Below are 56,104 nucleotides of genomic sequence, written 5' to 3' on the forward strand. Positions count from 1 at the left end.
GTTGAATCTCAAGGAGTTTTCCGTTTCGACTGCGCCGGAAGTGGGGCGAATTATAGACCTGTAGAATCTGCCGTCAACAGTTATTTTCATAAATCTGTCATATCGGTCAGAAAAGCCCATAAAAGCAAAGGCCGGCCCCAAGGGGCCGGCCTTTATCGCTTCACTCTTACAGGCTAGGGAAGGCGAACTGCGAGGCTTCGTGGCTGGCGCGTTGCGGCCAGCGCTGGGTGATCGCCTTGCGACGGGTATAGAAACGCACACCATCGGGACCGTAGGCATGCAGGTCACCGAACAGTGAACGCTTCCAGCCACCGAAGCTGTGGTAGGCCACAGGTACCGGCAGCGGCACGTTGACGCCCACCATGCCCACTTCGATCTCGTCGCAGAACAGGCGTGCCGCTTCACCGTCACGGGTAAAGATGCAGGTACCGTTGCCGTACTCGTGATCGTTGATCAGTTGCATGGCCTCCTCCAGGCTGTTGACCCGGACGATGCACAGCACCGGCCCGAAGATCTCTTCCTTATAGATGCGCATCTGCGGGGTAACGCGGTCGAACAGGCAGCCACCGAGGAAGAAGCCGTCTTCATGACCGGCCACGCTCAGGCCACGACCGTCCACCACCAGTTGCGCACCTGCGGCCACGCCGTCTTCTACATAACCACTGACCTTGTCACGCGCCTGGGCGGTAACCAGCGGCCCCATGTCCAGGCCACAGGAAGTACCGGCACCAATCTTCAGCGCCTTGATCTGTGGCACCAGCTTGGCCACCAGGGCATCGGCCACCTGGTCGCCCACGCACACGGCTACCGAGATCGCCATGCAACGCTCACCACATGAACCGTAGGCCGCGCCCATCAACGCACTGACGGCGTTATCCAGATCGGCATCCGGCATCAGCACCGCGTGGTTCTTCGCCCCGCCCAGAGCCTGAACGCGCTTGCCGCGCTTGGTGCCTTCGGCATAGATGTACTCGGCAATTGGCGTCGAACCGACAAAACTCAGCGCCTTGACTTCCGGTGCCTCGATCAGCGCGTCCACCGCAGTTTTGTCACCGTGCACCACGTTCAGCACGCCCTTGGGCAGGCCGGCCTCATGCAGCAGCTCGGCAATCAGCAGAGTCGAGCTTGGGTCACGCTCAGAAGGCTTGAGGATGAAGCAGTTGCCACAGGCGATCGCCAGCGGATACATCCACAGCGGCACCATGGCCGGGAAGTTGAACGGGGTAATGCCGGCCACTACGCCCAGCGGCTGGAAGTCGGACCAGGCGTCGATGTTCGGGCCCACGTTACGGCTGTACTCGCCCTTAAGGATTTCCGGCGCGGCGCAGGCGTATTCGACGTTCTCGATACCGCGCTTCAATTCGCCAGCAGCATCTTCCAGGGTCTTGCCATGCTCTTCGCTGATCAGCTTGGCAATACGGGCTTCGTTCTGCTCCAGCAATTGCTTGAAGCGGAACATCACCTGGGCGCGCTTGGCCGGTGGCGTATTGCGCCAGGCCGGGAATGCCGACTTGGCCGAGTCGATGGCTTGCTGGATGGTTTCACGGCTGGCCAGCGGCACTTTGTGGATCGCCTGACCGGTGGACGGGTTGAATACGTCGGCGCTGCGACCGTTGTCGCTTACCAGCTCACCGTGGATCAGGTGTTGGATCAGACTCATGCGGGGACTCCTGAAAGAGGGAAAGCGCAGGCGCGAAACACTTCGCGCCTGCTTCTATATAAGAAGGATCGAATCAGTCGAGCTTGCTCAGCACTTCGCCAACCGCGTCGAACAGGCGATCGAGGTCCTGCGGCTTGCTGTTGAAGGTTGGGCCGAACTGCAGGGTGTCGCCGCCGAAGCGCACATAGAAGCCGGCTTTCCACAACGCCATGCCAGCCTCGAACGGACGCACGATGGCATCGCCATCACGGGGTGCAATCTGGATCGCGCCAGCCAGGCCGAAGTTACGGATGTCGATCACGTTCTTCGTGCCCTTGATGCCGTGCAGTGCATTCTCGAAATGCGGGGCAACCTCGGCCACGCTCTGGACCAGGTTTTCCTTCTGCAGCAGGTCCAGTGCCGCCAGGCCAGCAGCGCACGCCACCGGGTGCGCCGAGTAGGTGTAGCCGTGGGGGAATTCCACTGCGTACTCGGGTGTCGCCTGGTTCATGAAGGTCTGATAGATCTCGGAGCTGGCAATCACCGCGCCCATGGGGATCGCGCCGTTGGTGACCTGCTTGGCCACGCACATCAGATCCGGCGTCACGCCGAAGCTGTCAGCGCCGAACATGGCACCGGTACGGCCGAAGCCGGTGATCACTTCGTCGAACACCAGCAGGATGTTGTGCTGGTCGCAGATTTCCCGCAGGCGCTTGAGGTAACCCTGTGGCGGCACCAGCACGCCAGCGGAGCCGGCCAGAGGCTCGACGAAGACCGCGGCAATGTTGGAAGCGTCATGCAGTTCGATCAGTTTCAGCAGCTCATCGGCCAGAGCGATACCGCCCTGCTCCGGCATGCCACGGGAATAAGCGTTGCTGGCCAGCAGGGTATGGGGCAGGTGATCGACATCCATCATCGCCTGGCCGAACAACTTGCGGTTGCCGTTGACGCCACCGAGGCTGGTGCCGGCGATATTCACCCCGTGGTAGCCACGGGCACGGCCGATCATCTTGGTCTTGGTCGACTGGCCTTTCAGGCGCCAGTAGGCGCGCACCATCTTCACTGCGGTATCGGCGCACTCGGAGCCGGAGTCAGTGAAGAACACGTGGTTCAGGTTGCCCGGGGTCAGGTCGGTGATCTTCTCGGCCAGCTGGAACGACAGCGGGTGGCCGTATTGGAAGCCTGGGGAATAGTCCAGGGTGCCCAGCTGCTTGGCGACCGCTTCCTGGATCTCCTTGCGCGAGTGACCGGCACCGCAGGTCCACAGACCGGACAGCGAGTCATAGATCTTGCGGCCCTTGTCGTCCACCAGCCAGCTGCCTTCGGCGCCGACGATCAGGCGCGGGTCGCGCTGGAAGTTGCGGTTGGCGGTGTAGGGCATCCAGTGAGCGTCGAGCTTGAGCTGGCTGGCCAGGGACTGAGGGGCGGTTTCCGGCATGTTCATGAGCAAAACCTCGCAAGGCAATGAAGCGGCGTAGGAATGAAAAGCGTTGTTGCAGCTAAGTTGCCACGGCTATAAAGTCGGTGAAATCCAACTTTAATAACCTTCAGTCTGGCATCCACTAAACTATGAGCAGCCGTCGAGCCGACCCGCTGGCGCAAGTCAGCGACTTTGATATCCGCCTGCTGCGGATCTTTCGCAGCGTGGTGGAGTGCGGTGGTTTCTCCGCCGCGGAAACCGTGCTCGGCATCGGCCGCTCGGCCATCAGCCAGCAGATGAGCGACCTGGAACAACGGGTCGGCCTGCGCCTGTGCCAGCGCGGGCGCGCCGGGTTCTCCCTGACCGAGGAGGGCCGCGAGGTCTATCAGTCGACCCTGCAACTGCTCAGTGCCCTGGAAAGCTTCCGTACCGAGGTCAACGGCCTGCACCGCCACCTGCGCGGCGAATTGATCATCGGCCTCACCGACAACCTGGTGACCCTGCCCCACATGCGCATCACCCACGCCCTGGCGCAATTGAAGGAGCGTGGCCCGGACGTGCAGATCCAGATCCGCATGATCGCCCCCAACGAAGTCGAGCAAGGGGTGCTCGACGGCCGCCTGCATGTCGGCGTGGTGCCCCAGGCCAGTGCCCTGCCCGGCCTGGAATACCAGCCGCTGTATGACGAGCGCTCGCTGCTGTACTGCGCAGTGGGCCACCCGCTGTTCTATGTGGATGACCGGCAACTGGACGACCAGCGCCTCAACGACCAGGACGCCATCGCCCCGACCTTTCGCCTGCCGGCCGAGATCCAGGCCCACTACCAGGCGCTGAATTGCACCGCCAGCGCATCCGACCGGGAAGGCATGGCCTTCCTGATTCTCACCGGCCGCTACATCGGCTACCTGCCGGACCACTACGCCAGCCTCTGGGTGCAGCAGGGCCGGTTGCGTGCCCTCAAGCCCAAGTCACGCTTCTACGACCTGAGCCTGGCATCGGTCACGCGCAAGGGCCGGCGCCCTCATTTGGTGCTCGAAAGCTTTCTGGAGAGCCTGGCGGCAACCCGCTAGAACGTCTCCACTCAACAGCAAGACCCGGTATTCAAAGGCCCGCACCGCAAAACAGAAAAAATAACCTGAGCACCTGGACAGCTTTTTGCAAAGACCTCGGCACCTTGAACCCCAGCCCGAGCTCCACGCCATGCAGCCAGATGCTTCCCGCCCCAGCGAACTGATCTACGGCCTCGACGACCGCCCGCAACCCCTGCCCGCGCTGCTGGCGGCCCTGCAGCATGTGCTGGCCAGCTTTGTCGGCATCATCACCCCACCACTGGTGATTGGTTCGGCCCTGGGTCTTTCGGCGCACCTGCCGTACCTGATCAGCATGGCGCTGATGGTCTCCGGGGTCGGCACCTTTATCCAGGCCCGGCGCCCCTGGGGCATCGGGGCCGGCATGATCTACCTGCAAGGCACCAGCTTCGCCTTCCTCGGTGCCGTACTGTCGGCGGGGTTCCTGGTCAAGCAACGGGGCGGCAGCCCGGAAGACATCCTGGCGATGATCTTCGGCGTGTGTTTCTTCGGCGCGCTGGTGCAGATCGTCCTCAGCCGCTTTATCGGCCGACTGCGCCGGGTGATCACCCCGTTGGTGACCGGCATCGTCATTACCCTGATCGGCATCAGCCTGATCAAGGTCGGCATCACCGACCTGGGCGGCGGCTTCAATGCCGCGGACTTCGGCGCCCCGGGCAATCTCGGCCTGGGCCTGCTGGTGCTGCTGACCATCATTCTGCTCAACCGCAGCAACACCCCGTGGGTGCGCCTCAGCGCCATCATCATCGGCCTGGCCCTGGGTAGCCTGGCGGCCTGGTTCAGCGGCAAGCTGGTGCCCCAGCCGCTGCCGGACCTGCCGTTGATCAGCCTGCCCCTGCCCTTCAGGTACGGCTTCAGTTTCGACTGGAGCGCCTTTATTCCCGTAGCCCTGATCTACCTGATCAGCACCCTGGAAACCGTGGGAGATCTAACCGCCAACTGCATGCTGGCGCGCCAGCCCATCAGCGGCCCTTCCTATATAAGCCGGCTCAAGGGCGGGGTCCTGGGGGACGGCGTCAGTTGCATGATCGCCGCCACCTTCAGCGCCTTCCCCAACACCACCTTCGCCCAGAACAACGGGGTGATTCAGTTGACCGGTGTGGCCAGCCGCTTCGTCGGCCTGTACATCGGCCTGATCCTGTTCTGCCTGGGCCTGTTCCCGCTGATCGGCGCGCTGCTGCAACAGATCCCCAAGCCGGTACTCGGCGGTGCCACCCTGGTGATGTTTGGCAGCGTCGCCGCAGCCGGGGTACGGATCCTCGCCCAGGCCCCGCTGGACCGGCGCAGCATGCTGATCATCGCCACTTCGTTCGGCGTCGGCCTGGGCATCGCCGCGCAACCGAACCTGCTGCACCTGCTGCCCAAGGTGGTGCAGAACCTGTTCGATTCGGCGATCACCAGCGGCGGCCTCACCGCCTTGCTGATGAGCCTGCTGTTGCCGGAAAGCAAGGGCGCGGCGAATGACGCAAATCCGATTCCGGAAAACGACACCCTGAGGGCCCACTGAGGCTTTTGTAGCGCCAAGGCTTGTCTGATGCACGTGGGTGCGCTATCAACGCACAGGTTGCACCCACAGACTTGCTCGGAAACCTCCATGACCTTTGAAGTCCCCGCCCACAGCGCGCCTCACCCCGGCAAACCCGCCAGCCGCATTCGGCAGAAGAATGAAGAGGCCATCCTCCAGGCCGCCGAGGACGAGTTCGCCCGTCACGGTTTCAAAGGCACCAGCATGAACACCATCGCGCAGAAGGCCGGCCTGCCCAAAGCCAACCTGCACTACTACTTCACCAACAAGCTGGGGCTGTACATCGCGGTGCTGAGCAACATCCTCGAACTCTGGGACAGCACCTTCAACACCCTCACCGCCGAAGATGATCCGGCCGAAGCCCTGACCCGCTACATCCGCGCCAAGATGGAATTCTCCCGCCGCCAGCCGCAAGCCTCGCGGATCTTCGCCATGGAGATCATCAGCGGTGGCGAGTGCCTGAGCGAGTATTTCAGCCAGGACTACCGCGCCTGGTTCCAGGGCCGCGCCGCGGTGTTCCAGGCCTGGATCGACGCTGGCAAGATGGACCCGGTAGACCCGGTGCACCTGATCTTCCTGCTGTGGGGCAGCACCCAGCACTATGCCGATTTCGCCACCCAGATCTGCCGCGTCACCGGGCACACCCGGCTGACCAAGCAGGACATGGAAGACGCCGGCAACAACCTGATCCGCATCATCCTCAAAGGCTGTGGCCTGACACCTGCACTGAAAGACTGACCCCCATGCCCTTTACCCTGGCCGGCCTTTGCGAATACCGCGAGGAAATTCGCAAAAGCCGCTTCATCACCTTTGCCGCGCCCATCAGCAGCGCGGCCGAGGCCCAAGCCTTCATCCAGCAGTACAGCGACCTCAACGCTTCGCATAACTGCTGGGCGTGGAAACTCGCCGACCAGTACCGCAGCAACGACGACGGTGAACCCGGCGGTACCGCCGGGCGACCGATCCTCGCGGCCATCGAGGCCCAGGACTGCGACCAGGTGGCGGTGCTGGTGATCCGCTGGTACGGCGGCATCCAGCTGGGCACCGGCGGCCTGGCCCGGGCCTATGGCGGCGGCGCCAACAAGTGCCTGCAAGGCGCCGAGCGCATCGCCCTGGTCAACCGCGTACCGCTGCGTTGCGCCTGCAGCTTCAGCGAACTGGCGCTGGTCAAGCTGCGGGTTGCCGAACTGGGTGGGCTGCTGGTCCAGGAAGACTTCACCGCCAACGGCGTAGAGCTGCAACTGGCCCTGGGCGAAGAGCAGATCGATACCCTGCAGCAACAGCTGGCGGACCTCAGCCGCGGGCGCATCCTTTTGCAGCGCTGAAGGCACCAACCCGGCCCGGACCACCTTGTGCATAACCCGCAAGGCCCCGGGCACTTGCCCACATCTACTGTGCACCCGACTGTGGATAAGCTGAGCACATAGCGCTGTAACCCTTCTGCAACGTGGCTTTGCGGGCTTTGTTCATTTTTTGTCCAAAGCCTCCCCAGGAAGCTTTTTTCCACAGCGAAACAGCCACTTAAGCCGGTTTATCGCAGTTCACGGGCAAGCCCGTGGTGCTGATGCCCAAGCGCCGCTCTTGCACACAATTACTGTGGAGCAAGCTGTGGATAACCCGTGCAAGGCTGCTCCAGCCCCTGATTGCGCAGGGTCTGCAGGCAACTGATCATTTTCTGCGCAACGGCCTGGGGACAAAAACAGCGCCTTTTCAAACACCTTGCCCCGAAGTGGTGCCAGGACCCTGGTCCTGTCAGCCAGGCAGGATGCCGCCCGGGAGCGCTCCACCGGCTTTCCTGACCCACTGGCCAGGAAATTGCTTTATCCACAGGCACAACTCCCAGAAGCCGAGCCTGTCATGTCCAATCACCCTGCACCCAGCAGCCAGGCACCACGCCTGCAACTGCGCCGGATCAGCAAACGCTATCCCGGCTGCCTGGCCAACGACGCCATCGACCTGAACATCGCTGCGGGTGAAATCCATGCGTTGCTGGGCGAAAACGGCGCCGGCAAAAGCACCTTGATGAAGATCATCTACGGGGTGGTCCAGGCCGATTCGGGGGAACTGCTCTGGCAAGGACGACGCCAGCTCATCGACAACCCGGCCCAGGCACGCAGCCTGGGGATCGGCATGGTGTTCCAGCATTTCTCGCTGTTCGAAACCCTCAGCGTGGCGCAGAACATTGCCCTGGCCATGGGCGCCGGCACCGGTACGCCGAGCCAGCTGGAAGGCAGAATCCGCGAGGTTTCCCAGCGTTACGGCATGGCCCTCGAACCCCAGCGCCTGGTGCACAGCCTGTCCATCGGCGAACGCCAGCGGGTGGAAATCGTCCGCTGCCTGATGCAGGACATCCGCCTGCTGATCCTCGACGAGCCGACCTCGGTCCTGACCCCGCAGGAGGCCGACGACCTGTTCGTCACCCTGCGCCGGCTGGCCGACGAAGGCTGCAGCATCCTGTTCATCAGCCACAAGCTCGCCGAGGTGCGCGCCCTGTGCCACAGCGCCACGGTGCTGCGCGCGGGCCGGGTGGCCGGGCACTGCAGGCCGGCGCAGTGCTCGGATCGCGAGCTGGCGCGGCTGATGGTGGGGGACGCGGCGGCGATGATCACCGACTACCCGAAAGCCCGCGGCACGAACGACTTCCTGCGCCTGGACAACCTCAGCTGGGACAACCCCGATCCTTTCGGCTGCTCACTGAAGAACATCGACCTGCGCCTGCGCAGCGGCGAGATCGTCGGCATCGCCGGAGTCGCCGGCAATGGCCAGGACGAACTGCTGGCCCTGCTCAGCGGTGAACAGCGCCTGCCCCGTGGCGAAGCCGAACGTATCTGTTTCGCCGGCCAGGGGGTGGCTCATCTGTATCCCGACGCCCGACGCCAGCGCGGCCTGGCTTTCGTTCCCGCCGAACGCCTGGGCCACGGCGCGGTGCCGGAACTGAGCCTGGAGGACAACGCCCTGCTCAGCGCCTTTCAACAGGGCCTGGTGCGCCACGGGCTGATCCAGCGACGCAAAGTGCGGGAACTGGCCGAGCGCATCATCCAGCGTTTCGGGGTCAAGAGCGCCGGTTCCCAGAGCCCGGCCCGCAGCCTGTCCGGCGGCAACCTGCAGAAATTCATCCTGGGCCGCGAGATTCTCCAGCAGCCTCGCCTGCTGATCGCCGCGCACCCGACCTGGGGCGTGGATGTAGGGGCCGCCGCCACTATCCACCGGGCACTGATCGCCTTGCGCGATGCCGGCGCGGCGATCCTGGTGATCTCCGAAGACCTGGACGAGCTGTTCCAGATCAGCGACCGCCTCGCGGCCCTGTGCGCTGGACGCCTTTCGCCCCTCAAGGCCTGCGCCGACACCTCGCTGGTGGAGGTTGGCGGCTGGATGGCCGGCCACGCCGATTCCCTGCCCTCACCCGCTGCCCTGGCGATTTAACGGAGCTGTCCATGCTGCTTTCACTCGAACCCCGTGGCCGCCAGTCGCGGCTGATGCTCTGGTGCTCGCCACTGCTGGCGGCGCTGCTGACCCTGGGCTGCGGTTCCCTGCTGTTCATGACCCTGGGGCATGACCCCTGGCTGACCTTGCACACCCTGCTGATCGCCCCGGTCAGCGACTTGTATGGCGTGTCCGAACTGCTGGTCAAGGCGCTACCTATCCTGCTCTGTGCCCTGGGCCTGGCGGTGGCCTACCAGGCGCGGGTGTGGAACATCGGCGCCGAGGGCCAATTGCTGCTCGGGGCCCTGGTCGGTAGCGCCCTGGCGGTCAATCTCATCGAACTGCAAAGCCGCTGGGCGCTGGTGCTGATCCTGCTTGCCGGAACCCTGGCCGGGGCCGCCTGGGCCGGGCTCACCGCCTGGTTGCGCACCCGCTTCAACGCCAATGAAATCCTCACCAGCATCATGCTCAACTACATCGCCCTGAACCTGTTGCTGTACTGCGTGCATGGACCGTTGAAAGACCCCGCCGGGTTCAACTTTCCCGAGTCGGCGATGTTCGGCGACGCCAGCCGCCTGCCGCTGCTGATGGAAGACGGCCGGGTCCACGCCGGGGTGTACTTCGCCCTGCTGGCCCTGGTGGCGGTCTGGGTGCTGCTGCAGAAAAGCTTTGTCGGCTTCCAGATCAGGGTGCTCGGCCTGGACCAGCGTGCCGCCGGCTTCGTCGGCTTTCGCCAGAAGCGCCTGGTCTGGCTGGCGCTGTTGACCAGCGGTGCGCTGGCAGGGCTGGCCGGGGTCTGCGAAGTCGCCGGCCCCATCGGCCAACTGGTGCCCCAGGTGTCTCCCGGCTACGGCTACGCGGCCATTACCGTGGCTTTTCTCGGCCGCCTGAACCCCATCGGCATTGTGTTTTCCAGCCTGCTGATGGCGTTGTTGTACATCGGTGGCGAGAGCGCGCAGATGAGCCTCAACCTGCCCCAGGCCATCACCCAGCTGTTCCAGGGAATGATGCTGTTCTTCCTCCTGGCCAGCGACGTGCTGATTCTCTATCGCCCGCGCCTGAACCTGCGTTGGGTGCGCCGTAACGCCAGCGCCACTGCTACCGCCGGAGCCCTGTGATGGATATCGATCTGCTGAGCAATATTCTCTACGCCATGGTCCGCTGCGGCACCCCCCTGCTGCTGGTGGCCCTGGGGGAACTGATCTGTGAAAAGAGCGGCGTCCTCAACCTGGGCCAGGAAGGCATGATGCTGTTCGGCGCGGTGATAGGTTTTATCGTCGCCCTCAACAGCGGCCATTTGTGGCTCGGGGTGCTGCTGGCGATAGCCGCCGGGATGCTGCTGGCGGCGCTGTTCGCCCTGGTGGCCCTGGTGTTCACCGCCAACCAGGTGGCTACCGGGCTGGCGCTGACGATCTTCGGGGTCGGCCTGTCGAGCTTTGTCGGCGCGGCCTGGGTCGGCAAGCCCCTGGCCGGCTTCGAACCGCTGGCGCTGCCGCTGCTGAGTGAGATCCCGCTGATCGGTCGCATGCTGTTCGCCCAGGATTTGCTGGTGTACCTGTCCTTCACCCTGTTCGCCCTGGTGGCCTGGGTGGTTCTCAAAAGCCGGGTCGGCCTGATCATCCAGGCTGTCGGCGAGAACCCCGACGCCGCCAGCGCCATGGGCCTGCCGGTACTGCGGGTGCGCGCGCTCGCGGTGCTGTTCGGCGGCGCCATGGCGGGGCTGGCCGGGGCCTACCTGTCCCTGGCCTACACCCCGATGTGGGCCGAGAACATGAGCGCCGGACGCGGCTGGATCGCCCTGGCGCTGGTGGTGTTCGCCAGCTGGCGGGTGTGGCGGCTGCTACTCGGCGCCTACCTGTTCGGCCTGGCGAGCATCCTGCACCTGGTGGCCCAGGGCCTGGGCCTGGCGATTCCTTCCAACCTGCTGGCGATGCTGCCCTATGCCGCGACCATCCTGGTGCTGGTGCTGCTATCCCGGGATGCCTTGCGCACCCGGCTGTATGCACCGGTGTCCCTCGGCCAGCCGTGGCAGTCGGGACACTAGATGGCTGCCGGGGCCTTACCGGCAGCCGCTCGCACCGGCAGCAACTGGGCCACGCACCAGGCCAGCTCGAAGAACAGGATCACCCCGATCAATGCCGAGGCTCCGTGAGCCAGGGCGTGGTCCACATAGATGTCGCGCCATCGATTCAAGGAGCGCGCAGGCCAAAGCCTGGAGTATGCTTCAGGGTCAGCCCTTTCGAGCCCCATGCTTGCGCATCGGAGAACCGGGCCAGTTACGCCCCGTGCTGCAACTGCGACTGGGGCAAGCCTGTCCATTGAATCCGTGATCCTCATTTATCAAGGAACCTCATCATGTCCACGGCAAAAACCGCACTGATCATCGGCGCCTCCCGGGGCCTGGGCCTCGGCCTGGTCCAGCGCCTGCTGGAAGACGGCTGGCAGGTCACCGCCACCGTGCGCAACCCGCACAAGGCCGAGGCGCTGCAAGCCCTGGGCAAGGTGCAGATCGAGCAACTGGACATGGACGATCAGCAAGCGGTGATCGCCCTGAGCCAGAAGCTCAAGGACCAGGTGTTCGACCTGCTGTTCGTCAATGCCGGGGTCAAGGGCCCGGACAACCAGTTGCCGGGGCAGGCGACCCTGGCCGAAGTCGGCCAGCTGTTCTTCACCAACGCCGTGGCGCCGATCAACCTGGCCCAGCGCTTTGTCGGGCAGATCCGCAAGGACAGCGGCGTGCTGGCGTTCATGAGTTCGGTGCTGGGCAGCGTGACCATGCCCGACGCGCCGGAGCTGGCCCTGTACAAGGCCAGCAAGGCCGCGCTGAACTCCATGACCAACAGCTTCGTGACCCAGTTGGGGCAGAAGCTCACCGTGCTTTCGCTGCACCCGGGCTGGGTGAAGACCGACATGGGCGGCGAAGGCGCCGATATCGATGTGCAGACCAGCACCCGCGGGCTGATCGCCCAGGTCAATGCCTACACTGGCAAGGGCGGTCATCACTTCGTCAACTACAAAGGCGAAACCATCCCCTGGTAAGGCCGCGGCTGCCCCGGGCAGCCCTTGCACAGGCCAGCGAAGGCTCTGGAACGGGGGGCAAAATGCAAGTTTTGTCCCCCGGCAAATCTTTCGCTAGACTGCGCACCTCGCCCCTTGCGGCGACCCTGGATCAGCAGACAGGGCATCACTGAGCTGGCTAACCTGAACCCACTTTCAGAGGAGCCGGCAAACATGCCTGCGACCCGTACCTGGTTAAAAAATCCCCTGGCCATCTTCACCGGCAATGCCCTCGACGCCCGTGGCGGCCTGGTGCTGCAAGACGGCCTGATCGTTGAAGTGCTGGGCCTCGGCCAGCAACCTGCAAGCCCCTGCCAGCAGGTCTTCGATGCCCGCGAGCACGTGCTGCTGCCGGGCCTGATCAACACCCACCATCACTTCTATCAAACCCTGACCCGCGCCTGGGCGCCGGTGGTCAACCAGCCGCTGTTTCCCTGGCTCAAGACCCTGTACCCGGTCTGGGCCCGGCTGACCCCGGAAAAACTCGCCCTGGCGACCAAAGTGGCACTGGCCGAACTGCTGCTCTCCGGCTGCACCACCGCCGCCGACCATCACTATCTGTTCCCGGACGGCCTGGAAAACGCCATCGACGTGCAAGTCGACACCGTGCGTGAACTGGGCATGCGCGCCATGCTCACCCGCGGCTCGATGAGCCTTGGCGAAAAGGACGGCGGCCTGCCACCGCAACAGACCGTGCAGGAAGGCCAGGTGATTCTCGACGACAGTCAGCGCCTGATCCAGCAGTACCACGAGCGTGGCGACGGTGCGCAGATCCAGATCGCCCTGGCACCGTGCTCGCCGTTCTCGGTGACCCCGGAAATCATGTCGGCCAGCGCCGAACTGGCCAACGGGCTCGATGTGCGCCTGCACACTCACCTGGCCGAGACCCTCGACGAAGAAGACTTCTGCCTGCAGCGTTTCGGCCTGCGCACGGTGGATTATCTGGACAGCGTCGGCTGGCTCGGTCCGCGCACCTGGCTGGCCCACGGCATCCACTTCAACCCGGATGAGATCGCCCGCCTCGGCCAGGCCGGTACCGGCATCTGCCATTGCCCGAGTTCGAACATGCGCCTGGCGTCCGGCATCTGCCCCAGCATCGAGCTGACCGATGCAGGGGCGCTGTTCGGCTTGGGCGTGGACGGTTCGGCGTCCAATGACGCCTCGAACATGATCCTCGAAGCGCGTCAGGCGCTGTACATCCAGCGCCTGCGTTACGGCGCCGAAAAGATCACCCCGGAGCGTGTACTGGGCTGGGCGACCCAGGGGTCGGCAAGCCTGTTGGGCCGTACCGACATCGGCGAACTGGCGGTAGGCAAGCAGGCAGACCTGGCGTTGTTCAAGCTCGATGAACTGCGTTTCTCGGGTAGCCATGATCCGGTTTCAGCGCTGCTGTTGTGCGCCGCGGATCGAGCGGACCGGGTCATGATTGGCGGCAAGTGGCGGGTGATTGATGGCCAGGTAGAAGGGCTGGATCTGAAAAACCTGATCGCCGATCACAGCCAGGCGGCCCGGCAACTGATCGCCGGCACCTGATCTTTGGCGCCCACGGCGAGGGAGCGTATCCCTCGCCTGTGCGTTGAACGGTATCAGGGGGAGGAAACATGTTAGTTTGCCGCCCTCATCCGAACCGTTATAGGGACATTACGTGAAACAAAAGCACGGACTGGCGCTCTGCGTCGCGCTGCTGATTTCGGGCTGTGGGAAACAGGAGGTTGCAGGCCCCGCCAGCAAAGTGCTGTCACCTGAAAAAGTTGCAGACATTGCTTCGACCATCAGCCGCAGATACCCGGACCTGTCCCCGCAAGTCCGCGATGCGGTGCTCAACACCGTCGTGCGTTCGATGGACAACATGGTGCTGATTGAAGGTGGCGAATTCCAGATGGGGGATTTCGGCTGGCCCCGTGGCTTCGACCCACAGGCCTTGTGCCAATGGCCCTGTGGCGTGGACCCGGCAAACATGGAACGGATCAGCCTCGACATCGATGACGACTTCGTTCACCCGGTCAAGTTGAGCAGCTACTACCTGTCCTCGCTGCAAACCACCTTGGGCGATTTCGATCTGTTCTTCCTGGCGCAAGGCCGGCCGCAATTCGACGCGGCACTGCGCAACCGCGCCGACATGAAACACCTCTACCAGGAAAACCTGCCCGCCCCGGCGTCTCGAAAATGGCAAGAGGCCAAGGATTACTGTGGCTGGCTGGCAGACCTCAGCGGCTATGCCGTGGATCTTCCGACCGAGGCCCAATGGGAATATGCGGCGCGCAACCGTGGCCAGCCGGTGATGTTCGCGACCGACAACGGCAATCTGGACTATGGCCGCAACTTTCCGGCGCCTGACGACAACGAAACCTTCGCCGTGGACAGGTTTGTGCCTAACCCGCTGGGCCTCTACAACCTCACCGGCAATGCCAGTGAATGGGTCAACGACTGGTACGACAAACACTACTACCGCGAATCTCCCGTGGAGAACCCGCAAGGGCCTGAAACAGGCATTTATCGAGCGCAACGGGGCGCCAACAACAAGTTTGCCAACGACCCGACCTTTTCTCCTTCGGCCAGCACCGTCCGCCGTTGGCGTTGGGGCGCACTCGCGGCCTGGAATGCCCCCGGGGTCAGCTTTCGCTGCGCTATCCAGTCGGCGCAACCCCTTTAAAGACCGAGCAGCGACAGCATGATGAAGGTCGCAAACAGCACGAAGTGAGTCATGCCTTCTATGGCATTGGTTTCACCGTCGTTGAGGTTGATCGCGCTGACGATCAGGGTGATGAACACCATCACCGTCTGCACCGGGGTCATGGCCATCTGGAAGGGCTGGCCGGTGTACAAGGCCATGGCCTCCATCACCGGCACCGTGAGGATCACCGTCGACAGGGAAGCGCCCAGGGCCACGTTGACCACCGACTGCATGCGGTTGGCCAGGGCGGCGCGCAGGGCGGTCAGGATTTCCGGCGCGGCGGAAATCGCCGCCACCAGGATCGCCGTGATCACCGGCGGGGCGCCCGTGCCTTCCAGGCCCAGGTCCAGGGTCTTGGACATCACCTCGGCCAGGGCGCCGATTACCACCACCCCGAACACCAGGATGCCGATGCTCCAGGCCAGGTTGATGGCATGGGGCTGTTCCTGGGCCTCTTTATTGCGGCGTTTTTCCGGGTAGCTGTAGCTGAAGAAATAGCTGTGCGGCCCGACCTGCATGCGCAGGAACAGGGTATAGAGCACCACCATGGCGCCGATGGTGAAGGCCGAGTAGACCTTCCAGTCGGCCTCGGGGATGAACTCCGGCACCACCATCGACACGCCCATGGCGGTGAGGATCATCACGCTGTAGGTACGCGCCGAGTCGTCGTTGTAGGGCTGCTCGCCATGCTTGATGCCGCCCATCAGCGCGGCCAGGCCGAGGATGCCGTTGATGTCCAGCATCACCGCCGAGTAGATGGTGTCGCGCACCAGGGTCGGCGAGGCTTCGTTGCTCATCATGATCGCCAGGATCACCACTTCCACCAGCACCGCGGCCAGGGTCAGGATCATGGTGCCGTAGGGGTCGCCGACCTTTTCCGCCAGCAGTTCAGCGTGGTGGGCGACGCGCATCGAAGCCATGACGATAAAGCCGATCAGCACCAGCCCGGCGCCCAGGGCGATGCCCTGGCCACTGCCCAGCAACAGATGTTCAAGCGGATAGGCAGCCACGGCGGCCAGCAGCGCAAGCAGTAGAAACTTTTCTTGCTTGAGGGAATTGAGCATTGCAGTCCTTTGACGGGAATAAAAACGAGTACAGGAGATGACTGAAAGGCTGCACCAAGTCACTAACGTTTCGTTACATGTTAGTGCACCAGCCCCAGGCGCCGCGCACCGGGTTGGTTCTTGAACAGCCCTTCGCCGGCAAGCGGCCTCCTGCATTCCAGCCCCGTAGGAGCTGGCTTGCCAGCGAAAAGCGCGCCCCAAAGCCCCCGTAGAAACCGCCTCGCCGGCGCAACGGCCATCTTTGTTGTCCTGTTGGTCAGCTATTTGCATTGCCCTCCAGTGCTTGCCGCCCCAGCCCCCCACAACAAGATGGAGCTCCCATTCATGCATACACGCCCGTTGCACAAGTTGCTCTGCACCCTGGCCGCCGCCATCGGCCTGAGTGCCAGCCTTACCGCCAGCGCCGCCGATCCGCTGAAGGTCGGTTTCGTCTACATCGGCCCCATAGGCGATCACGGCTGGACCTATCAGCATGAACAGGGGCGCAAGGCCCTGGTGGAAAAATTCGGCGACCAGATCAAGACCAACTACGTGGAGAACGTAGCCGAAGGCGCCGACGCCGAGCGGGTGATCCGCAACATGGCCAAGGACAACTACGACCTGATCTTCACCACCTCCTTCGGCTACATGAACCCCACGCTGAAGGTTGCCAGGCAGTTCCCCAAGGTGACCTTCGAACACGCCACCGGCTACAAGCAGGACAAGAACCTCGGCACCTACCTGGCGCGCACCTACGAGGGCCGCTATGTGGGTGGTTTCCTCGCGGCGAAGATGACCAAGAGCAAGAAGATCGGCTACGTCGCCTCCTTCCCCATTCCGGAGGTGATCCGCGACATCAACGCCATCCAGCTGGCCCTGAACAAGTACAACCCGGGCACCGAGATCAAGGTGGTGTGGGTCAATTCCTGGTTCGATCCGGGCAAGGAAGCCGACGCCGCCAATGCCCTGATCGACCAGGGCGCCGACGTGATCTTCCAGCACACCGACAGCCCGGCGCCGATCCAGGCCGCGGAACGGCGTGGCGTGTACGCGGTGGGCTATGCCTCGGACATGGCCCACTTCGGCCCCAAGGCGGTGCTGACCTCCATCGTCAACAACTGGGGCCCGCACTACATCCAGGCCACCCAGGGGGTGATGGACCACAGTTGGAAACCCCAGGACTACTGGGGTGGGCTGAAAGAGGGTACGGTTGAACTGCCCCTCAGCGACCTGCTGCCGGCCCCGGTGAAAACCGAGGCCGAACAGATCATCGCCAGCATCAAGAGCGGCGAGTTCCACCCGTTCACCGGCCCGATCAAGGACCAGGCCGGGGTCGAAAAAATCGCCGCGGGGGTCAGCGCCAGCAATGCCGAACTGGCCTCGATGAACTACTACGTCGAAGGCCTGAAGGCGGACATCCCCAAATAATCTGGCCGTCGCTGTCGGAGCATCCGCCAGCGACGACGGACCGCCAACAGGATGGGAGCACTCTCATGAATCAACTGCCGATCATCGATATCAGCCCGCTGTATCAGGATGAGCAGCAAGGCTGGGACAGTGTCGCCAAGCAGATCGACCGCGCCTGTCGCGAATGGGGCTTCTTCTACATCAAGGGTCACCCGATCAGCGCACAACGCATCGAGCAATTGCTGAGCACGGCCAAGCACTTCTTCGCCCTGCCCAGTGTTGAAAAACTCAAGATCGATATCACCCAGAGCCGTCACCATCGCGGCTACGGCGCCATCGCCACCGAGCAGCTGGACCCAAGCAAGCCCAGCGACCTCAAGGAAACCTTCGACATGGGCCTGCACCTGCCGGCCGAGCACCCGGACGTGCTGGCGGAAAAACCCCTGCGCGGGCCCAACCGCCACCCTGACCTGCCCGGCTGGCAAGCCCTGATGGAGCAGCACTACCAGGACATGCAGGCCCTGGCCCAGACCCTGCTGCGGGCCATGACCCTGGCGCTGGGCATCGAACGTGATTTCTTCGACCGCCGCTTCCAGGACCCGGTGAGCGTGCTGCGGATGATCCACTATCCGCCGCGCCACACCGCCAGCAGCGCAGAGCAGCAAGGCGCCGGCGCCCACACCGACTACGGCTGCATCACCCTGCTCTACCAGGACGCCGCTGGCGGCTTGCAGGTGCGCAACGTCAAGGGCCAGTGGATCGACGCCCCGCCCATCGACGGCACCTTCGTGGTCAACCTCGGCGACATGATGGCGCGCTGGAGCAACGACCGTTACCTGTCGACCCCGCACCGGGTCATCAGCCCGCTGGGGGTGGACCGCTACTCGATGCCGTTCTTCGCCGAACCGCACCCGGACACCCGCATCGAATGCCTGCCCGGCTGCCAGGACGCGGAGCACCCGGCCAAGTACCCGGTGACCACCTGCGCCCAATTCCTGCTCTCGCGCTTTGCCGATACCTACGCCTATCGCCGGGAGCTGGAGCAGGCCTGACCGCCCCCCCGGTCAGGTTTTGCCGAACATTTGCGCCGCCAGATGTAGAATGGCGGCTTTTTCGGGCCCGGTGAAAACCTGGCGAAAGCCGCAAGCCACAGCCAGTTCCCCACAGAAGGGCACGGCCCCGGCAGCGCATCACTCTCGCAGCGCCCGCCTGCACCTGATGAGACGACACCATGTATGACTGGCTGAACGCCTTGCCCAAGGCCGAGTTGCACCTGCACCTGGAAGGTTCCCTGGAACCGGAACTGCTGTTCGCCCTGGCCGAACGCAACAAGATCGCCCTGCCCTGGAGCGACGTCGAGACCCTGCGCAAGGCCTACGCCTTCAACAACCTGCAGGAATTCCTCGACCTGTACTACCAGGGCGCCGACGTGCTGCGCACCTCCCAGGACTTCTACGACCTGACCTGGGCCTACCTGCTGCGCTGCAAAGAACAGAACGTGATCCACACCGAACCCTTCTTCGACCCGCAGACCCACACCGACCGTGGCGTGCCGTTCGAAGTGGTGCTCAACGGCATCGCCAGCGCACTCAAAGACGGCGAGCAGCAACTGGGCATCACCAGCGGCCTGATCCTCAGTTTCCTGCGCCACTTGAGCGAAGAAGAGGCGCAGAAGACCCTCGACCAGGCGCTGCCGTTTCGCGATGCATTCGTCGCCGTGGGCCTGGACAGTTCGGAAATGGGCCACCCGCCGAGCAAGTTCCAGCGGGTATTCGACCGCGCGCGCAGCGAAGGCTTCCTGACCGTCGCCCACGCCGGTGAAGAAGGCCCGCCGGAGTACATCTGGGAAGCCCTGGACCTGTTGAAGATCCAGCGCATCGACCACGGTGTACGTGCCTTCGAAGACGAGCGGCTGATGCAGCGGATCATCGACGAGCAGATCCCGCTGACTGTGTGCCCGCTGTCCAACACCAAGCTCTGCGTGTTCGACCACATGTCCCAGCACAACATCCTGCAAATGCTGGAGCGCGGGGTGAAGGTCACGGTCAACTCCGATGACCCGGCCTACTTCGGCGGCTACGTCACCGAGAACTTCCACGCCCTGCACACCGACCTGGGCATGACCCAGGACCAGGCCCGGCGCCTGGCGCAGAACAGCCTGGATGCACGGCTGGTCAAGCCGTAACGGCCTTCGCCGGCCAGCCGGCTCCTACACGAACCTGTAGGAGCCGGCTGGCCGGCGAACAGGTCCCCCCCGTCTCTATCAGCTCCCCGCCTCGCTCAACTCCTCCAGGGTCTTGCCCCGGGTTTCCATCCCGAACAGCCAGACCACCCCCGCGGCAATCACGAAGCACGCCGCCCCCAGGGCGAATACGCCGCCCTGCCCGGTCAACGGAAACACCAGCCCGGTCACCAGCGGCCCCAACAGCGAACCGATGCGCCCCACCGCCGAAGCGAACCCCGAGCCCGTGGCCCGGGCCGACGTCGGGTACAACTCGGGGGTATAGGTGTAGAGCACCGCCCACATGCCGAACAGGAAAAACTGCATCAGCAGCCCGGTGCCGATCAGCAGGCTGACGTTGCCGCCAAAGACCGCACTCTGCCCGTAGAAGAAGGCCATGACCCCGCCGCCGAGCAAGGTCACGATGCACACCGGCTTGCGCCCCCAGCGCTCCACCAGCCAGGCCGCCATGAGGAACCCGGGAATCCCGCCCAGGGAAATCAGCACCGTGTAGTACACCGACTGGGTCACCGCAAAACCGGACTGCTGGAGCAAGGCGCTGAGCCAGGACGTCAGCCCGTAGAAGCCCAGCAGGGCGAAGAACCACAGGCTCCAGATCATCATCGTGCGCTGGCGATAGAGCGGCGACCAGATCTGCTTCAGTGCCGAGAAAAAGTGCCCCGGCGCACTGTCGATACGCGGCAGGTGCAGCGGCTCCGGCAATTGCGCCGTGCCCAGGGAAGCGCGCACCTTGTCTTCGATGCCACACAGCACCCGATCCGCATCGGCGTGGCGCCCGGCCTGTTCCAGCCAGCGCGGTGACTCGGGAATGAAGAAGCGGATCACCAGCACGAACACCGCCGGTATTGCCAGCACCAGGAAGATGTCACGCCAGCCGATCAGCGGCAGGAGGAAATACGAGAGCACCCCGGCGGCGACGAAACCCAGGGGCCAGAAGCCGTCCATCAGGGCGATGTAGCGCCCGCGACGCTGGGCCGGAATCATCTCCGAGAGCATCGACTGGGCGATGGGAAACTCCATGCCCATGCCGATCCCCAGCAGCACCCGGAACAGGGTCAGGCTGTCCACGCTCTGGGCGGTGGAACACAGGTAACTGGCCACGCCCCAGAGCACGATGCTCCACTGGAACACCGGCTTGCGCCCATAGCGGTCGGCAAGCATGCCCGACAGCGAGGCGCCCAGCACCATGCCGAAGAAACTGGAGCTGGCCAGCAGGCCGGCCTGGGCCGAACTCAGGCCAAACTCGGTTTTGATCGAGCCGAGGAGGAAGGTCATCATCGCCAGGTCCATGGAGTCGAAGAAAAACGCCAGGGCGATGATGATGAAAATCACCCGGTGATAGCCGCTGATGGGTAGCCGTTCCAGGCGCTCTGCGGCGCTGTATTCCTGTATGCCCATGCCCGTTCCCCCGGTTGAATGCTTGACCGCCCGAGTGTGCGGGATCGAGGCCGGGGCTGATTGCCGAGGGCGACCTGTTCGCGTCCGCCAGCGACGCCGAGGGCACGGTGCCCAGGCTCGCCGGCAAGCCGGCTCCTATCGCGGGCGTTGCGCGCTGATCTGCGCGCAACGCTCCTGGAGCAGGTCACGCAGTAGTTTCACCGGTTTGCTCAGGTGCGCCCGGTGGGTGCACAGCAGGTTCAGCGACGCGCCTTCGCAGCGCAGTTCCGGCAGCAGTATCTGCAGGCGGCCGGCCAGCACATCGGCGGCCACATCCAGCCAGGACTTGTAGGCAATCCCCTCACCGGCCACGGCCCAGCGCCGCACCACATCGGCGTCGTCGCTCAGGCGGTCACCACTGACGGTGAGGCTCACCTCGCGCTTGCCGTCATGAAAGCTCCAGAGGTCATGAGCCCGGCTATCGAGCATGTACAACAGGCAGTTGTGCTGGGCCAGTTGCTCCAGCTGGCGCGGCTCGCCGTAGCGGACCAGATAACTGGGGGCGGCGCACAGCACCCGGCGGTTGTCCGGAGCCACTGGCAGCGCCACCAGGCTGGAGTCCTCCGGTTCGCCGTAACGCAGGGCAATGTCCACCGGCTGGCGGAACAGGTCGGCAATCCGGTCCCCCAGCAGCAGGCGCACGCTGAGCTTGGGATGTTCACGCTGGAACTCGTCGAGCCAGGGCAACAGCAGATTGCGGCCAAAATCCGAAGGGGCAGAAAGCTGCAACACGCCACTGACCTGATCCTGACCGCTGGCCAGCAGGCGCCGGCCTTCATCCAGGTTGCTCAAGGCCGCCCGGGCGTATTCGAGAAAGCCCTCGCCCTCCGCGGTGAGCCGCAGGCTGCGGGTGGAACGGGCCAGCAGGCGTGCGCCCAGGTGTTCCTCGATGCGCTTGAGGGCAGCGCTGGCCACCGCAGGCGACAGGTCCATGACCCGGGCCGCCGCCGACAGGCTGCCCAGGTCTGCGGCACGCACGAACAACTGCAGGTCATCGAATCGCAGCATGAGGTCTTCCCGGATTATCAAAAAAATATTGAAAGAGCCTGCTCTTTTAGCCGGTTTTATCCTCGGGAGAAATAGCCAATCATCCCTCCCATCGCCCAGCACCTGAGGAAGCCCACATGTCCCAAGCCTTCACCGCGATTGCCACCCTGATCGCCAAGCCCCAGCAGCAAGACGTTCTCAAGCGCGAGCTCAGCGCCCTGGTCTCGCCCAGCCGCGAGGAAAGCGGTTGCCAGTACTACGAGCTGCACCAGGATGCCGAGCAACCGGGCACCTTCTACGTGCTGGAGCGCTGGGACGATGAAGCAGCCCTGGAGTTTCACAACAACACCGCGCACTTCCGGCATTTCCTCCATCAGACCCGCGAGGCGATCGAGCACTTCGAGCTCAAGCGCCTGCAGTTGATTGTCTGAGCCTTTTTTCCCTACTCATCATCAGGAACTCAACATGAAAGCCATCGCTTATTACGCTTCCCTGCCCATCGACGATCCCAAGTCCCTGCAAGACATCGAGCTGCCCGAGCCCGTGGCCGGCCCTCGCGATCTGCTGGTGGAAGTCAGGGCCATCTCGGTCAACCCGGTGGACACCAAGGTGCGCCAGAACGTCCAGCCCGAAGGTGGCGCGGCCAAGGTGCTGGGCTGGGACGTGGCCGGGGTGGTCAAGGCCGTGGGCAGCGACGTCAGCCTGTTCAAGGTCGGTGACCGGGTGTTCTACGCCGGCTCCATCGCCCGGGCCGGGGGCAACAGTGAGCTGCACACTGTGGATGAACGGATCGTCGGCCACATGCCCAAGAGCCTGGACTTCGCCGCGGCCGCCGCCCTGCCGCTGACCGCGATCACCGCCTGGGAGCTGTTGTTCGAACGCCTGCAGATCAGCCAGGAGCCGGCTGACAAAGGCCAGAGCCTGCTGATCGTCGGCGCTGCCGGCGGGGTCGGTTCGATCCTCACCCAACTGGCCCGTCAGCTCACCGGCCTCAAGGTGATCGGCAGTGCCTCCCGCGAACAGACCCAGGCCTGGGTCCGCGAGCTGGGCGCCCATGCGGTGGTGGACCACAGCCAGCCACTGAGCGCCGAACTCCAGCGCATTGGCGCAGGCCAGGTGACCCACGTCGCTAGCCTGACCCAGACCGATGCCCACCTCGACCAACTGGTGGAAGCCCTGGCACCCCAGGGCAAGCTGGCGCTGATCGACGATCCGAAAAGCCTCGACGTGACCAAGCTCAAGCGCAAGAGCCTGTCGTTGCACTGGGAGTTCATGTACACCCGTTCGCTGTTCGAAACCGCCGACATGCAAGAGCAGCACGTGCTGCTCAACCGGGTCGCCGAACTGATTGACGCCGGCACCTTGAAGACCACGGTGGGTGAGCACTTCGGCCAGATCAACGCAGCCAACCTGCGCCGCGCCCACGCCCTGCTGGAGAGCGGCAAGGCTCGCGGCAAGATCGTCCTCGAAGGTTTCTGAGGCGTTAACGAACGGCAGCCGGCACCGGTAAAAGGTGCAGGCTGCCGTCAGTCCGAGAGTTGATTCCGGTCATATTTGTGACCGTATTCGGGTCTACACTGGGGGCCCTTGCAGCGCAGTCTTTTACCGTTAGGAGGTCAGCAATGAAGATCCTGATAAAAGAATTGGCACACCCCCAGGGCTCTCAGTGGCAGGTGCGGCTCGACCAGCATGTGGTGACGTTCCGCAGCGAGGCCGAAGCCCGGGCCTTCACCCAGACCCTGCAAAGCCGCCTGCAAGCCCCCCACCCGATTCCCCAGAGCCAGCGCGCCACCGGCTGACTCAGAGCTCGGCAGCCTTCAGCGCCCGGGCATTCTGCAAGCGCCGGGTCATGACCGCCATGCTCACCGCCAACACACCACACAGGCTGATGACCATGGCCATCGGCATGGCGCTGCCGTCATGCAGCACACCCACCAGGTACGCCGCCCCTGCCGCCACGCTGAATTGCAGGCAACCGAGCATCGCCGAGGCGCTGCCGGCCCGTGCGCCCTGACCATTCATGGCGCAGGCTGCGGCATTGGGAATGATGCAGCCCAGGCTGGCGATACACACGAACAGCGGCAGCAGCAGCGGCCAGAGCGCACTGGTGTGCAAGGCACTGACGCCGAGCAGGGTCAGGCCCGCTGCCAGGTAGATCCACACGGTGCGCGCCAGCAGGAACGCCGGGCCACGCTTGGCCAGCAGGCGCGCATTGATCTGCGCCACCAGGATGAAGCCCCCGGCATTGATCCCGAAGAACCAGCCGAAGTGCTCCGCTGGCACGCCGTAGAGTTTGATGAAGACAAAGGGCGAACCGGCAATGTAGGAAAACATCCCGGCAATGGCGATCCCGCCGGTCAAGGCGTGGCCGAGAAATACCCGGTCCGACAGCAGCAGGCCATATTGGCGCAGCGCCCCGGACAGAGGCAGGCGCGGGCGGGTGGCCGGCATGCTTTCCGGCAGGCCCAGCGCCACTGCCAGCCCGGACAGTGCACTGAACACCGTGAGCATGATGAAGATCGACTGCCAGCCGTAGAGGTTGACCAGCAGGCCGCCCAGCATTGGCGCCAGAATCGGGGCCAGGCCCATCACCAGCATCAGTTGGGAGAAGACCTTGGCCGAACCCACCGCATCGCACTTGTCGCTGACCACGGCCCGGGAAATCACCATCCCGGCGCATCCGCCCAGGGCCTGGACAAAGCGTGCGCCGATCAGCCATTCCAGGTTCGGCGCATAGGCGCAGGCCAGGGAGGCCAGCGTGAACAGGCCCACCCCCGCCAGCAGCGGCAGGCGCCGGCCAAAACGATCGGCCACCGGGCCATAGGCCAGCTGGCCGATGGACAGGCCGAGGAAGTAGGCGGCCAGGGTCAGCTGAACGTGTTTTTCATCGGTGCCGAAAGCCAGGGCCATCGAGGGGAAGGCCGGCAGGTAGAAGTCGATGGCCAGCGGGCCGAAAGCGCTCAGAGCGCCGAGAATCAGGATTGTGCGGAGGTTCATGGCATCCAAACGAGCGTTGGTCAGCGGTCGCACAGTCTAGCCGCGCTTGGACGCCTTGAACATTCCGATAGGTCGCTAACTATATAAAAAGGCTCAGGCAACCTTGACCGCGTAGCCTTCCTCGCTGATCAGGCTGATCACCTCATCGCTGGACAGGCGGCTCTCGACCCCGACTTCCTTGGCCGCCAGATCCACCCGCACGGTGGCCGCCGGGTCCTTGCTTTGCAGCGCCTGGGTGATGGCACGCACACAGTGACCGCAGGACATGCCTTGAACGTTGAATACTTGCATTGCGCTTCTCCTGTATTGGGTTGGAGCAAGTCTTGTCCTTGCCACCGTGGCAAGGTCAAGTTCCGGATTGATCTGCCGGGCTGGAAATCGGCGGCGCGCTCGGCCAAGCTGCACGTCTTACGACATCACAGCGGGAGATTCAGCCATGCGCTGGTCAACTTTCAGCCTCGTCGGCCTCCTGGGCCTGTTCGCGGCAACCCCATCGGCGCTGGCCGCCGGAGAGGACTACGGCGTGCTGATCATTTCCAGGGAGCGGCTGGAAGTCGCCACGTCCTGCGAGATCGGCCTGTACATCCAGGACCAGCTCGCCGGCCGGCTGTTCCAGGAACAGAGCGCCTCGTTCAACCTGCCGCCGGGCAAGGTTTCCCTGCGCCTGAAACTGCTGCCAGGCCAGGCCCCGGGCTGCAATGCCGGGCTGCTTGCCCCGAGTTCCCAGGACATCAGCCTGCGGGCTGGCGATGTGCTGAAGTTCCGCATCGCCATGAACGCCTCGGGCATGTACCTCAAGCCCGCCGCCCTGGAATACTGACACCCCGCCCCCTGCCGAGCTCCCGGGGCCTGCTGTTCGCGCACTGCGAGCAGCCCCTGGGACAAAATGAAGCACCCGTGCAATGCCCCCTTGACCTTGCCTGCGTGGCAAGGTTGATCCTGTAGGCAACATTCACAGGGAGCGTCGCCATGCCTGAATCAACCACTTTCGACCTGCCGATTGCCGGCATGACCTGCGCCAGTTGCGCCGGGCGCGTAGAGCGTGCCCTGGGCAAGGTCGCCGGCATTCGCACGGTCAGCGTCAACCTGGCCACGGAACAGGCTCGGGTCGAAGCACCGCAAGACAGCCTGCCGGCCCTGCTGGAAGCCGTGGAAAACGCCGGCTACAGCGTGCCGGTACAAGCCGTCGAACTGAGCATCGGCGGCATGACCTGCGCCACCTGCGCCGGGCGAGTCGAACGCGCCTTGAACAAACTCCCCGGCGTCCGCAGCGCCAGCGTCAACCTGGCCACCGAGCGTGCCAATGTCGAACTGCTGGGCCAGGTCGACCCGGCGCTGCTGATCAATGCCGTGACCCAGGCCGGCTACTCCGCCAGCCTGTGGCAGGCCGAGCAGAAACAGGGCGACGAGCAACAGCAGAACCTGCGACGCGAGCGCTGGAGCCTGGTGCTGGCCATCCTCCTGGCCCTGCCCCTGGTGCTGCCGATGCTGGTGCAGCCGTTCGGCCTGCACTGGATGCTTCCGGCCTGGGCCCAGTTCGCCCTGGCCACCCCGGTGCAGTTCATCTTCGGTGCACGCTTTTATGTCGCGGCCTGGAAGGCCGTGCGCGCCGGCAGCGGCAACATGGACCTGCTGGTGGCCCTGGGCACCAGCGCCGGCTATGGCCTGAGCCTGTACGAGTGGGCCACCGCCGCCGCGGGCAGCATGCCGCACCTGTACTTCGAGGCCTCGGCGGTGGTAATCGCCCTGGTGCTGCTGGGCAAATACCTGGAAAGCCGCGCCAAGCGCCAGACCGCCAGTGCCATCCGCGCCCTGGAGGCCCTGCGTCCGGAACGAGCGATCCAGGTTATCGACGGCCGCGAACAGGAAGTCGCGATCAGCGCCTTGCGCCTGGGTGACCTGGTGCTGGTCAAGCCCGGCGAGCGCTTTCCGGTGGACGGCGAAGTCATCGAAGGCCAGAGCCATGCCGATGAAGCGCTGATCAGCGGCGAGAGCCTGCCCGTGCCCAAGCAACCCGGCGACAAGGTCACCGGTGGCGCCATCAACGGCGAAGGCCGGCTGCTGGTGCGCACCCTGGCCCTGGGGGCGGAAACCGTGCTGGCGCGGATCATTCGCCTGGTGGAAGACGCCCAGGCCGGCAAGGCACCGATCCAGAAACTGGTGGATAAAGTCAGCCAGGTGTTCGTGCCCACTGTCCTGGTGCTGGCGCTGATCACGCTGGTGGGCTGGTGGCTGTACGGCGCACCGCTGGAAACCGCGGTGATCAACGCCGTGGCGGTGCTGGTGATCGCCTGCCCTTGCGCCCTGGGGCTGGCCACGCCCACGGCGATCATGGCCGGCACCGGCGTGGCGGCCCGCCACGGCATCCTGATCAAGGATGCCGAAGCCCTGGAGCGGGCCCACGAAGTCAGTTCGGTGGTCTTCGACAAGACCGGCACCCTGACCTCCGGCACCCCGCGCATCGCCCATATGCAGGCGGTGGAAGGCGATGAAAACAGCGTGCTGCAACTGGCCGGTGCCCTGCAGCGCGGCAGTGAGCACCCTCTGGCCAAGGCCGTGCTGGACCTGTGCCAGGAACGCCAACTGCCGGTGGCTGACGTCAGCGCCAGCCAGTCCCTCACCGGGCGAGGCATCGCCGGCACCCTGGAGGGCCGCCAACTGGCCCTGGGCAACCGCCGCCTGCTGGAAGAAAGCGGCCTCAACCCCGGCGACCTGGCCCAGGCGGCCAGGGACTGGGAACACGAAGGCCGGACCCTGTCCTGGCTGATCGAGCAGAGCCCGCAATCCCGGGTGCTGGGCCTGTTCGCCTTTGGCGACACCCTCAAGCCCGGCGCGCTGCAGGCGGTGCAGCAACTCAATGCACGGCATATCAGCAGCCATTTGCTGACCGGCGACAACCGCGGCAGCGCCAAGGTGGTGGCCGACGCCCTGGGCATCACCGACGTGCACGCCGAAGTGCTGCCGGCGGACAAGGCGGCCACGGTGGCCGAGCTGAAAAAGACCGGCGTGGTGGCCATGGTCGGGGATGGTATCAACGACGCCCCGGCCCTCGCGGCGGCGGACATCGGCATCGCCATGGGCGGCGGCACCGACGTGGCCATGCATGCGGCCGGCATCACCCTGATGCGCGGCGATCCACGGTTGATCCCGGCGGCCCTGGAAATCAGCCGCAAGACCTACGCGAAGATTCGCCAGAACCTGTTCTGGGCCTTCGTCTACAACCTGATCGGCATCCCGCTGGCGGCCTTCGGCCTGCTCAACCCGGTGCTCGCCGGGGCGGCCATGGCGCTGTCCAGCGTCAGCGTGGTCAGCAATGCGCTACTGTTGAAAACCTGGAAACCCAAAGACCTGGAGAACGCCGAATGAACATCGGCCAAGCAGCCCGAAAGAGCGGCCTGAGCGCCAAGATGATCCGTTACTACGAGTCCATCGGCCTGCTCAAGCCCGCCCATCGCAGTGACAGCGGCTATCGCCTGTATGGCGATGACGACCTGCACAGCCTGGCCTTCATCAAGCGCTCCCGGGACCTGGGGTTTTCCCTGGAAGAGGTGGGCAAGCTGCTGACCCTGTGGCAGGACCGGCAGCGGGCCAGCGCCGATGTGAAGGCCCTGGCCCGCCAGCATATCGACGAGTTGAACCAGAAGATCCGCGAGCTGGCAGGGCTGCGCGACACCCTGCAGGACCTGGTGGAGCACTGCCAGGGCGACCACCGCCCGGACTGCCCGATCCTCAAGGAACTGGCCTCGGGCAGTTGCTGCGGATCCTGAGCCTGTGACCTGCCGCCCCATGTAGCCGCTGCCGAGCCCTGGGCGAGGCTGCGAAAAGGCCCGCAGGACCTTGCTTGGCGATCTCCCGCCAGACCTCGGCGCCCTCAAGATCCCTGCGTCCCTTCGGGCCGTGCGCAGCCTTCGGCAGCGGCTACAAGATGCAAGGTGCAAGGGGCCCAGGGGCCCAGGGGCCCAGGGGCCCAGGGGCCGGGTAGTTTGCGGGAATGAAAAATCCGGCCAAGGCCGGATTTTTTTATGGCATCACTGCATCCAGGGCGGAGGCGGTGGTTCTTCGGATTTGCCCGGCGGCGCATCATCCGCCGCGCGTACTGCCTGGCGACGCTCCTCGTCCAGGCGCGCCGCTTCGATCTCGCGGATCACGCTGCCGACATCCGCCAGTTCTTCGGGGTCGTCGAACTCGCCGGTCAGCACGCTGCCCGGATGCAAGGTGCCAGCCTCGTACAAGGCCCACATTTCCTTGGCATACCGAGTGCCCTTGAGTTCCGGGGCAAAACGCCCGAAATAGGACGCCATGTTGCCGACGTCACGCTCCAGCATGCTGAAGGCATGGTTGTTGCCGGCAGCATCCACCGCCTGGGGCAGGTCGATGATCACCGGGCCATCCGGGGTCAGCAGCACGTTGAACTCGGAAAGGTCACCGTGCACCAGGCCGGTACACAACATCAGCACGATCTGGGAAATCAGGAAGGCGTGATATTCACGGGCCTGGTCCGGTTCCAGCACCACATCGTTGAGCCGCGGTGCCGCATCGCCGTACTCGTCGGCCACCAACTCCATCAACAGCACACCTTCGAGGAAGTCGAACGGCTTGGGCACCCGCACCCCGGCATTGGCCAGGCGGAACAACGCCGCCACTTCGGCGTTCTGCCAGGCGTCCTCGGTTTCCTTGCGCCCGAACTTCGAGCCCTTGGCCATGGCCCGCGCCTGACGGCTGTTACGAACCTTGCGACCCTCCTGATACTCCGCCGCCTGACGGAAACTGCGTTTGTTCGCCTCCTTGTAGACCTTGGCGCAACGTAGCTCGTTGCCGCAGCGCACCACATACACAGCTGCCTCTTTACCACTCATGAGTGGGCGCAGCACCTCGTCTACCAGACCGTCTTCGATCAGCGGTTCAATGCGTTTTGGAGTCTTCATCAGCTTTTATTGTGGGTCCCTTGTTACCAAACACGCGAAAGTCACTCGTTATACGGCAATCCTCCCACGACGGGAAAGGGCTGCCGACCACCGAGCGACAGCAATGCACTCAATGTGCCAGATCAATCCATCGACGCCGTCAAGGATCATAGCCGAGACGGCGTCCGCAACCGTCCATCAGTGGCACTCAGGCCAGCCCCTTCGCGGGCCTGCCCGCGGAAGTTTTTTTCTGCCTGCGGCTCAATATTGCCCGGCGCCAGCCGAAGCCCTCAGAGAGACAGGGAGTTTGTCCGACAATCCAATAAAGACGTCAGCCACCGGCCAAGGTTCGATCGCCGCGGGCTCGACTTCACCCCAGGGATGCAATCAGCGTCATCTTTCAAGCTGCCGATAAATCCGCGAGTCGCCTGCACTTCGTGGTCTTACAAAAAACTGGAGCGCGGATGAACATCAAACAGAAATTGACCTGGGCCTTTGCCGTTATCGCCAGCCTGCCCGTGGTGCTGGTAGCCACGCTGGTGGTGATCAACCTGCGCAGCGAGGCCGAAAACACCTTCGTCGACGGCAGCGGCCGCGAGATCCGCCAAGTGGCCAACGCCATGCAGCTGTTCTTCGAAGGCATCAGCCAGAACATCGATTACCTGGCCGCTCAACCCTTGATCACCCAGGCCGGCGACAACCTCAAGACCTGGATGAGCGCCGATGCCGCGAAGGCCCCGGAAGGCGAGCAGGACAAACGAATCTTCGAGCTGTTCGCCGCCATGGCCGCCAGCCATCCTGCCTATTCCTATGTGTCCTATGGCGTGAGCAACGGCGGATACGTCTCCTGGCCCGCCGACCTGAAGCTGGCCAACTACGACCCCCGCGTACGCCCCTGGTACAAGACCGCCCAGGCCAACCCGGGCAAGACCCTGCGCACCGAGGCCTACTACTGGGCCAGCGACGATGCGGTGCTGGTCAGCACCGTGCGCTCGCTGGCCAACCAGTTGGGCCCCCAGGGCGGCGTGGTCGCAGTCGACGTGTCGCTCAAGCAGCTCACCGAGATCGTCAAACAGATCAAGCTGGGCGAATCGGGCTACCTGATGCTGATGGAAAACAACGGCACGGTGCTGGTGGACCCCAAGCAGCCGGAGCACAACTTCAAGGCCCTGGGCAGCCTCGGCGAGGGTTACGCGCAACTGGCCAAGGCCGGCAAGGGCCTGGTGCAGGTGGAACTGGGCGGCGAGCACTACATGGCCAACGTCTGGCCTTCGGAGCAACTGGGCTGGACCTTCATCGGCCTGATCAAGCAGAACGAAGTCATGGGCGCGGCCACCCAGCTGACCTGGATCATCGCCGGTATTGCCGCGATCCTGGCGGTGCTGTTCGCAGTGCTCGGGGCGAGTTTCGCCAGCCTCATCGTGCGGCCGATCCGCGGCGTGGCCAGTGGCCTGGAAGGCATTGCCCAAGGCGAAGGCGATCTGACCCGCAGCCTGAATATCCGTGGCAGCGACGAAACCGCGCAGTTGGCCAACTGGTTCAACCAGTTCCTGGCGGCAATTCGCAACCTGATCCAGAGCATCGGCCAGGCCGCGCAGAAGATCCTCGCCACTTCCCACAGTTCGACCCAGGTCTCCAGCGACATGGCCGAAGCCGCCGGGCGCCAGCGCGAAGCGGTGGACATGGTGTCCACCGCCTTCCACGAAATGGTCGCCACCGCCAACGAAGTGGCCCGCTCCTGCAGCCAGGCCGCCGAGTCGGCGGACAGTGGCCAGCGCCAGGCCCGGGAAGGCCAGCAGCAGATCGATGACGCGGTGCACAGCGTCGATCGCCTGAGCCAGGAGATCGAACAGTCGGCGCAGTCGATGCAGCAACTGGAACGCGACAGCACCGACATCCAGTCGATCCTCGGCACCATCCGCTCGATCGCCGAACAGACCAACCTGCTGGCGCTGAACGCGGCCATCGAGGCCGCCCGGGCCGGGGAGCAGGGTCGCGGTTTTGCCGTGGTGGCCGACGAGGTGCGGGCCCTGGCCAAGCGTACCGCCGACTCCACTGCCGAGATCGACGGGCTGCTGGGCAACCTGGCCAAACGCACCAGCGCCGTGACCCAGCAGATGCACGCCAGCCTGGAAGTGTCCCAGCAGTCGGTGAACCGCATCGGCCTGGCTCGCAACAGCTTCGGGCAGATCCGCGAATCGGTGGACGTGATCCGCGACATGAACACCCAGATCGCCACCGCCGCCGAAGAGCAGCATCAAGTGGCGGAAGACATCAACCGGCACATCAGCCAGATCCATGGCGATGCGCAACTGGTGGCGGAACTGGCGAACTCGGCGCGCCTGGACTCCCAGAGCCTGGCGGGGCTATCCAATGAGCTGGACGCCCTGGTACGGCGCTTCAAGACCTGAAGACGCTTTCGCCGGCAAGCCGGCTCCTACGGATGGGCGGCATTTCTGTGTAGGAGCCTGCGTGCCGGGGAAGGCCAAGAACCTCAGCGCTCGATGATCGCCGTCACACCCTGGCCGCCCGCGGCACAGATGGAAATCAGCCCGCGCCCCTGCCCCGCCACACTCAGCAGCTTCGCCAGGTTGGCGACGATGCGCCCGCCGGTGGCGGCAAACGGGTGCCCTGCCGCCAGGGAACTGCCTTTGACGTTGAGCCGGGCGCGATCGATGCTGCCCAGAGGTGCCTCCAGGCCCAGCCTGGCCTTGCAGTACTCGGGGTCTTCCCAGGCCTTGAGAGTGCACAGCACCTGGGCGGCGAAGGCTTCGTGGATCTCGTAGTAGTCGAAGTCCTGAAGGCTCAGGCCATTGCGCGCCAGCAAGCGCGGCACGGCGTATACCGGGGCCATCAGCAGGCCCTCGGCGCCGTTGACGAAATCCACCGCCGCGGCCTCGCCGTCGCGCAGGTAGGCAAGAACCGGCAGGCCCCGCTCCCTGGCCCACGCTTCACTGCCCAACAGCACCAGCGAGGCGCCATCGGTCAGGGGCGTGGAGTTGCCCGCCGTCAGCGTGCCGCTGGCGCTACGGTCGAAGGCCGGCTTGAGGCTGGCGAGCTTTTCCAGGGTCAGGTCCGGGCGCAGATTGTTGTCCCGGGTCAGGCCGAGGAAGGGAGTGATCAGATCGTCCTGCCAGCCTTCGGCGTAGGCGACGGCCATTTTCTGATGGCTTTCCAGGGCCAGTTGATCCTGATCGGCGCGGGCAATGTTCCAGGTCTCGGCCATCTGCTCGCAGTGCTCGCCCATGGACAAGCCGGTGCGCGGCTCGCCATTGCGCGGCAGTTCCGGCTTGAGGTGATGGGGCCGCAGTTGCAGCAGGGTCTTGAGCTTGTCGCCGGTGCTCTTGGCGCGGTTGGCCTGCAACAGGATCTTGCGCAGGCCTTCGTTGACCCCGATCGGCGCATCCGAAGTGGTATCCACCCCGCCGGCGATGCCGCAGTCGATCTGCCCCAGGGCGATCTTGTTGGCCACCAGCAGCGCCGCTTCCAGGCCCGTGCCGCAGGCCTGCTGGATATCGTAGGCCGGGGTGGTGGGCGAAAGCCGCGAGCCGAGGACGCATTCGCGGGTCAGGTTGAAGTCCCGGGAATGCTTGAGCACCGCACCGGCGGCCACCTCGCCAAGGCGCAGGCCGTGCAGGTTGTAGCGCTCGATCAGGCCCTCCAGGGCGGAGGTGAGCATCGCCTGGTTGCTGGCGGTGGCATAGGGGCCGTTGGAACGGGCGAAGGGGATGCGGTTGCCGCCGATAATCGCGACGCGACGCAGCTGTGTCATGGAAAGCTCCATATTCTGTGAGTGCGACTGCGGTGGGTACCTCCTCCAGCGTAGGAGGGATCTGGCCGATCGAACGACCCAGGGCCATTCATGGTCCACACTTTGAACCCCAACCTTCGGAGTGCGTTCCATGTCTGACCGTTATATCGACTTCGCCAACTCGTCCATCGGCCAGCGCCTGGTCGGGGCTCTTGGCCTGCCGTCGCCGGTACGCCTGGAGCGCTGGCAAGCCGGTCGCCTGCGGCCTATCGAAGGTGCGCTGTTGCTCGGCGGCGGCGCGCTGGCACAACAGGTGGCCACCCTGGCGCCGCGCCTGACCGATGGCATCTACAGCTATGGCGCCGACCCGTCCCTGGCCACCCCCTGGATTCCCGGCCACGGGCCCAGGTTCAAGGCCGTGGTGTTCGACGCCAGCGAGCTGCTGCACACAGACCAGCTCAAGCAATTGCGGGAATTCTTCCAGCCACTGCTGAGAAACCTCGAGCCCAGCGCCCACCTGGTCATCCTCGGGCGCGCCCCGGAAACCCTTGACGAGCCCTTCGCCGCCAGCGCCCAGCGCGCCCTGGAAGGCTTCAGCCGCTCCCTGGCCAAGGAACTGCGCAACGGCGCCACCCTGCAATTGCTGTATGTGGCAGCCGGAGCGGAAGAACAGCTGGAAGGCGCCTTGCGCTTCTTTCTCTCGCCCAAGAGCGCCTACGTTTCCGGGCAGGTGATCCGCTTGCAGCCCTGCGCGACCCAGGTCCAGGACTGGAGCCGCCCGCTGGCCGGGCGCAAGGCCCTGGTCACCGGCGCCGCCCGCGGCATTGGTGCGGCCATCGCCGAAACCCTGGCCCGGGACGGCGCCCAGGTCCTGCTGCTGGACGTGCCCCAGGCCAAGGCCGATCTGGAAGCCCTGGCGGCCCGTCTCGGCGGCCGCGCCATCTGCCTGGACATCTGCGCCGAAGACGCTCCGGCACAGTTGATCGAGCAACTGCCGGAGGGCATCGACATCCTGGTGCACAACGCCGGCATCACCCGGGACAAGACCCTGGCCAACATGACCCCGGAATACTGGGACGCGGTGCTGGCGGTGAACCTCAATGCGCCCCAGGTGCTGACCCAGGCCCTGCTGGACAGCGCACGCCTGCACGACCATGGCCGGGTGATCCTGCTGGCCTCCATCAGCGGCATCGCCGGCAACCGCGGGCAAACCAACTACGCCGCCAGCAAGGCCGGGCTGATTGGCCTGGCCCAGGCCTGGGCGCCGCTGCTGCACGCCCGGGATATCAGCATCAATGCCGTGGCGCCGGGCTTCATCGAGACCCAGATGACCGCCAAGGTGCCCTTCGCCCTGCGCGAAGCTGGAAGGCGCATGAGTTCCCTGGGCCAGGGCGGCCTGCCCCAGGACGTTGCCGAAGCGGTGGCCTGGCTCGGCCAGCCGGGCAGCGGCGCCGTCAGCGGGCAGGCCCTGCGGGTCTGCGGACAAAGTCTCTTGGGGGCCTGAAAATGACTGCACACTGGCACGAACTGAACCTGCCCGCGTCTCTGCCGCCGCTGTTTCTCAAAGCGGCAATGCGCCGACGGATCAACGGCACGCAGTTACCCGAATACGGCCTGCGCTGCTGGATCAGCCTGGCCTCCGGGCAATTGGCGGGCTACCGCAAGGTCTGCGGCTTTGCCGATAACGGCCTTCTGCCCGCGACCTACCCCCATGTACTGGCGTTTCCCTTGCAGATGCAGCTGCTCACTGCCCGGGACTTTCCATTTCCACTGCTGGGGCTGATTCACCTGGGCAACAGGATTCGTGTGTTGCGCCCCATGGGCAATGTCAGCAGCGTTCGAATCGGGGTCCAGGTGTGCAACCTGCAACCCCACGCCAAAGGCGCAACATTCGACCTGGTGACCACAGTGGATGATTTGCTGGGCCCCCTCTGGGAAGCGCAAAGCCGCATGCTCTGCCGCGGAGTCAAGTTGGCGGGAGAACCTCCCAGCCAACACTTGCCCAACGCCGACAACCTCGGCGAAGTCGCCTGCTGGCGCGCCGAGCGCGATATCGGCCGACGCTACGCCAGGGTTTCCGGCGACTACAACCCGATCCACCTGAGCGCCTGGAGCGCCCGGCTGTTCGGCTTTCCCCAGGCCATCGCCCATGGCCTGTGGAACAAGGCGCGCACCCTGGCAGCCCTGAGCGAGCATCTGCCAGCAGCGAACATCGAAGTGACGGTGCAGTTCATGAAGCCCGTGCTGCTGCCCGGCGAAGTACGCCTGCTGGCCAGTGCCGGGGGTTCAAGCGGAGAACTGCAGTTGCTGGGCAGCGGCGAGTTGCAGCATATGCTGGGCAACTGGCAGCCCATCGCCTGAGGGGCCTCAGCCCCGGCGGATCAGCACCACCCCGACGACGATCAGCAGCAATCCGGCAAGCTTGCCGAGGCTGACCGGCGCTTCCCGAAACCCCACCCAGCCAAAGTGGTCCAGCGCCAGAGCCATGCTCAACTGGCCGGCCAGCACCAGCGACATGAACAGCAGGGCGCCGACCCGCGGCCCGGCAAAGGCGGCCGTGGTAATGAAGAACGCCCCCAACAGGCCGCCGCACCAATGCCACCAGGTCAGGCCCTTGAGGGCACCCAGGGTCGGCATTTCGCGCTGCAGCACCACCAGCACCAGCAGCGCCGCGGTGCCGACGAAAAAAGAGATCAGGGCCGCAGCCAGCACCCCACCGACCTGCTTGGCCAGTTGACCGTTGATTCCGGCTTGCAGGGCGAGAAAGGCTCCGGCAACAAACGGCAGGCACAGCAGCCACCAGACAGGCGTCAGCATATTGAGCTCCAGAGAGTTTTGGGCGGCGCAGTATAAACCAGGCCACCATCCCATCCCCCTGCCAGCCATTAAACGCCAGCGAAAAAGTGCAAGTACCGCGAGCTCAGCACAAAAACCGCCTATTAATTGTGTATATATAACTTTAGTTGAACGAGCACTTTTCAAGGACACTACAAAACATCAAATCATTGTTTTAAAACAATTCATCACACACTAGGAGCGCCAACCAATACTTTGAGACTAGCTACTTGTAAATCAATTAACCGAACAAAATAAGTCATTAATACCAAGTTCATAATTGTTCAATTCATTCCCTGCGCCTTTTATGTAGACAACGGACGAAGGTATCTCCAGCGCAAGAACTGGAGAGCTATCGAAAACAACGAACGTTGTAACAGGTGCAAGGAATACCAGCCATGAAAACTCAATTCGGATGGAAAGCGTTAACGGCAATAACCATGATCCTGACCCTCAGCCTGGCAGGCTGCAGCGGCGGTGGTGGCGGTCATAAAAGTGGTGGCAGCAGTTCGCCAGCCACTGCCAGCGGCGGTACTGACGGCACCGGTGGCACTGGTGGCGGCACCGGCGGAACAGGAGGCACTGGAGGTGGCACTGGTGGTACCGGTGGAGGCACAGGCGGTACCGGCGGCACTGGCGGAGGCACAGGTGGCACAGGTGGAACTGGCGGCACCGGAGGAGCTGGCGGTACCACCACTCCCCTGACGACCAGCAGCCTGGTCTCGGATCTGGGTACCACCCTCAGTGGCGTCGGTACCGGTGTCAGCGGCCTGGGCACTTCCCTGGCCACCGTACCCGTGGTTGGAGGCGTGGTACAAAGCGCCGTCAACACCACCGGCAACGTGGTGGACACCGTCGGTGACGGCCTGACCAACGGCCTCGGCACTTTGGGCACCGATCCCAAGGCCCTGAGCAAGACCACCGCCACCGTCGGCAACGTGGTCAGCGATGTGGGTACCGGGGTCACCGACCTCAGCGGCAAACTGGCAACCACCACCCAGAGCGTTCCGGTAGTGGGTGGCCTGGTGACCAGGGTGGCTCCGGTAGTCGGCGGCGTAGGCACCCGGGTGACCATGCTCGGTAATACCCTGAGCACCGTCACCAGCAGCGGACCTCTGGGAACACTGACCGACAATGTCGGCGATAAGGTACTGGTTCCAGTGGTCAGCCTGGCGGAAGACGTGACCGGCAATATCGGCGGCGCCACCGGTCTTGGCTCCCCTGTAAAAGGTCTGCTCAATGGCGTAGCTCAGGCCGTGGACAGCACCGGTAACAAGATCACTGACGCTGGCAACGGCAACCCTGTAACAAATCTGTTGGGCAACACCCTGAGCAACGCAAGTACGGCCGTGGGCACTGCCGGCGGTTATGTGAGCAACTCGGGTAGCGGAACCGGGAATGGCAGTGGCCTCGGCGGCAACAACGGCCTGCTGGAAACTGTCGGCGGTGCAGTGGCCAACTTGAGCAACGGCCTGAATGCCGGCAATACCAACGGTACCGTTAGCGCAGGCGGGGTCACCGGAGCGGCAGCCGGCAACCTGATCGCCTCGGTAGGCGGCGCTCTGGGCGGCAGCGGTACCCCTAACCTGGTAGTCACTGCACCATTGGCCAGCGTCGGAGTGAGCCTGGGCTCGGCATTGAACCCCGTCACCAGTTCGGTTGCCGGCCTGACTCAGCAAGTAGGTGCAGCTACCGGCCTGGGTAGCCCGACCAGCAGTCTTCTGGGCCAGGTGGGCGGCGCAGTCAGCAACGTAGGCGCGGGCGTGGCCAGCAATAGTGGCGCCAATCCGATAGGTACCGCCTTGGGCAGCACCCTTGGAGCCGTGGGCAACACCGTGGCTTCGGTTGGCGGCCTGGTCAACGGCAGCACAGCGCCCAGTGGCGGCTTGCTCGGTGGCCTTGGCGCCAACGCCAGCGCCAGTGGCAGTGCCTCTGCCGGTGCGGGCCTCAATGGCGGCCTGGGTGGCGTGCTCGGCGGCCTGACCGGCGCCCTGGGCGGCAACAAGAAATAATTTGCACCTGGCCGATTCGACGGCCTCACCTGCAGCGCCTACGCTTGGTTGAGGGCGAGAGATTCCCATGAGTCTCTCGCCTTTTTGTTTATCCAGAGACAAGCATCCAGAGCCAGATCGTGGCCAAGACCCGAGCGGCAACTGGAGCCAGGAACTTTCTACACCGCTGCGGCTCGACCATGGAGTGTCCTATGCGCACGTTGGCCAGTTTGTTGTTAGTTGGATGCTGTACCTCCGTTTACGCCGACTCCCTTCCGCGCTTTCTCAACAGCAATGACAGCATCAACAACCTGCCCCAACCCAACCTGCCGGTGGATGCCTACCGCCCGGCAACTCCGCAACCGCAACTGCCCGAGCAACCCACTGCGCCGCAAGGCCAGCAGCCGCTGATGATGGGCACCAAGGTCACGGTGCGCCAGGTGCAGATCGAGGGCGGCACGGTCTACCCCCTGGAAGAACTGGCAGCGATCTACCAGCCACTGATCGGCCACGAGGCCAGCTTCGGCCAGTTGATCGAAGCCACGCGCAGCATTACCCGGCGCTATCAGAAGGACGGCTACCTGCTGTCCTACGCCTTCATGCCACAGCAGAACTTCGACCAGGGCGTGCTGCGGGTAGTGCTGGTGGAAGGCTACATCCGGGACTACCAGCTGCAGGGCGACATCGGCCCGGTATCCGCCTACCTGGACAAACTGGTGAGCAAACTCAAGGCCGAGCGCCCGCTGACCCGCAAGACCTTCGAACGCTACACCACACTGATGAGCAAGGTTCCCGGGGTCACTCTGCAGGCGGTAGTGCCGCCACCGGGCACTACCGACGGCGCGACCCAACTGGTGGCCGTGGCCAGCCGCAAGGCCATCGCCACCACCCTCAACAGCACCGACGACAACCGCAACGGCCTGCAGGCCCTGGTGGGCATCACCAGCAACTCGCAGACCGCCTGGGGCGAACAGCTCAGCCTCAGCGGGCTGTTCCCGCCGGGCCACGACAAGGAACACTACTACCGCCTGGACTACAGCCAGTTGCTGGGTTCGGAAGGCACGCAACTGAGCCTCTACGGCGCCCGCTACCGCGCCGACCCACGGAGCAACGTGCAGCTGGACAACGGGATCGAGCTGGAGCCCCATCGGGAGAACGACCGCTTTTCCATCGGCGTCAGCCACCCTTTCATCGCCTCGCCCAATGAAATGCTCACCGCCGGCACACGCCTGTATGCAGTAAATGACAAGACCCGTTACCGGGTCAGCAACAGCCCGCTGACCCTGGAAGAAAAAACCGACATCCGCGCCCTGGCGCTTGAGGCGGACTGGAGCAAGTCCGATCCGCGCCAACTGCGGATTCTCAGCGCCGGCCTGTATCGGGGCCTGGACAGCATGGGCGCCGAGACCAACAACAGCCTCTATGATCTGGATTTCTTCCGCCTGCGCCTGGCCGGGGTACAGAGCGATCGTTTCCTGGACAATTGGCAAGGCGTGCTTTCCGCCGCCTGGTACTGGAGCAACGACAACCTGCCCGACAGCGAGCGGGCGTCCTTTGGCGGGCAGAACTTCGCTCGCGGCTACCCCGATGACCAGGCGACCGGGGACAAGGGCTGGGGCGTGGCCTACGAAGTGAACTACAGTTTCAACCGCGAGGGGCCCTGGGTGCGTGTGCTGCAGCCCTATGTGGTGCTGGACCGCTCCAAGACCTGGTTCAACCAGCTGCCGGTCAGGGGCAGCAGCCTGTCATCCGCCGCGGTCGGTTTGCGTTTCGGTGATGCCAAGCACTACAACATCGCCCTGGAAGCGGCCAAGCCAATGTCCGATGAAGCCCTCGACACCTACAACCGCAAGCCACGCTATACCTTGAGCTTCAGCTATCAACTTTGAGCATCCGGATGACTGAGACCCGCTTTCGAGCGGGTCTTTTTTTGCCGCCAGGACAGCACCGGCCAAACCCTGGGGTCAGGGGCCAACGATATGCAGCCGGGGTTCGGGAAACAGATTGTTGAGGGTTTCCAGCAGGCGCACGTGGTAGATCGGCTTGCGAAACAGGTCCAGGACCTGCAGCCGCAGCAGGTCGCTGACGTCATCCATGTCGGCATGCCCCGACATGACGATCACCGGCAGGTGCTGGCGCGCGGTGTGCTCGCGCAGGCGCTTGATCAGCGACAGGCCGCTTTCCTCGGGCATGCGCAGGTCAGTGATTACCAGGGCGATATCCGGATGCCGGGTGAGGTGGTCCAGGGCAAGTTTCACCGAGGTGGCAGTGAAGCAGCAGAAACCCTCGCCTTCGAGCAGTTCGGCAAGCTCCAGCAATGCATCCTCTTCGTCATCGACCAGAAGAAGTTGCTGACGTGAGGATGGGGAAGTCATGGACGGTACCCTGGTGTGGACTTCATGCAAGTGGGTGAACGCAGCCAATGCACAGCCGGCCGGGCGGAACCCAACCATCAGCAGGCCTTTGGTTAGGCAAACCGCAGGCCTGCACGAGACCCGGATGGCTGGAAGGTCGGGCGATCACAGCCCAGCGGCTGCTCAGCTGGGCCCCTCCATGCTCAAGGGGTAGGACGGGTGACGGTGGCGCCTCCGAGGTTAGTCAGGATGTTGTTGAAAATGGCCAGAACACGATCGCCCAGGGGGGTGACGAACGCCACGACCACAACGGCCACCATGGCCACGACAATGGCGTACTCGATGGCGGATGCGCCTTCGGTGCGGTCAAAAAACTGGCGCGCCCTGAGCAACAAGTATTGGAAAATCATCCTAGCTCTCCTTGCGCCGCAAGGCGCCGTTGGAACAGCACCGGGCAAATTCCCCGGTGCCACCTGAGCATTGTCAACAAAGACCGGCCCAGCAACTGTAAGAACTGATTAGTCAGTAAGTATTAATTGGAAGGTAGGTGCCAAAAAACCTGCCCATGTGGACAGACTCATACCTTTGTTAGCTATTTTTGGATGAGTTAATGGCATTTCGTCCTAGCTCTACTACCTTCACATAGCGAAATAGTTGCATGTTCATAGCTGCCTGATTGCGAAATTAACTCGTTTGGAATCACGGGCTGGTAGTGCAGCAGGAAAGGGAGAGCCTTCATGAACAGTCGCCTCACCATGGGTCTGGCCGGACTTCTTCTGGTAGGTGCGGTGTTTTTCGGTTACTGGGGCCTGGTTCTCAGTCGTAAACCCGAACCAGCACCATCGGTTCAACCCGTGGCGCCCAGTGTCGTCGAACCAACCACCAGCGCAGAAGACCAGACCCGCCAACCGGTGGTCGTGCTGGTGCGCGATGTGCCGCCCTTCGTGCCCCTCGCCGCCGACGATCTGGCGCTGGAAAAACTGCGTACCGCGCCGGCCGGCAGCCTCAGCGCCATCAGCCAGGCGGTGGGCCGTACACCCTGGCGGCAGTTGAATGCCGGCACCTGGCTCAATGAGCAGAGCTTCAGTACCGGCGGCACACTGGCGCGGATGATTCACAGCGACGAACGAGCCCTGGCGGTCGCGGTCGACGAGGTGATCGGCGCCGCCGGGCAACTGAGCCCGGGGGACTATGTCGATGTCGTGCTGTTCCTGCGCCAGGACACCAGCAACCCGCAGCAGTCGGCACAGATCGCTGTGCCCGCTATGCGCGTGCTGGCTGTCGGCGAACAGCTGGGCCTGGCCAATGACGGGCAGCCCGCCTCCCCCGGGTTGAGCAACGAAGAAAAGCTCAAGCAGGACCAGCGCCGGCTGAATGCGCGCACGGTGGTCCTGGCCGTCCCCGAACAGCTCTTGAGCCGGCTGATGCTCGCCACTCAGGTCGGAGTGCTGCGCCTGGCCGTGCGCAGCAGCGAGGAACAGCGCCTGGCCCATTACTGGGCCGGCAACGAAGAAGCCCGCGAGCACCTCGATGCCGCCAACAGCAACCTGTTCCAGTTCACCCAACTTGCCCTGGGCAGCGCCCCGCGCGCACCGGCCGCCCAAGGTGGCGCCGCACGGTCGGCGGTGGAAGTGATCCGGGGCAACCAAGTCACTCAACAAACTCCCTGATTGAGCAAGGATGCACTACATGCGCAGTCGTTCCATGCCACTGTTCTCCGTACTGCTGACCCTGAGCCTGGGCCCGCTGCTCTGCACCCAGGCCCTGGCTGCGGCGGTGGCAGGCTGTTCGAGCCTGGCACCGTTGCCCGCAGCGCTGGAGATCGGCGAAGGCTTGCAGCAGGAACTGCAATCTGCGGTGGCCATCACCCGCCTGGCGGTGGGCGACCCGAAGATCGCGGACGTCCAGACCACCGGCAACAAAGCCTTCCTGCTCACCGGCATGGCGCCCGGCGCCACCAGCCTGATGGTCTGGACCGCCTGTGCCAGTACCCCACGCCAGAGCATGGTGTTTGTCCAGGGCCGGGCCACCGCCGACATGAGCACCGGCCGCCTGCCGGCCAGTGACGATCCACTGCTGCCCAGCCAGGTGCAGACCGACATCCGTTTTGTCGAAGTCAGCCGCACCAAGCTCAAGGAGGCCAGCGTTTCGATCTTCGGCCGCGGGCACAACTTCCTGTTCGGCGCACCCGGCACCGCCCCCGTCACCGGTGGCACCTCCGGCAGCGTGACCCCGACCTTCGGCGGCCGCCGGACCAACATCCCGCTGGACAACGGCACCTTCAACATCGGCTTCGGCAACGGCCGGGTGCTGACCCTGATCAACGCCCTGGAAGGCAGCGGCTTCGCCTATACCCTGGCAAGGCCTTCCCTGGTGGCCCTCAGCGGCCAGAGTGCAAGCTTCCTGGCCGGGGGCGAAATCCCCATCCCGGTGCCCAGCACCGGCAGCAACAGCGTGACCATCGAATACAAGGAGTTCGGTATCCGCCTGACCCTCACGCCCACTATCGTCGACCGCGGGCGTATCTCCCTTAAGGTTGCCCCGGAGGTCAGCGAACTGGACTACAGCAACGCCGTGACCATTGCCGGGACCCAAGTCCCGGCGCTGACCATACGCCGCACCGATACCAGCATTTCCCTGGCCGACGGCGAAAGCTTCGTCATCAGCGGCCTGATCAGCACCAACAACAGCTCTCAAGTGAACAAGTTTCCAGGGCTGGGGGACATTCCGGTGCTCGGTGCCTTCTTTCGCGACACCACGATCAATCGCGAAGAGCGTGAACTGCTGATGGTAGTGACTCCGCACCTGGTCCAGCCCCTGGCCGCGGACGCCAAGCTGCCGGCCCTGCCCGGCGAACGGCTGCGCAACTACGACCCAAACTTCTACCGCATGTTCTTCCTCGAGAACGGCAACTTCGACAAGCGCAGCGGGTTGTCGCAATGAACCAGGACCTGAGCCAGACGTTTCTCGCCATCACCCGCAACAGCACCGACCTGGAGTGGCTGCAAGGCGCCCTGGCGCCCCTGGGCCAGGTCGTGGGTGCCGATGGCAGTCTCGACGAACTGCTGGCACTGGTGGATGTGACCTTCGCCAACCTGGTGTTCGTCGGCCTCGATCGCGAACACGTGGTGGCCCAGGCGGCCCTGATCGAAGGCGCCCTGGAGGCCAAGCCGATGCTGGCGATCGTCGCCCTCGGCGATGGCATGGACAACCAGTTGGTGCTCAATGCCATGCGCGCCGGCGCCCGCGACTTTGTCGCCTATGGCTCACGCTCCAGTGAAGTGGCCGGGCTGGTCCGGCGTCTGAGCAAACGCCTGCCGGCAGTGACACCCAACACGCAACTGGGCGGCCTGACCGTGCTCTATGGCGCCCAGGGCGATGGCGACGGCGCCCTCCTGGCCAGCCACCTCGCGCTGGTGGTGCAGAAGAGTGGCCAGCAGACCCTGCTGCTGGACCTGGGCCTGCCCCGGGGCGACAGCCTGGCGCTGCTGGGCCTGGAAAGCTCGTTCCACTTCGGCGACGCCCTGCGCCACCTGCGGCGCCTGGATGCCACGCTGATCGACAGCGCCTTCACCAGCGCCGAGGCGGGCCTGCGGATCCTCGCCTACGCCAGCCACGACGCGCCTCTGGAGCACACCAGCGCGGCGGAGCTGTACATGCTCCTCAGTGCCTTGCGCCAGCACTTCCAGCACATTGTGGTGAACCTTGTCGGCCAGCCGGACAGCGAGGCCCTACGTACCTTCGTCAGCCATTGCGACAAGCTGCTGTGGTGCACCGACCAGAACGTGCTCGACTGTCGGCGCAACCTGGCCGTACTCAATCACTGGCGTGAAAAAGGCATGAAACTCGAACATGCGCGCTTGCTGGTCGACCGCTACCTGCGCACCGTGGCACCGGATTCCGAAACCCTGGGCAAGACCTTCGGCCTGGAGGTGATCGCGGTGCTGGCCTACAGCCCCGAGGTGCGCCTGAACGCCAAGAACCAGGGCGTTACCCTGTTCGAACTGGCCCCGCGCGAGGCCCTGACCCAAAGCCTGCGTACCCTGGGCGAGCGGCTGGCGAAACGCTCCCAGGGCCTGCCCAAGCCCAAGGCCGGCTGGCTCAATCGCATCATGGGGGGCAGATGAGCGGCGAAAAACTCTTTGGCGCACCACCCCGCGCAGGCGCCGGCAACAGCGACCACGAAGGCCTGAAGCTGGTGCTGCATCGCTACATCATCGATGCCATCGAAGAGTCGGGGAAAAACCTGCTGGAAAGCTCACGGCAGAACCTCTCGCAATTCGTCACCGACAAGGTGGCGGAGTACATCGCGCGCATGCACCTGGCGATCTCGCGCTATGAAATGGAGCGGCTGGCCGAAGAGATCGTCGACGAGCTGACCGGCTTCGGCCCCCTGGAAGTGCTGTTGCGCGATCCGGCGGTGACCGAGATCCTGGTGAACGGCCCGCATCGGGTGTTCGTCGAACGTGAAGGCGTGCTGCACCAGAGCGACCTGCGCTTCATCGACGCCCACCATGTGGAGCGGGTGATGCAGCGGATTCTCGCGCCCCTGGGCCGACGCCTCGACGAGTCCTCGCCGATGGTCGATGCGCGCCTGCCGGACGGCAGCCGGGTCAACGCGATCATCCCGCCCATCGCCCTGGACGGGCCCTGCCTGTCGATTCGAAAGTTTCGCAAGGACATGCTCAAGAGCAGCGACCTGATTGCCATGCAGACCATCGACCTGGCGATCTTCGAATTCATCCAGGAAGCGGTGGGCAAGCGCTGCAACATCCTGATCAGCGGCGGCACCGGCACCGGCAAGACCACCCTGCTGAACATCCTCAGCCAGTTGATCAACCCCCATGAACGGCTGGTCACCATCGAGGACGTGGCCGAACTGCAGCTGGGCCACCCCCACGTGGTCCGCCTGGAAACCCGCCCGCCCAATGCCGAGGGGCACGGCGAGGTGAAGGCCAGCGACCTGATCCGCAACGCCCTGCGGATGCGTCCGGACCGGATCATCCTCGGCGAGATCCGTGGTGTGGAAGTACTGGACGTGCTGACCGCAATGAACACCGGCCACGACGGCTCCATGAGCACCGTGCACGCCAACAACGCCCAGGATGCCCTGCTGCGCCTGGAAACCCTGGTGGGCCTGACCGGCCGCCAGATCGCCGAGCGCACCCTGCGGCAGATGATCTGCGCCGCCCTGGATGTGGTGATCCAGTTGACCCGCATGCCCGATGGCCGGCGTTGCGTCAGCGAAGTCGTGGAAGTGGTGGGCATACGTGACGACATCTACGTCACCAACACCCTGTTCCGCCTGGATCGTCGTACCGGCTTCGGCTTCCTGCGCGAGGCGATGAACCCTGCGGGTGACAAACTGCGCCGCGAAAGCGGGCTGGGCGTCAATTGAACCGGCGAGGTGGCCCATGATCGGTCTGCTGTTTACCTTGATCTGCCTGCTTCTGCTGGGGCTTTCCGGCTGGCTGTTCTACCACGGCGTGCGCAAGACCGAGCGGGAACGAGTGCTCAACCGCCTGGCCGAAGGGCAGCCCGACCTGACGCCGCAACGCACCTCCTGGGGTGGCCTGGAGCGCGCGTTCGCCCGGGCCGGCCTGGGCCAGCCCAGCGAGCGCCTGGGCCTGTGGCTGGCGGTGTGGGTGGTGCTGATGCTGCTGGGCTATGTGCTGGCGAGCTGGCTCGGCCTGTTGGGCGGCATCCTCCTGCCACCCCTGCTGCTGCGGCTGTATATCGCCTGGCTGTATCAGCGCCGGCTCAAGCGCATGATCGAACAACTGCCGGCCTTGCTCGATCACAGCGTGCGCAGCCTGAAGTCCGGGCGCACCCTGGCGGACGCCGTGCTGGGTGCCATCGAGGCCAGCAACGACCCGCTGAAGAACGCCATGGGCCGCATCCAGCGCAACGTGCAACTGGGGGTCAACCTGCCGGACGCGGTCAGCGATTTTGCCGAGTTCTACGAGCAGGACGAACTGCGCATGTTCGCCCTGGGCCTGAAGGTCAATCATCGCTACGGCGGCAACGCCAGCGAGTTGCTGGAAAACCTGATCAAGCTGATCCGCGAGCGCGAGCAAGGGGCGCGGCAACTGAGCGCGATGACCGGGGAAACCCGCATGACCGCCTGGGTCCTGGGAACCCTGCCGCTGTTGCTGGTGGGCTACTTCATGCTGACCAACCCGGGCTACATGCTGGGCATGTGGCACGACTCCGCGGGGCAGAAAATGCTGATCACCGCGGTGTGCCTGCAGATCTTCGGCTGCCTGGCCCTTTGGCGCATGTTGAGGAGCATCTGAAATGCTGGTACTGGCCGCTGCACTGATGTTTCTCGGAGCGTTGCTGCTGCTTGGCAACGGTGTGCTGGAACAGCGCCGGCGCGAGCGCCAGATCGCCCAGCGCTTGCAGGGTAACATGACCCGCGACAGCCGCCTGGGCAACTGGCTGCGACTGCTGGGCGACAGCCGCTTCGGGCAGCGCGCGGTGAGCATGGACAGTGAAACCCAGACCCTGCTCAACCGTCTGGGCTGGCGCCGCGCCAGAGAGCGCTCACTGTTCGCCGCCAGCCAGATCGCCACGCCGGTGCTGGCCGTGTGCCTGGTGATCTTCATCCAGGAAGTGGCCTTTGCCCAGGCCCAGAGCAAGTGGCTGGTACCCATGCTGGCACTCGGTGCCGGCTACCTGCTACCCAAGCGCGCGCTGGCCTACGCCGCCAAGCGCCGGCAGAAGCACATCGCCCTGGAGATCTCGACCTTCATTCCCCTGCTGCGCATCCTGTTCGAGTCGGGCATGGCAGTGGAGCAAGCGTTACGCGTACTGAGCAGCGAAGCGCAAAAGCTGCTGCCGGAACTGACCCAGGAACTGCGCCTGATCCTGGCCCGTGTCGACTCGGGGCTGGAGCTGGGCCATGAACTCAACCAGACCGCCACCCTGCTGGCGGTGGACGAGTTCACCGACACCTGCGTGATTCTCCAGCAACTGATCCTGCAGGGCGGCGGGGCAATGAAATCGCTGCAGGCGCTCAAACAACTGCTGGACGACCGGCGCCTGACCCGCCTGCAGGAATACATCTCGAAAATGTCCGCAAAAATGTCGGTGGTGATGATGCTGTTTCTCTTCCCCGCCCTGTTGATCGTGCTGGCCGGGCCAGGCTTCACCGCCATCGCCCGGGCCTTCGCTTCCTAAGAGGGAACCTGATGAAAGCCATGATTGCCGTTGCCAGCCTGTTGCTGCTCGGAGGATGCGCCAGCAACGGCCAGACGCCCTGGGCGGCCCTGACCAACTCCAGCAGTTGCGCCAAGCTCAGCTCCGAGCAGGAACTGGCAGTGAACCTCGCCGACGAAATGGCCACCGATGGCAAGCTGCACGCCAGCCTGGCCAACCTGCAGAACCTGCCGGACAACCTCGCCGAGGTGCGCGTACGCAAGGCGCGAGTCTATCGGTTGCTGGGCCGCAGTGAGGCCGAACCCTTGTACCGCAGCCTGCTGGGCTCGTGCCTGGCCGCCGAAGGCGAGCACGGCCTGGGGCAGTTGGCGGCGGCCAGGGGCGACAACGGCCAGGCCCAGGCGCACCTGCAACGGGCCGCGCGCCTGGCGCCGACCAATGAAAGAATCCGCAATGACCTGGGGGTGGTCTACCTCAACCAGTTGCGCATCGAGGATGCGCGCTTCGAGTTCCTCACCGCCATCGAGCTCAAGCAGTCCGAGCCCCTGGCGGCCATCAACCTGGTGACCCTGTTGCTCTACCAGGACAACTGGCAGCAGGCCGCGCAAGTGGTCAGCCAGGCAAGCCTGAACCCGCAGCAGTTCGCCCAGGCCCAGGCCCGCGCCGAAGAGCTCAAGGCCCCGACCGCCCCGCGCGCCAAGGTGACCCAGGTCGCCAGTGGCGCTACCACCTTGCAGCCAGACGCCGCACCCGCCAAGGAGCGCTGATGATGAAACTGCCGATGTTCTATTGCACTGCCCTGCTGGCGCTGCCCCTGGCCGCCCAGGCCATCGAGGCCGGCCCTGCTTCGCCCCAGCAACAGGAAACCGAAGCCTGGCTACTGTTGCAGAACCGCAACCTGGCGCCCTCGCCCCAGCCTCAGACGGCCACGCCCACCGAACGCGAGCTGGCGCTGCAGCGCTGGCTGAAGAAATACAAATACGAGATCCCGGACCTGTACGACCCGGACGCCGGCGGCAAGGTGGAAACCAAGTAGGGGAAAGCCCGCAACCGGCGGCGAACGGCTCGCCGCCGCAGGCTCAGTGGGCAGTCACCCGCTGGCGCAGCCCGGAATTGCTCGGTGACAGGGCCAGGGCCAGCTGTGTGCGGTTATGCATGTGGGTCAGGCGCAGTACCTGGGAGACATACAGCTTGACGGTGTTTTCGGTGATCCCCAGCTCGCAGGCAATCTGGTAGTTGGTCTGGCCCTTGCCCACCAGTCGGGCCACATCCAGCTGCCGTGGCGACAGCTGGTTGAAGATGGCCGGGATCTCGATGGCATCCCCTTCGCCGGCGCCTTCGCCCCGGGCCTCTTCGCTGCGGCTGGTAGCCGGGCTGCGCCGGACCTTGTCCAGGTCCTGGTACAGGTCATCGATGGATTCGGAAAGAAACTGCAGCTTCTGGTTGAGGTGCCCCAGGTGCAGGTTCTTCTGCCGTTCCTGCAAGGCGACCTCCTGACGCTGCAGGCCTTCGAGGAGTTCGTCCAGGTCGATGGGCTTCTGGTAGTAGTCGGCGATGCCGGCGCGCAGGGCCTTGATCACGTCCTGCTTGTCGGACTGCCCGGTGAGCATGATGGCTTCGAACACCCGCTGCTTGCCGGCCATCCGTTGCAGTTCCTGGACCAGCTGAATGCCGTCCATATCGGGCATGTGCAGATCGCAGAGCACCAGGGAAATTTCCGGGTCCCTGTTGAAGCACTCCAGCGCCTGGCGGCTGGATTGGCAAGGGACACAACGGTAACCGCTGCTTTCGAGGAACTCGCAAAGCTCTTCGACAATCAGGGGCTGATCGTCGACCACGAGCACCTTCATCTGTGAGGTGAGCTTGTTCACGTGCTACTCCGTGCGGGCCAATCGCCGATTGGCCACTCCTGTGCTGCCACGCATGATCCGGGCAGCCACGACTTAAAACCTAGACCTACTTTCCGACTATGTACATAGCATTAATGGGTCCGGCGACTAGTGGATCACGCTCACAGTTAAGACCATTCCAACCAGGACAAAGGGGGCAAAAGGGTATTTTTTTGACCCCCTCCCAACGCGCCCTGCCACGGGGGTATCAAGTGCTTGTTTCTGCTGGGGCCAGAGCCTGAGCACAAGCAGCCAGAGCAGGCTGCACAGACCGGCGGCGATGAACGTCCCCAGCAGATACAGGGGGCCGGAGGCCAGCCCCAGGGCCGCCATCAACTTGACGTCGCCGGCGCCCATTCGTCCGCTGGCGTAGCCGGGCAAGGTGAACAGCAACGCCAGCAACAACGCCCAACCGCCCTGGCTCGCGCCGGCCCCCAGCCAGGTCGTGCCGCTCCACAGCAGGTAGACCGTCGCCAAGAGCGCGGCGCCAAGAGTCAAGCCATTGGCAATATGCCGCTGACGCAAATCCTGCAGCGCACAGATTGCCAACCAGACCCACAAAACCCAGAAATGCATCAGCCAGAACGGTCCCTTTTGCCGGAATGGTCCTATGCTCAATGGACATAGTGGTTGTCAGGGTAGACGCACTCATGAAACCGGGCCTCCCTAGAAAGCAGAAAGGCGCTGTGGCGATCGAATTCGCCGCGGTGTTCGTGATCTTTTTCGCGGTGTTCTACGGTCTTGTCAGCTACAGCCTGCCGCTGCTGATGATGCAGTCGTTCCATCAGGCCACTGCCGAAGCGGTGCGTCGCGCGGTGATGGTCGACCCCAATACCCCGAACTACGCCACCACGGTGCAGAACCTCGCCAACAGCGTGGTGCAGACCCAGACCCAGTGGATTCCCCCGCCCTTCAACTTCGCCGCCACCGACTACAGCGCGGTGTACAGCGCCGGGGTGCTGACGGTCTCGGTGAACTACCCCACCAGCAAGCTGAACCAGGTGCTGCCGCGGCTGGTGCTGCCGGGAATCGGCCCGGTACCCAGCCTGCCCACCACCCTGACCGCTAGCTCGAGTCTGCAATTTTGACCTCTGGCGACAAGCTGCTCGGACGTCTACTGGGCCGCCAGGCGCTTCCCGCCGCACAGCCGCACAGCCCGCTGCCGCCCCAGGCGGTGGGCCTGCAACTGGTGCTCGATCAACAGGGGCGCATCCTCAGCAGCCACGGCCCGCTGCGCCACAGCCTGATCCAGCTGCCCCCCTCCCGGGAGCCACCGCACCTGCTGGCCTACGTATTGCCCGGCAGCGTCCTGGCCCTTGAGGGCGGCCCTGCCGACTGGAGCGGCCAGGTGCTGGACCTGGACCTGCGCGGCGCCGGCGGCCAGCCCCTGCACCTGCGCGGCTGGGTCCAGCGCTGTGGGCAGGAATGGCACCTGCAACTGCTGGATATCGGCGACCTGGTCCAGCAGCGGCAACAGGCCCTGGGGCGCGAGCAGTGCCGGGTGTTTGCCGCCCAGGCCAGCGAACAGTTGCGCCTGTGCAACCTGACCCGCCTGCCGGACGTGCTCCACGACCAACTCACCGACCTGGCCCGCTATTGGCACATTCCCTGTCTCGGCCTGGCCCTGCTCGACGAGCAGGAGCAGGGCTGGATGATCCACAGCTGCTACAGCGCCCATGACGCCCCGCGCCTGTGGCAGGAAGGCCAGGCCCTGGGGGCCGGCCTGGACAGCCTGAGCGGCAACACCCCGCAGCACCTGAACCAGATCCAGGGCCTCAACGAACACCCGCGACTGCAAGGCATCTTCGGCCATCGCGAAGGCTTCCTGGTGCCGTACCGGGATGATCACGGCGTCGCCGCCTGGCTCTTGTGCGGCTGCTACGCGGTCCAGCAGCATGCCCCGTACCTGCTGGATCGCGACTGGCTGATGCTCGCCGCAGCCCTCGCCGGGCCCTTGCTCAGTCGCCTGCGGGAGCATCGCCATCACCTGCACCTGGAACGCCTGGAGGCCCTCCAAGGGCTGCTGGGCGCCGGCTGGTGGGAGCTATGCCCGGACACCGCCGAAATACTGCTGGCCAGCCGCCTGGCCGCCAGCCTGCACCTGCCTGAGGATGGCGCTCGCCTGAACGTGCAAGCCTGGCTGGAACTGATTCATCCCGCCGACCGCGGTGAGCTCAGCAGCCGCCTGCAGGAACTGAAACTGGGCAAGCCGCTGCTGCTCAATGTGCGCCTGCACGAGCCCGACCCCAGCGCCCCCCAGCGCTGGTATCGCTTGCAGGGCCAGGCCCTGGGCCGAGGGGAAAGCCAACGCCTGGTGGGTTTCATGCTGGACATCAGCGACATCAAGAACCAACAGCAGCAGGCCGCCGCCGCTCATGCCCGGCTGGACAACCTGATCGCCAGTTCACCGGCGGTGATCTACGTCCAGCGTTACCAGGAAGGCGCCTTGCAGCCGAGCTTTTTCAGCGCCAGCCTGCAACCCCTGCTGGGCTGGAGCCTGGCGGACTGCACGGCGCAGCCCCTGGCGGAGTGGGTGCACCCCGACGACCGCGACCTGTATTTCCAGCGCTGCCGCCAGTTGCTGCGCGAAGGCAGTGTGCATACCCGCTATCGGCTGCGCGATCGCCACGGGGCATACCACTGGGTGCTGGACGAAGCCAAGCTGCTGCGCGACGACCTGGGGTTGCCAGTGGAAGCCGTCGGCCTGTGGCTGGACGTCACCGAGGCAACCCTGGCCGCCGAGCAGGTGCGCCAGAGCGAAGAGCGCTATCGGATCCTGGTGGAAGATTCGCCGGCGATGATCTGCCGCTATCGCCCGGACCTGACCCTGACCTTTGGCAACCGGCCGCTGGCGGCCTACCTGGAATGCGCCCCCGAGGAACTGCCGGGCAGTAACCTGGGGCAGTGGCTGTCCGCCGAACAGCGTGAAGGCTTCGAGCGCCGGCTCAAGCTGTTGAGCCCGGAATATCCCGTGAGCACCGCCGAGATCAACCTGCAATTGCCCGGGCGCGAACATGCCTGGTGGGTGTGGTCGGATCGCGGAGTGTTCGATGAACGGGGGCAACTGCTGGAAATCCAGGCCGTGGGCCGCGACAACACCGAAGTCCGGCGCGCCCAGCAGCAGCTCACGCAAAGCGCGAAAATGGCCACCCTGGGGGAAATGGCCACCGGGCTTGCCCACGAGATCAACCAGCCGCTCAACGTGATGCGCATGGCCATCGTCAACGTGCTCAAGCGCCTGGGCAATGGCGACGTGCAGATCGACTACCTCACCGACAAGCTCAAGCGCATCGACGCCCAGGTCCAGCGTGCGGCCCGGGTGGTGGACCACATGCGGGTGTTCGGCCGACGCTCGGAAGTGGAACAGCAGCCGTTCAACCCGGCCCACGCCATCGAAGGCACCCTCTCGCTGCTGGCCGAAGGCATGCGTGGCAAGGGTCTGGAGTTGCGGATCAGCGAGCTGGGGTTCGAGGTCCAGGTGCTGGGGTTTGTCGACCAGTTGGAGCAGGTATTGATCAACCTGCTGGTCAATGCCCGGGACGCCCTGCTGGGCAAACAGGAAAAGCAGCACGACTTCAAACCCTGGATCGCCGTGTACGGCCAGCGCGACGAGCAGTGGGTACGCCTGTGGGTCGAGGACAATGGTGGCGGCATCGACCCGCGCCTGCTGGAGCGGATCTTCGAGCCGTTCTTCACCACCAAGCCGGTGGGCATCGGCACCGGGCTCGGGCTGTCGGTGAGCTATGGCATCGTGCAGAACATGGGGGGCCGCCTAAGCGTCAGCAACAGCCAGGACGGCGCGCGCTTCTGCATCGAACTGCCGATCGCCGAGGCGGATCAGATCACCAGGTAGGCCTTGCCGGTCTGCCCGCAGGTGAGGTTGGCCCCCACTTCCACGTCCATCAGGTTGATCCCCAGCCCCGACAGCAGGTTATTCAGCAGAGGGTCCAGCAGTGGGCTCAGGAGCCCGGTGATCAACGGCGTGAGCAGGTTGCTGACCCCGCTGATGGCCGAAGCCAGCCCCGTGACAATGGCCCCCAGCGGGTTGTTGTTGACCGGCTTGTAGACGATCAGGTTGATGCCGGCCAGGGTGCCCGCCAGGCTGTTGACGATGTTCGTGGTCGGGGCCGCCGTCTGGTAAGTCGGGGTCTGGTTGACGTTGGGCGGTATCGGAAACGGCGACGCCGAGCTGGAGAACACCAGGTCCTGGGTATTCTGCGCCACGCTGGTGTTGACCATCACCGCGATGCCGCCGCCCGCGTAGTGCACCACCGGGTCGCAGCGCCCCGGCAGGACCAGGAACTGGTAGCAGGTGCGTATGCCCAGGTCCACCAGCGGCAACGGCTTCACCACGGGCTCGGCGGCAGACGAAAAGGCATTGGCCGGGTCGATCTGGCCGACCTTCAAGTCGGCGATGGAACTGATGGCATGGGCGGTCAGGCTTTTGGTCCCGCTGTTGTTCACCGGGCAGCTGTAGTCGGTGACATAGGCAATCGCGCCCCCCGCGTCCAGGCTCAGGTCGATCTCCGATGAGGAGGCGATGGCCGGGTATAGCTGTTCGCACCCCGCCCCCAGCAGGCATAACGCCGAACCCAGGGTCGCCACCAGGTTCAGGCTCAGCAGGCTGTTCAACACCGGGGTCAGCGGCGCCACCAGGTTGCCCACCGCGGTGCTCAACCCGGAAACCAGCGGCAGGGACAGATTGACCCGCACCAGGGTCCGTACCTGCGCAGTGCGCACATAGATCCGGTTGGCGCCCATGGGATCGGCCTTGGCCAGCGCCGGATTGCCGATGGCCGACAACTGCGGCGGCTCGATGACCTTGGCCTGCACCGTGATATTGGCCAGCCCCAGCACGTTGATCGGCAAGGTCGCCGCCACCGCGCTGTTGCTGTTGGACAACTGGATCACCGCCTGCAACAGCTGGAACAGTTGCAGGTTGGCATCCAGGGCGGTGCTGGGCAGGCCGGTCTGCAACTGCAGGATATCTCCCAGCTTCAAGGGCGCGGCATTGATCGCGGCAACCTGCAGGTTGCCCAGGGCGGTCAGGATGTCGGCGGTGGCGCCATTGGCCTGGACCACGGTGATCGCCGCCTGGATCAGTTGTGTCACGCTGGTGGTGGTATTGAGCAACTGGGTGTAATTGCCAGCGGCCACCCCCAGATTGATCGCCAGTTGGTTGAGGTAGCTCAGCAGGTTGATGTTGGTGTTGAGCAAGCCGTTCCAGCCCACTGCGCTGAGGCTCAGGCTGCCCCCCAGCATCCCGCCCACCAGTGGGTTGAGAATGCTCGATTGCGCGGTACTGACGGTGCCCAGGGTGCTGCGAATGCTCAACTGCGCCACGGTGGGCGTCGGCGCCGCGGCAACGGCCGTGGCGCTGAGCTGGGTGGTGAGGTTGATCGGCCCCGGTGTGAACAGGGCCGCCACCCCCGATGCCACGCTGATGGGCACGGTATGGGTGGCGATCACCCGTATCGCCACCGCTTGTGCAGGGTTGGCAGTGAAGGTCCGCAGGCCGTTGGCCCCGGTGGTCAGGGAACCGCAGGAAGTGCTCAGGCTACTGCCGGTGGCTACGGTAAAGCCGTTGCGGGTGGCGTTCTGGCCGGCGTAGGCGGCGGCCGTCAGGCCGGCCTGGCAGGTGCCGCCACGGCTGACGGCCTCCAGCGCGGCGTTGTCCGCCACGCGCTGCAACTTGCGCTGTTCCATGTAGAGCCGGCCGCTGTCCACTACCAGCAACATCAGCAACAACGCCAGGCCGAAGGTCACCGCCGCCATCAGGCCAATGGCCCCGCGCTGACGAGCCGGGCCGTAAAACCGCTTCAGGGGAGACATCGGGGCACTCCTTTACCGGCTCGCAGCCGAGCGCTATCTCCATCGATGAAAGCAGTGTAGTCAAAGGCCGTGGCAGACGCCGGCCGGGGCGCAGGGGCGCCGGACTGGCGGCAGCAGGCAGGGCCGCACACCCTGTGCCGCCCTGCCCGGTCGAAGGTTTCAGTGGGGCGGGTAGTTCTGCAGGATGCGCATCACCGTAGTGCGAACCGCGGCGCTGCGATCTGCCGGGTTGGGCGAGCTGCTGAGCATCTGCTCGTCGCTGCCGCGCCACACCAGCTTGCCGTCCTTGCCGTCCAGCAGGTCGATCTGGATGGTTGCCACCTTATAGGTGATGTTGCGGGTTTCGTTGTACATCGGCCCGCCCCAGTAGCCATTCCACGGGCCGCCCCAACCGCCGCCATAGTTGGTGGTGACCTGCTGCTGGCGGTCCTCGACGATCAGGTACGCC

General features: G+C 64.5%; 51 protein-coding genes and 1 pseudogene (1 of these 52 cut by a window edge). 35 read left to right on the plus strand and 17 right to left on the minus strand.

Annotation, left to right across the window (positions count from 1 at the left end; all coding sequences use genetic code 11):
* Positions 1 to 166 precede the first annotated feature (166 nt).
* Positions 167 to 1,660 (minus strand): CoA-acylating methylmalonate-semialdehyde dehydrogenase, encoded by a 1,494-nt coding sequence (locus tag ACUXVH_RS03925; protein WP_011059103.1) that lies wholly within the window; start codon positions 1,658 to 1,660, stop codon positions 167 to 169.
* Positions 1,661 to 1,733: 73 nt separating this feature from the next.
* Positions 1,734 to 3,083, minus strand: a complete 1,350-nt coding sequence (locus tag ACUXVH_RS03930) for an aspartate aminotransferase family protein (protein ID WP_011059102.1) — start codon at positions 3,081 to 3,083, stop codon at positions 1,734 to 1,736.
* Between the two features lie 125 nt (positions 3,084 to 3,208).
* Here ACUXVH_RS03930 and ACUXVH_RS03935 point away from each other — a divergent pair, with 125 nt between their 5' ends.
* The 7 genes from ACUXVH_RS03935 to ACUXVH_RS03965 all read left to right on the plus strand — a co-directional run bounded on the left by ACUXVH_RS03935 (position 3,209) and on the right by ACUXVH_RS03965 (position 11,139).
* A complete protein-coding gene (locus tag ACUXVH_RS03935) occupies positions 3,209 to 4,129 on the plus strand; it encodes a LysR family transcriptional regulator (protein WP_011059101.1) in 921 nt (306 codons plus the stop codon).
* 130 nt (positions 4,130 to 4,259) lie between these two features.
* The gene (locus ACUXVH_RS03940) at positions 4,260 to 5,654 is read left to right on the plus strand and encodes a uracil-xanthine permease family protein (RefSeq protein WP_445493999.1); all 1,395 of its coding nucleotides are present in this window, start codon (positions 4,260 to 4,262) and stop codon (positions 5,652 to 5,654) included.
* Positions 5,655 to 5,741: 87 nt separating this feature from the next.
* Positions 5,742 to 6,410, plus strand: coding sequence for a TetR/AcrR family transcriptional regulator (locus tag ACUXVH_RS03945; protein WP_065364939.1), 669 nt, complete (start codon positions 5,742 to 5,744; stop codon positions 6,408 to 6,410).
* 5 nt (positions 6,411 to 6,415) lie between these two features.
* Positions 6,416 to 6,997, plus strand: coding sequence for an IMPACT family protein (locus tag ACUXVH_RS03950; protein WP_019092788.1), 582 nt, complete (start codon positions 6,416 to 6,418; stop codon positions 6,995 to 6,997).
* A 532-nt stretch (positions 6,998 to 7,529) separates the two neighbouring features.
* A complete protein-coding gene (locus tag ACUXVH_RS03955) occupies positions 7,530 to 9,095 on the plus strand; it encodes an ABC transporter ATP-binding protein (RefSeq protein WP_053156217.1) in 1,566 nt (521 codons plus the stop codon).
* An 11-nt stretch (positions 9,096 to 9,106) separates the two neighbouring features.
* Complete coding sequence (locus ACUXVH_RS03960; RefSeq protein WP_011059096.1) at positions 9,107 to 10,213, plus strand: ABC transporter permease; 1,107 nt, start codon at positions 9,107 to 9,109, stop codon at positions 10,211 to 10,213.
* A complete protein-coding gene (locus tag ACUXVH_RS03965; RefSeq protein ID WP_065364938.1) occupies positions 10,213 to 11,139 on the plus strand; it encodes an ABC transporter permease in 927 nt (308 codons plus the stop codon). The genes ACUXVH_RS03960 and ACUXVH_RS03965 overlap by 1 nt, the downstream gene beginning before the upstream one ends.
* On the opposite strand, the gene ACUXVH_RS03970 is transcribed toward ACUXVH_RS03965, so the two are convergent.
* Positions 11,136 to 11,288 (minus strand): hypothetical protein, encoded by a 153-nt coding sequence (locus ACUXVH_RS03970; protein WP_445494004.1) that lies wholly within the window; start codon positions 11,286 to 11,288, stop codon positions 11,136 to 11,138. The genes ACUXVH_RS03965 and ACUXVH_RS03970 overlap by 4 nt on opposite strands.
* 162 nt (positions 11,289 to 11,450) lie before the next feature.
* Here ACUXVH_RS03970 and ACUXVH_RS03975 point away from each other — a divergent pair, with 162 nt between their 5' ends.
* The 3 genes from ACUXVH_RS03975 to ACUXVH_RS03985 all read left to right on the plus strand — a co-directional run bounded on the left by ACUXVH_RS03975 (position 11,451) and on the right by ACUXVH_RS03985 (position 14,805).
* Positions 11,451 to 12,134, plus strand: coding sequence for an SDR family oxidoreductase (locus ACUXVH_RS03975; protein ID WP_011059094.1), 684 nt, complete (start codon positions 11,451 to 11,453; stop codon positions 12,132 to 12,134).
* A gap of 192 nt (positions 12,135 to 12,326) precedes the next feature.
* Positions 12,327 to 13,685 carry an 8-oxoguanine deaminase gene (locus tag ACUXVH_RS03980; protein WP_065364937.1) on the plus strand — a complete coding sequence of 453 codons (1,359 nt, stop codon included), beginning with the start codon at positions 12,327 to 12,329 and terminating at the stop codon, positions 13,683 to 13,685.
* Between the two features lie 112 nt (positions 13,686 to 13,797).
* Positions 13,798 to 14,805, plus strand: a complete 1,008-nt coding sequence (locus tag ACUXVH_RS03985) for a formylglycine-generating enzyme family protein (protein WP_015634030.1) — start codon at positions 13,798 to 13,800, stop codon at positions 14,803 to 14,805.
* Here the strand turns inward: ACUXVH_RS03985 and ACUXVH_RS03990 are convergent.
* Entirely contained in the window at positions 14,802 to 15,890 is a 1,089-nt protein-coding gene (locus ACUXVH_RS03990; protein WP_011059091.1) for a calcium:proton antiporter, read from the minus strand. The genes ACUXVH_RS03985 and ACUXVH_RS03990 overlap by 4 nt on opposite strands.
* A gap of 324 nt (positions 15,891 to 16,214) precedes the next feature.
* On the opposite strand from ACUXVH_RS03990, the gene ACUXVH_RS03995 reads away from it, so the two are divergent.
* The 3 genes from ACUXVH_RS03995 (at position 16,215) to ACUXVH_RS04005 (ending at position 19,461) form a co-directional block, all read left to right on the plus strand.
* Complete coding sequence (locus tag ACUXVH_RS03995) at positions 16,215 to 17,297, plus strand: BMP family ABC transporter substrate-binding protein (RefSeq protein WP_011059090.1); 1,083 nt, start codon at positions 16,215 to 16,217, stop codon at positions 17,295 to 17,297.
* Positions 17,298 to 17,362: 65 nt separating this feature from the next.
* Positions 17,363 to 18,328, plus strand: coding sequence for a 2-oxoglutarate and iron-dependent oxygenase domain-containing protein (locus ACUXVH_RS04000; protein ID WP_065364936.1), 966 nt, complete (start codon positions 17,363 to 17,365; stop codon positions 18,326 to 18,328).
* A 179-nt stretch (positions 18,329 to 18,507) separates the two neighbouring features.
* Positions 18,508 to 19,461 (plus strand): adenosine deaminase, encoded by a 954-nt coding sequence (locus ACUXVH_RS04005; RefSeq protein ID WP_011059088.1) that lies wholly within the window; start codon positions 18,508 to 18,510, stop codon positions 19,459 to 19,461.
* A gap of 78 nt (positions 19,462 to 19,539) precedes the next feature.
* Here the strand turns inward: ACUXVH_RS04005 and ACUXVH_RS04010 are convergent, their stop codons facing one another.
* Together ACUXVH_RS04010 and ACUXVH_RS04015 are read right to left on the minus strand one after the other, a co-directional pair.
* Positions 19,540 to 20,916, minus strand: coding sequence for an MFS transporter (locus ACUXVH_RS04010; protein ID WP_065364935.1), 1,377 nt, complete (start codon positions 20,914 to 20,916; stop codon positions 19,540 to 19,542).
* 135 nt (positions 20,917 to 21,051) lie between these two features.
* Positions 21,052 to 21,963 carry a LysR family transcriptional regulator gene (locus tag ACUXVH_RS04015; RefSeq protein ID WP_065364934.1) on the minus strand — a complete coding sequence of 304 codons (912 nt, stop codon included), beginning with the start codon at positions 21,961 to 21,963 and terminating at the stop codon, positions 21,052 to 21,054.
* Positions 21,964 to 22,079: 116 nt separating this feature from the next.
* Here ACUXVH_RS04015 and ACUXVH_RS04020 point away from each other — a divergent pair, with 116 nt between their 5' ends.
* From ACUXVH_RS04020 to ACUXVH_RS04030, 3 genes are all read left to right on the plus strand, one after another.
* Entirely contained in the window at positions 22,080 to 22,373 is a 294-nt protein-coding gene (locus ACUXVH_RS04020) for a putative quinol monooxygenase (RefSeq protein ID WP_015634025.1), read from the plus strand.
* A gap of 34 nt (positions 22,374 to 22,407) precedes the next feature.
* Entirely contained in the window at positions 22,408 to 23,421 is a 1,014-nt protein-coding gene (locus ACUXVH_RS04025; RefSeq protein WP_011059084.1) for a zinc-binding alcohol dehydrogenase family protein, read from the plus strand.
* A gap of 143 nt (positions 23,422 to 23,564) precedes the next feature.
* Positions 23,565 to 23,741, plus strand: coding sequence for a hypothetical protein (locus tag ACUXVH_RS04030; RefSeq protein WP_015634024.1), 177 nt, complete (start codon positions 23,565 to 23,567; stop codon positions 23,739 to 23,741).
* Between the two features lies 1 nt (position 23,742).
* Here ACUXVH_RS04030 and ACUXVH_RS04035 read toward each other — a convergent pair whose 3' ends face one another.
* Together ACUXVH_RS04035 and ACUXVH_RS04040 are read right to left on the minus strand one after the other, a co-directional pair.
* Complete coding sequence (locus tag ACUXVH_RS04035; protein ID WP_011059082.1) at positions 23,743 to 24,939, minus strand: multidrug effflux MFS transporter; 1,197 nt, start codon at positions 24,937 to 24,939, stop codon at positions 23,743 to 23,745.
* A gap of 93 nt (positions 24,940 to 25,032) precedes the next feature.
* A complete protein-coding gene (locus ACUXVH_RS04040; protein WP_011059081.1) occupies positions 25,033 to 25,230 on the minus strand; it encodes a heavy-metal-associated domain-containing protein in 198 nt (65 codons plus the stop codon).
* 145 nt (positions 25,231 to 25,375) lie between these two features.
* Between ACUXVH_RS04040 and ACUXVH_RS04045 the strand changes: the two genes are divergently transcribed.
* From ACUXVH_RS04045 to cueR, 3 genes are all read left to right on the plus strand, one after another.
* On the plus strand, positions 25,376 to 25,759 hold the full coding sequence (locus tag ACUXVH_RS04045) for a hypothetical protein (protein WP_011059080.1): 384 nt from the start codon (positions 25,376 to 25,378) through the stop codon (positions 25,757 to 25,759).
* A 149-nt stretch (positions 25,760 to 25,908) separates the two neighbouring features.
* Complete coding sequence (locus ACUXVH_RS04050; RefSeq protein WP_065364933.1) at positions 25,909 to 28,305, plus strand: heavy metal translocating P-type ATPase; 2,397 nt, start codon at positions 25,909 to 25,911, stop codon at positions 28,303 to 28,305.
* Positions 28,302 to 28,706 (plus strand): Cu(I)-responsive transcriptional regulator, encoded by a 405-nt coding sequence (gene cueR / locus ACUXVH_RS04055; RefSeq protein WP_011059078.1) that lies wholly within the window; start codon positions 28,302 to 28,304, stop codon positions 28,704 to 28,706. The genes ACUXVH_RS04050 and cueR overlap by 4 nt, the downstream gene beginning before the upstream one ends.
* A 261-nt stretch (positions 28,707 to 28,967) precedes the next feature.
* Here the strand turns inward: cueR and ACUXVH_RS04060 are convergent, their stop codons facing one another.
* Positions 28,968 to 29,864 carry a PA4780 family RIO1-like protein kinase gene (locus ACUXVH_RS04060; protein ID WP_011059077.1) on the minus strand — a complete coding sequence of 299 codons (897 nt, stop codon included), beginning with the start codon at positions 29,862 to 29,864 and terminating at the stop codon, positions 28,968 to 28,970.
* A gap of 599 nt (positions 29,865 to 30,463) precedes the next feature.
* On the opposite strand from ACUXVH_RS04060, the pseudogene ACUXVH_RS04065 reads away from it, so the two are divergent.
* Positions 30,464 to 31,396 (plus strand): annotated as a pseudogene (locus tag ACUXVH_RS04065) (cache domain-containing protein); the annotation flags it as partial.
* 129 nt (positions 31,397 to 31,525) lie between these two features.
* Positions 31,526 to 32,254, plus strand: a complete 729-nt coding sequence (locus ACUXVH_RS04070) for a methyl-accepting chemotaxis protein (RefSeq protein ID WP_370511280.1) — start codon at positions 31,526 to 31,528, stop codon at positions 32,252 to 32,254.
* 83 nt (positions 32,255 to 32,337) lie between these two features.
* Here the strand turns inward: ACUXVH_RS04070 and ACUXVH_RS04075 are convergent, their stop codons facing one another.
* Positions 32,338 to 33,615 carry an acetyl-CoA C-acetyltransferase gene (locus tag ACUXVH_RS04075; RefSeq protein WP_065364932.1) on the minus strand — a complete coding sequence of 426 codons (1,278 nt, stop codon included), beginning with the start codon at positions 33,613 to 33,615 and terminating at the stop codon, positions 32,338 to 32,340.
* 130 nt (positions 33,616 to 33,745) lie between these two features.
* On the opposite strand from ACUXVH_RS04075, the gene ACUXVH_RS04080 reads away from it, so the two are divergent.
* On the plus strand, positions 33,746 to 35,098 hold the full coding sequence (locus ACUXVH_RS04080) for a 3-oxoacyl-ACP reductase (protein ID WP_065364931.1): 1,353 nt from the start codon (positions 33,746 to 33,748) through the stop codon (positions 35,096 to 35,098).
* Between the two features lie 2 nt (positions 35,099 to 35,100).
* Positions 35,101 to 35,955: a MaoC family dehydratase gene (locus ACUXVH_RS04085; protein ID WP_065364930.1), complete on the plus strand. Its 855-nt coding sequence runs from the start codon at positions 35,101 to 35,103 to the stop codon at positions 35,953 to 35,955.
* A gap of 6 nt (positions 35,956 to 35,961) precedes the next feature.
* Here the strand turns inward: ACUXVH_RS04085 and ACUXVH_RS04090 are convergent, their stop codons facing one another.
* The gene (locus ACUXVH_RS04090) at positions 35,962 to 36,411 is read right to left on the minus strand and encodes a DMT family transporter (RefSeq protein WP_065364929.1); all 450 of its coding nucleotides are present in this window, start codon (positions 36,409 to 36,411) and stop codon (positions 35,962 to 35,964) included.
* Positions 36,412 to 36,827: 416 nt separating this feature from the next.
* On the opposite strand from ACUXVH_RS04090, the gene ACUXVH_RS04095 reads away from it, so the two are divergent.
* Together ACUXVH_RS04095 and ACUXVH_RS04100 are read left to right on the plus strand one after the other, a co-directional pair.
* A complete protein-coding gene (locus ACUXVH_RS04095) occupies positions 36,828 to 38,441 on the plus strand; it encodes a collagen-like triple helix repeat-containing protein (RefSeq protein ID WP_445494016.1) in 1,614 nt (537 codons plus the stop codon).
* Positions 38,442 to 38,632: 191 nt separating this feature from the next.
* Entirely contained in the window at positions 38,633 to 40,309 is a 1,677-nt protein-coding gene (locus ACUXVH_RS04100) for a ShlB/FhaC/HecB family hemolysin secretion/activation protein (RefSeq protein ID WP_011059070.1), read from the plus strand.
* 75 nt (positions 40,310 to 40,384) lie between these two features.
* On the opposite strand, the gene ACUXVH_RS04105 is transcribed toward ACUXVH_RS04100, so the two are convergent.
* Positions 40,385 to 40,795, minus strand: a complete 411-nt coding sequence (locus ACUXVH_RS04105) for a response regulator (RefSeq protein WP_011059069.1) — start codon at positions 40,793 to 40,795, stop codon at positions 40,385 to 40,387.
* Between the two features lie 182 nt (positions 40,796 to 40,977).
* Complete coding sequence (locus ACUXVH_RS04110; RefSeq protein ID WP_065364927.1) at positions 40,978 to 41,184, minus strand: Flp family type IVb pilin; 207 nt, start codon at positions 41,182 to 41,184, stop codon at positions 40,978 to 40,980.
* A 327-nt stretch (positions 41,185 to 41,511) separates the two neighbouring features.
* On the opposite strand from ACUXVH_RS04110, the gene cpaB reads away from it, so the two are divergent.
* The 8 genes from cpaB to ACUXVH_RS04150 are packed head-to-tail and all read left to right on the plus strand — an operon-like array spanning position 41,512 to position 48,971.
* Positions 41,512 to 42,444, plus strand: a complete 933-nt coding sequence (gene cpaB / locus ACUXVH_RS04115; protein ID WP_065364926.1) for a Flp pilus assembly protein CpaB — start codon at positions 41,512 to 41,514, stop codon at positions 42,442 to 42,444.
* Positions 42,445 to 42,463: 19 nt separating this feature from the next.
* Positions 42,464 to 43,717 (plus strand): type II and III secretion system protein family protein, encoded by a 1,254-nt coding sequence (locus tag ACUXVH_RS04120; protein ID WP_065364945.1) that lies wholly within the window; start codon positions 42,464 to 42,466, stop codon positions 43,715 to 43,717.
* A complete protein-coding gene (locus ACUXVH_RS04125; protein ID WP_011059065.1) occupies positions 43,714 to 44,901 on the plus strand; it encodes an AAA family ATPase in 1,188 nt (395 codons plus the stop codon). The genes ACUXVH_RS04120 and ACUXVH_RS04125 overlap by 4 nt, the downstream gene beginning before the upstream one ends.
* Positions 44,898 to 46,172 carry a CpaF family protein gene (locus tag ACUXVH_RS04130; protein ID WP_011059064.1) on the plus strand — a complete coding sequence of 425 codons (1,275 nt, stop codon included), beginning with the start codon at positions 44,898 to 44,900 and terminating at the stop codon, positions 46,170 to 46,172. The genes ACUXVH_RS04125 and ACUXVH_RS04130 overlap by 4 nt, the downstream gene beginning before the upstream one ends.
* 16 nt (positions 46,173 to 46,188) lie before the next feature.
* On the plus strand, positions 46,189 to 47,070 hold the full coding sequence (locus tag ACUXVH_RS04135) for a type II secretion system F family protein (RefSeq protein WP_041115745.1): 882 nt from the start codon (positions 46,189 to 46,191) through the stop codon (positions 47,068 to 47,070).
* A gap of 1 nt (position 47,071) precedes the next feature.
* Positions 47,072 to 47,956: a type II secretion system F family protein gene (locus ACUXVH_RS04140; protein WP_011059062.1), complete on the plus strand. Its 885-nt coding sequence runs from the start codon at positions 47,072 to 47,074 to the stop codon at positions 47,954 to 47,956.
* An 11-nt stretch (positions 47,957 to 47,967) separates the two neighbouring features.
* Entirely contained in the window at positions 47,968 to 48,702 is a 735-nt protein-coding gene (locus ACUXVH_RS04145) for a tetratricopeptide repeat protein (RefSeq protein ID WP_053148881.1), read from the plus strand.
* A complete protein-coding gene (locus ACUXVH_RS04150) occupies positions 48,702 to 48,971 on the plus strand; it encodes a DUF3613 domain-containing protein (protein WP_041774050.1) in 270 nt (89 codons plus the stop codon). Before ACUXVH_RS04145 ends, ACUXVH_RS04150 begins: the two co-directional genes overlap by 1 nt.
* Positions 48,972 to 49,014: 43 nt before the next feature.
* Here ACUXVH_RS04150 and ACUXVH_RS04155 read toward each other — a convergent pair whose 3' ends face one another.
* Together ACUXVH_RS04155 and ACUXVH_RS04160 are read right to left on the minus strand one after the other, a co-directional pair.
* Positions 49,015 to 49,806 (minus strand): response regulator transcription factor, encoded by a 792-nt coding sequence (locus tag ACUXVH_RS04155; protein WP_065364925.1) that lies wholly within the window; start codon positions 49,804 to 49,806, stop codon positions 49,015 to 49,017.
* Between the two features lie 126 nt (positions 49,807 to 49,932).
* The gene (locus tag ACUXVH_RS04160) at positions 49,933 to 50,400 is read right to left on the minus strand and encodes an A24 family peptidase (RefSeq protein ID WP_065364944.1); all 468 of its coding nucleotides are present in this window, start codon (positions 50,398 to 50,400) and stop codon (positions 49,933 to 49,935) included.
* A gap of 74 nt (positions 50,401 to 50,474) precedes the next feature.
* Here ACUXVH_RS04160 and ACUXVH_RS04165 point away from each other — a divergent pair, with 74 nt between their 5' ends.
* Complete coding sequence (locus tag ACUXVH_RS04165) at positions 50,475 to 50,912, plus strand: TadE/TadG family type IV pilus assembly protein (RefSeq protein ID WP_011059057.1); 438 nt, start codon at positions 50,475 to 50,477, stop codon at positions 50,910 to 50,912.
* Entirely contained in the window at positions 50,909 to 53,677 is a 2,769-nt protein-coding gene (locus ACUXVH_RS04170) for a PAS domain-containing sensor histidine kinase (RefSeq protein WP_065364923.1), read from the plus strand. The genes ACUXVH_RS04165 and ACUXVH_RS04170 overlap by 4 nt, the downstream gene beginning before the upstream one ends.
* Here ACUXVH_RS04170 and ACUXVH_RS04175 read toward each other — a convergent pair.
* Positions 53,662 to 55,656: a pilus assembly protein TadG-related protein gene (locus ACUXVH_RS04175; protein WP_065364922.1), complete on the minus strand. Its 1,995-nt coding sequence runs from the start codon at positions 55,654 to 55,656 to the stop codon at positions 53,662 to 53,664. The genes ACUXVH_RS04170 and ACUXVH_RS04175 overlap by 16 nt on opposite strands.
* A 159-nt stretch (positions 55,657 to 55,815) precedes the next feature.
* A protein-coding gene (locus tag ACUXVH_RS04180; RefSeq protein WP_011059054.1) for a DUF4136 domain-containing protein crosses the window boundary here: on the minus strand, positions 55,816 to 56,104 show its 3' portion. Its footprint extends 269 nt past the window's final position; the window shows 289 of its 558 coding nt (coding positions 270-558); the start codon falls outside the window, past its right edge — the gene reads right to left on this strand; the stop codon is at positions 55,816 to 55,818.

It is taken from the genome of Pseudomonas sp. 8(2025), from assembly GCF_052665325.1.

Coding starts and splice junctions, on each gene's coding strand:
- ACUXVH_RS03930 (WP_011059102.1), bottom strand. CDS start 3,083: ATGAACATGCCGGAAACCGCCCCTCAGTCCCTGGCCAGCCAGCTCAAG.
- ACUXVH_RS04010 (WP_065364935.1), bottom strand. CDS start 20,916: ATGGGCATACAGGAATACAGCGCCGCAGAGCGCCTGGAACGGCTACCC.
- ACUXVH_RS04075 (WP_065364932.1), bottom strand. CDS start 33,615: ATGACACAGCTGCGTCGCGTCGCGATTATCGGCGGCAACCGCATCCCC.
- ACUXVH_RS04145 (WP_053148881.1), top strand. CDS start 47,968: ATGAAAGCCATGATTGCCGTTGCCAGCCTGTTGCTGCTCGGAGGATGC.
- ACUXVH_RS04045 (WP_011059080.1), top strand. CDS start 25,376: ATGCGCTGGTCAACTTTCAGCCTCGTCGGCCTCCTGGGCCTGTTCGCG.
- ACUXVH_RS04015 (WP_065364934.1), bottom strand. CDS start 21,963: ATGCTGCGATTCGATGACCTGCAGTTGTTCGTGCGTGCCGCAGACCTG.
- ACUXVH_RS03955 (WP_053156217.1), top strand. CDS start 7,530: ATGTCCAATCACCCTGCACCCAGCAGCCAGGCACCACGCCTGCAACTG.
- ACUXVH_RS04005 (WP_011059088.1), top strand. CDS start 18,508: ATGTATGACTGGCTGAACGCCTTGCCCAAGGCCGAGTTGCACCTGCAC.
- cueR (WP_011059078.1), top strand. CDS start 28,302: ATGAACATCGGCCAAGCAGCCCGAAAGAGCGGCCTGAGCGCCAAGATG.
- ACUXVH_RS04080 (WP_065364931.1), top strand. CDS start 33,746: ATGTCTGACCGTTATATCGACTTCGCCAACTCGTCCATCGGCCAGCGC.
- ACUXVH_RS04165 (WP_011059057.1), top strand. CDS start 50,475: ATGAAACCGGGCCTCCCTAGAAAGCAGAAAGGCGCTGTGGCGATCGAA.
- ACUXVH_RS04160 (WP_065364944.1), bottom strand. CDS start 50,400: ATGCATTTCTGGGTTTTGTGGGTCTGGTTGGCAATCTGTGCGCTGCAG.
- ACUXVH_RS04130 (WP_011059064.1), top strand. CDS start 44,898: ATGAGCGGCGAAAAACTCTTTGGCGCACCACCCCGCGCAGGCGCCGGC.
- ACUXVH_RS03945 (WP_065364939.1), top strand. CDS start 5,742: ATGACCTTTGAAGTCCCCGCCCACAGCGCGCCTCACCCCGGCAAACCC.
- ACUXVH_RS04090 (WP_065364929.1), bottom strand. CDS start 36,411: ATGCTGACGCCTGTCTGGTGGCTGCTGTGCCTGCCGTTTGTTGCCGGA.
- ACUXVH_RS03940 (WP_445493999.1), top strand. CDS start 4,260: ATGCAGCCAGATGCTTCCCGCCCCAGCGAACTGATCTACGGCCTCGAC.
- ACUXVH_RS04175 (WP_065364922.1), bottom strand. CDS start 55,656: ATGTCTCCCCTGAAGCGGTTTTACGGCCCGGCTCGTCAGCGCGGGGCC.
- ACUXVH_RS04070 (WP_370511280.1), top strand. CDS start 31,526: ATGGTGTCCACCGCCTTCCACGAAATGGTCGCCACCGCCAACGAAGTG.
- ACUXVH_RS04135 (WP_041115745.1), top strand. CDS start 46,189: ATGATCGGTCTGCTGTTTACCTTGATCTGCCTGCTTCTGCTGGGGCTT.
- ACUXVH_RS03980 (WP_065364937.1), top strand. CDS start 12,327: ATGCCTGCGACCCGTACCTGGTTAAAAAATCCCCTGGCCATCTTCACC.
- ACUXVH_RS04085 (WP_065364930.1), top strand. CDS start 35,101: ATGACTGCACACTGGCACGAACTGAACCTGCCCGCGTCTCTGCCGCCG.
- ACUXVH_RS04030 (WP_015634024.1), top strand. CDS start 23,565: ATGAAGATCCTGATAAAAGAATTGGCACACCCCCAGGGCTCTCAGTGG.
- ACUXVH_RS03995 (WP_011059090.1), top strand. CDS start 16,215: ATGCATACACGCCCGTTGCACAAGTTGCTCTGCACCCTGGCCGCCGCC.
- ACUXVH_RS03960 (WP_011059096.1), top strand. CDS start 9,107: ATGCTGCTTTCACTCGAACCCCGTGGCCGCCAGTCGCGGCTGATGCTC.
- ACUXVH_RS04105 (WP_011059069.1), bottom strand. CDS start 40,795: ATGACTTCCCCATCCTCACGTCAGCAACTTCTTCTGGTCGATGACGAA.
- ACUXVH_RS03935 (WP_011059101.1), top strand. CDS start 3,209: ATGAGCAGCCGTCGAGCCGACCCGCTGGCGCAAGTCAGCGACTTTGAT.
- ACUXVH_RS04110 (WP_065364927.1), bottom strand. CDS start 41,184: ATGATTTTCCAATACTTGTTGCTCAGGGCGCGCCAGTTTTTTGACCGC.
- ACUXVH_RS04035 (WP_011059082.1), bottom strand. CDS start 24,939: ATGAACCTCCGCACAATCCTGATTCTCGGCGCTCTGAGCGCTTTCGGC.
- ACUXVH_RS04140 (WP_011059062.1), top strand. CDS start 47,072: ATGCTGGTACTGGCCGCTGCACTGATGTTTCTCGGAGCGTTGCTGCTG.
- ACUXVH_RS04050 (WP_065364933.1), top strand. CDS start 25,909: ATGCCTGAATCAACCACTTTCGACCTGCCGATTGCCGGCATGACCTGC.
- ACUXVH_RS04100 (WP_011059070.1), top strand. CDS start 38,633: ATGCGCACGTTGGCCAGTTTGTTGTTAGTTGGATGCTGTACCTCCGTT.
- ACUXVH_RS04000 (WP_065364936.1), top strand. CDS start 17,363: ATGAATCAACTGCCGATCATCGATATCAGCCCGCTGTATCAGGATGAG.
- ACUXVH_RS03965 (WP_065364938.1), top strand. CDS start 10,213: ATGGATATCGATCTGCTGAGCAATATTCTCTACGCCATGGTCCGCTGC.
- ACUXVH_RS03990 (WP_011059091.1), bottom strand. CDS start 15,890: ATGCTCAATTCCCTCAAGCAAGAAAAGTTTCTACTGCTTGCGCTGCTG.
- ACUXVH_RS04020 (WP_015634025.1), top strand. CDS start 22,080: ATGTCCCAAGCCTTCACCGCGATTGCCACCCTGATCGCCAAGCCCCAG.
- ACUXVH_RS04040 (WP_011059081.1), bottom strand. CDS start 25,230: ATGCAAGTATTCAACGTTCAAGGCATGTCCTGCGGTCACTGTGTGCGT.
- ACUXVH_RS03975 (WP_011059094.1), top strand. CDS start 11,451: ATGTCCACGGCAAAAACCGCACTGATCATCGGCGCCTCCCGGGGCCTG.
- ACUXVH_RS04120 (WP_065364945.1), top strand. CDS start 42,464: ATGCGCAGTCGTTCCATGCCACTGTTCTCCGTACTGCTGACCCTGAGC.
- ACUXVH_RS04150 (WP_041774050.1), top strand. CDS start 48,702: ATGATGAAACTGCCGATGTTCTATTGCACTGCCCTGCTGGCGCTGCCC.
- ACUXVH_RS04060 (WP_011059077.1), bottom strand. CDS start 29,864: ATGAAGACTCCAAAACGCATTGAACCGCTGATCGAAGACGGTCTGGTA.
- ACUXVH_RS03925 (WP_011059103.1), bottom strand. CDS start 1,660: ATGAGTCTGATCCAACACCTGATCCACGGTGAGCTGGTAAGCGACAAC.
- ACUXVH_RS03950 (WP_019092788.1), top strand. CDS start 6,416: ATGCCCTTTACCCTGGCCGGCCTTTGCGAATACCGCGAGGAAATTCGC.
- cpaB (WP_065364926.1), top strand. CDS start 41,512: ATGAACAGTCGCCTCACCATGGGTCTGGCCGGACTTCTTCTGGTAGGT.
- ACUXVH_RS04125 (WP_011059065.1), top strand. CDS start 43,714: ATGAACCAGGACCTGAGCCAGACGTTTCTCGCCATCACCCGCAACAGC.
- ACUXVH_RS04095 (WP_445494016.1), top strand. CDS start 36,828: ATGAAAACTCAATTCGGATGGAAAGCGTTAACGGCAATAACCATGATC.
- ACUXVH_RS04025 (WP_011059084.1), top strand. CDS start 22,408: ATGAAAGCCATCGCTTATTACGCTTCCCTGCCCATCGACGATCCCAAG.